Annotated in this window: 48 protein-coding genes and 1 riboswitch (1 of these 49 running past the window's edge); of the genes, 32 read left to right on the top strand and 16 right to left on the bottom strand. The window is 54.6% G+C overall.

What is annotated here, in order from left to right:
- From EGT51_RS01895 to EGT51_RS01870, 6 genes are all read left to right on the top strand, one after another.
- Positions 1-1,420, top strand: partial view of an Nramp family divalent metal transporter gene (locus EGT51_RS01895; RefSeq protein ID WP_135367117.1) — the 3' portion only. 173 nt of this gene lie to the left of the window's left edge; only the last 1,420 of its 1,593 coding nucleotides appear in the window; its start codon lies beyond the left edge, outside the window; the stop codon is at positions 1,418-1,420.
- A gap of 2 nt (positions 1,421-1,422) precedes the next feature.
- Positions 1,423-1,854 (top strand): universal stress protein, encoded by a 432-nt coding sequence (locus EGT51_RS01890; RefSeq protein ID WP_135367116.1) that lies wholly within the window; start codon positions 1,423-1,425, stop codon positions 1,852-1,854.
- 867 nt (positions 1,855-2,721) lie between these two features.
- Positions 2,722-4,311, top strand: a complete 1,590-nt coding sequence (locus EGT51_RS01885; protein ID WP_135367115.1) for an Nramp family divalent metal transporter — start codon at positions 2,722-2,724, stop codon at positions 4,309-4,311.
- Entirely contained in the window at positions 4,295-4,726 is a 432-nt protein-coding gene (locus tag EGT51_RS01880) for a universal stress protein (RefSeq protein WP_404819912.1), read from the top strand. Before EGT51_RS01885 ends, EGT51_RS01880 begins: the two co-directional genes overlap by 17 nt.
- A 351-nt stretch (positions 4,727-5,077) precedes the next feature.
- Complete coding sequence (locus tag EGT51_RS01875) at positions 5,078-5,419, top strand: hypothetical protein (protein ID WP_135367114.1); 342 nt, start codon at positions 5,078-5,080, stop codon at positions 5,417-5,419.
- Positions 5,420-5,793: 374 nt separating this feature from the next.
- A complete protein-coding gene (locus EGT51_RS01870; RefSeq protein ID WP_167850119.1) occupies positions 5,794-6,510 on the top strand; it encodes a nuclease-related domain-containing protein in 717 nt (238 codons plus the stop codon).
- 486 nt (positions 6,511-6,996) lie between these two features.
- Here EGT51_RS01870 and EGT51_RS01865 read toward each other — a convergent pair whose 3' ends face one another.
- Together EGT51_RS01865 and EGT51_RS01860 are read right to left on the bottom strand one after the other, a co-directional pair.
- On the bottom strand, positions 6,997-7,983 hold the full coding sequence (locus tag EGT51_RS01865) for a GMP reductase (protein WP_135367112.1): 987 nt from the start codon (positions 7,981-7,983) through the stop codon (positions 6,997-6,999).
- Positions 7,984-8,008: 25 nt separating this feature from the next.
- Complete coding sequence (locus EGT51_RS01860; protein WP_135367111.1) at positions 8,009-9,295, bottom strand: adenylosuccinate synthase; 1,287 nt, start codon at positions 9,293-9,295, stop codon at positions 8,009-8,011.
- 273 nt (positions 9,296-9,568) lie between these two features.
- On the opposite strand from EGT51_RS01860, the gene purB reads away from it, so the two are divergent.
- The 3 genes from purB to EGT51_RS01845 are packed head-to-tail and all read left to right on the top strand — an operon-like array spanning position 9,569 to position 11,340.
- The gene (gene purB / locus EGT51_RS01855; RefSeq protein WP_135367110.1) at positions 9,569-10,864 is read left to right on the top strand and encodes an adenylosuccinate lyase; all 1,296 of its coding nucleotides are present in this window, start codon (positions 9,569-9,571) and stop codon (positions 10,862-10,864) included.
- A gap of 27 nt (positions 10,865-10,891) precedes the next feature.
- Positions 10,892-11,113, top strand: coding sequence for a hypothetical protein (locus tag EGT51_RS01850; protein WP_135367109.1), 222 nt, complete (start codon positions 10,892-10,894; stop codon positions 11,111-11,113).
- A 29-nt stretch (positions 11,114-11,142) separates the two neighbouring features.
- Complete coding sequence (locus EGT51_RS01845) at positions 11,143-11,340, top strand: hypothetical protein (RefSeq protein WP_135367108.1); 198 nt, start codon at positions 11,143-11,145, stop codon at positions 11,338-11,340.
- A 360-nt stretch (positions 11,341-11,700) separates the two neighbouring features.
- Here the strand turns inward: EGT51_RS01845 and EGT51_RS01840 are convergent, their stop codons facing one another.
- Complete coding sequence (locus tag EGT51_RS01840; RefSeq protein WP_135367107.1) at positions 11,701-12,639, bottom strand: alpha/beta hydrolase; 939 nt, start codon at positions 12,637-12,639, stop codon at positions 11,701-11,703.
- Between the two features lie 66 nt (positions 12,640-12,705).
- Positions 12,706-13,500, bottom strand: coding sequence for a tyrosine-protein phosphatase (locus tag EGT51_RS01835; RefSeq protein WP_135367106.1), 795 nt, complete (start codon positions 13,498-13,500; stop codon positions 12,706-12,708).
- A gap of 168 nt (positions 13,501-13,668) precedes the next feature.
- On the opposite strand from EGT51_RS01835, the gene EGT51_RS01830 reads away from it, so the two are divergent.
- Both EGT51_RS01830 and EGT51_RS01825 read left to right on the top strand, forming a co-directional pair.
- On the top strand, positions 13,669-14,559 hold the full coding sequence (locus EGT51_RS01830; protein WP_135367105.1) for an alpha/beta hydrolase: 891 nt from the start codon (positions 13,669-13,671) through the stop codon (positions 14,557-14,559).
- A gap of 706 nt (positions 14,560-15,265) precedes the next feature.
- On the top strand, positions 15,266-17,110 hold the full coding sequence (locus EGT51_RS01825; protein WP_135367104.1) for a S53 family peptidase: 1,845 nt from the start codon (positions 15,266-15,268) through the stop codon (positions 17,108-17,110).
- A gap of 101 nt (positions 17,111-17,211) precedes the next feature.
- Here the strand turns inward: EGT51_RS01825 and EGT51_RS01820 are convergent, their stop codons facing one another.
- The 3 genes from EGT51_RS01820 to EGT51_RS01810 all read right to left on the bottom strand — a co-directional run bounded on the left by EGT51_RS01820 (position 17,212) and on the right by EGT51_RS01810 (position 20,907).
- The gene (locus EGT51_RS01820; RefSeq protein ID WP_135367103.1) at positions 17,212-19,068 is read right to left on the bottom strand and encodes a DUF5776 domain-containing protein; all 1,857 of its coding nucleotides are present in this window, start codon (positions 19,066-19,068) and stop codon (positions 17,212-17,214) included.
- Positions 19,069-19,443: 375 nt separating this feature from the next.
- A complete protein-coding gene (locus EGT51_RS01815) occupies positions 19,444-20,100 on the bottom strand; it encodes a YczE/YyaS/YitT family protein (RefSeq protein WP_135367102.1) in 657 nt (218 codons plus the stop codon).
- Between the two features lie 81 nt (positions 20,101-20,181).
- Entirely contained in the window at positions 20,182-20,907 is a 726-nt protein-coding gene (locus EGT51_RS01810; RefSeq protein ID WP_135367101.1) for a gamma-glutamyl-gamma-aminobutyrate hydrolase family protein, read from the bottom strand.
- Positions 20,908-21,063: 156 nt separating this feature from the next.
- Between EGT51_RS01810 and EGT51_RS01805 the strand changes: the two genes are divergently transcribed.
- The 3 genes from EGT51_RS01805 (at position 21,064) to glpK (ending at position 23,951) form a co-directional block, all read left to right on the top strand.
- The gene (locus EGT51_RS01805; RefSeq protein WP_135367100.1) at positions 21,064-21,324 is read left to right on the top strand and encodes a hypothetical protein; all 261 of its coding nucleotides are present in this window, start codon (positions 21,064-21,066) and stop codon (positions 21,322-21,324) included.
- Between the two features lie 222 nt (positions 21,325-21,546).
- Positions 21,547-22,194, top strand: a complete 648-nt coding sequence (locus EGT51_RS01800) for an endonuclease III domain-containing protein (protein WP_135367099.1) — start codon at positions 21,547-21,549, stop codon at positions 22,192-22,194.
- Positions 22,195-22,433: 239 nt separating this feature from the next.
- Positions 22,434-23,951: a glycerol kinase GlpK gene (gene glpK, locus EGT51_RS01795; protein WP_135367098.1), complete on the top strand. Its 1,518-nt coding sequence runs from the start codon at positions 22,434-22,436 to the stop codon at positions 23,949-23,951.
- A gap of 696 nt (positions 23,952-24,647) precedes the next feature.
- On the opposite strand, the gene EGT51_RS01790 is transcribed toward glpK, so the two are convergent.
- Both EGT51_RS01790 and EGT51_RS01785 read right to left on the bottom strand, forming a co-directional pair.
- Positions 24,648-24,923 carry a helix-turn-helix domain-containing protein gene (locus EGT51_RS01790; protein WP_167850118.1) on the bottom strand — a complete coding sequence of 92 codons (276 nt, stop codon included), beginning with the start codon at positions 24,921-24,923 and terminating at the stop codon, positions 24,648-24,650.
- Positions 24,924-25,250: 327 nt separating this feature from the next.
- On the bottom strand, positions 25,251-26,108 hold the full coding sequence (locus tag EGT51_RS01785) for a DUF368 domain-containing protein (protein ID WP_135367096.1): 858 nt from the start codon (positions 26,106-26,108) through the stop codon (positions 25,251-25,253).
- Positions 26,109-26,301: 193 nt separating this feature from the next.
- Here EGT51_RS01785 and EGT51_RS01780 point away from each other — a divergent pair, with 193 nt between their 5' ends.
- Positions 26,302-27,045, top strand: coding sequence for an SDR family oxidoreductase (locus EGT51_RS01780; protein ID WP_135367095.1), 744 nt, complete (start codon positions 26,302-26,304; stop codon positions 27,043-27,045).
- Positions 27,046-27,182: 137 nt separating this feature from the next.
- Here EGT51_RS01780 and EGT51_RS01775 read toward each other — a convergent pair whose 3' ends face one another.
- Together EGT51_RS01775 and rlmD are read right to left on the bottom strand one after the other, a co-directional pair.
- On the bottom strand, positions 27,183-27,626 hold the full coding sequence (locus tag EGT51_RS01775; protein ID WP_135367094.1) for a hypothetical protein: 444 nt from the start codon (positions 27,624-27,626) through the stop codon (positions 27,183-27,185).
- 82 nt (positions 27,627-27,708) lie between these two features.
- Complete coding sequence (rlmD, locus tag EGT51_RS01770) at positions 27,709-29,244, bottom strand: 23S rRNA (uracil(1939)-C(5))-methyltransferase RlmD (protein ID WP_135367093.1); 1,536 nt, start codon at positions 29,242-29,244, stop codon at positions 27,709-27,711.
- Between the two features lie 547 nt (positions 29,245-29,791).
- Here rlmD and EGT51_RS01765 point away from each other — a divergent pair.
- The 9 genes from EGT51_RS01765 to EGT51_RS01725 all read left to right on the top strand — a co-directional run bounded on the left by EGT51_RS01765 (position 29,792) and on the right by EGT51_RS01725 (position 38,893).
- Entirely contained in the window at positions 29,792-30,442 is a 651-nt protein-coding gene (locus EGT51_RS01765) for an ABC transporter ATP-binding protein (RefSeq protein WP_135367092.1), read from the top strand.
- The gene (locus EGT51_RS01760; RefSeq protein WP_135367091.1) at positions 30,439-31,197 is read left to right on the top strand and encodes an ABC transporter permease; all 759 of its coding nucleotides are present in this window, start codon (positions 30,439-30,441) and stop codon (positions 31,195-31,197) included. Before EGT51_RS01765 ends, EGT51_RS01760 begins: the two co-directional genes overlap by 4 nt.
- A gap of 712 nt (positions 31,198-31,909) precedes the next feature.
- Positions 31,910-32,746: an oxidoreductase gene (locus EGT51_RS01755; protein ID WP_135367090.1), complete on the top strand. Its 837-nt coding sequence runs from the start codon at positions 31,910-31,912 to the stop codon at positions 32,744-32,746.
- Positions 32,747-32,792: 46 nt separating this feature from the next.
- Positions 32,793-32,896, top strand: a riboswitch (TPP riboswitch).
- A gap of 184 nt (positions 32,897-33,080) precedes the next feature.
- Positions 33,081-33,869, top strand: a complete 789-nt coding sequence (gene thiM / locus EGT51_RS01750) for a hydroxyethylthiazole kinase (RefSeq protein ID WP_135367089.1) — start codon at positions 33,081-33,083, stop codon at positions 33,867-33,869.
- Positions 33,870-34,782: 913 nt separating this feature from the next.
- A complete protein-coding gene (gene thiD, locus EGT51_RS01745; RefSeq protein ID WP_135367088.1) occupies positions 34,783-35,598 on the top strand; it encodes a bifunctional hydroxymethylpyrimidine kinase/phosphomethylpyrimidine kinase in 816 nt (271 codons plus the stop codon).
- Positions 35,598-36,251 (top strand): thiamine phosphate synthase, encoded by a 654-nt coding sequence (gene thiE, locus EGT51_RS01740; RefSeq protein ID WP_135367087.1) that lies wholly within the window; start codon positions 35,598-35,600, stop codon positions 36,249-36,251. Before thiD ends, thiE begins: the two co-directional genes overlap by 1 nt.
- Before the next feature lie 636 nt (positions 36,252-36,887).
- Entirely contained in the window at positions 36,888-38,186 is a 1,299-nt protein-coding gene (locus EGT51_RS01735) for a Y-family DNA polymerase (RefSeq protein ID WP_135367086.1), read from the top strand.
- Positions 38,179-38,487, top strand: a complete 309-nt coding sequence (locus EGT51_RS01730; protein WP_135367085.1) for a hypothetical protein — start codon at positions 38,179-38,181, stop codon at positions 38,485-38,487. The genes EGT51_RS01735 and EGT51_RS01730 overlap by 8 nt, the downstream gene beginning before the upstream one ends.
- Positions 38,488-38,500: 13 nt before the next feature.
- Positions 38,501-38,893, top strand: a complete 393-nt coding sequence (locus EGT51_RS01725; RefSeq protein WP_135367084.1) for a hypothetical protein — start codon at positions 38,501-38,503, stop codon at positions 38,891-38,893.
- A gap of 857 nt (positions 38,894-39,750) precedes the next feature.
- Here the strand turns inward: EGT51_RS01725 and EGT51_RS01720 are convergent.
- Positions 39,751-40,857 carry a hypothetical protein gene (locus EGT51_RS01720; protein WP_135367083.1) on the bottom strand — a complete coding sequence of 369 codons (1,107 nt, stop codon included), beginning with the start codon at positions 40,855-40,857 and terminating at the stop codon, positions 39,751-39,753.
- A gap of 424 nt (positions 40,858-41,281) precedes the next feature.
- Here EGT51_RS01720 and EGT51_RS01715 point away from each other — a divergent pair, with 424 nt between their 5' ends.
- The 5 genes from EGT51_RS01715 (at position 41,282) to EGT51_RS01695 (ending at position 48,733) form a co-directional block, all read left to right on the top strand.
- The gene (locus EGT51_RS01715) at positions 41,282-41,845 is read left to right on the top strand and encodes a sigma-70 family RNA polymerase sigma factor (RefSeq protein ID WP_135367082.1); all 564 of its coding nucleotides are present in this window, start codon (positions 41,282-41,284) and stop codon (positions 41,843-41,845) included.
- Positions 41,846-41,947: 102 nt separating this feature from the next.
- Entirely contained in the window at positions 41,948-42,145 is a 198-nt protein-coding gene (locus EGT51_RS01710) for a hypothetical protein (RefSeq protein ID WP_135367081.1), read from the top strand.
- 36 nt (positions 42,146-42,181) lie between these two features.
- A complete protein-coding gene (locus tag EGT51_RS01705) occupies positions 42,182-42,415 on the top strand; it encodes a DUF2922 domain-containing protein (protein ID WP_135367080.1) in 234 nt (77 codons plus the stop codon).
- Between the two features lie 643 nt (positions 42,416-43,058).
- Positions 43,059-45,632: a MucBP domain-containing protein gene (locus tag EGT51_RS01700; RefSeq protein ID WP_167850117.1), complete on the top strand. Its 2,574-nt coding sequence runs from the start codon at positions 43,059-43,061 to the stop codon at positions 45,630-45,632.
- 254 nt (positions 45,633-45,886) lie between these two features.
- Positions 45,887-48,733 (top strand): MucBP domain-containing protein, encoded by a 2,847-nt coding sequence (locus EGT51_RS01695; RefSeq protein WP_167850116.1) that lies wholly within the window; start codon positions 45,887-45,889, stop codon positions 48,731-48,733.
- A 150-nt stretch (positions 48,734-48,883) separates the two neighbouring features.
- On the opposite strand, the gene EGT51_RS01690 is transcribed toward EGT51_RS01695, so the two are convergent.
- Positions 48,884-49,618 carry a hypothetical protein gene (locus EGT51_RS01690; protein WP_135367077.1) on the bottom strand — a complete coding sequence of 245 codons (735 nt, stop codon included), beginning with the start codon at positions 49,616-49,618 and terminating at the stop codon, positions 48,884-48,886.
- 380 nt (positions 49,619-49,998) lie between these two features.
- Complete coding sequence (locus tag EGT51_RS01685) at positions 49,999-50,907, bottom strand: LysR family transcriptional regulator (RefSeq protein ID WP_135367076.1); 909 nt, start codon at positions 50,905-50,907, stop codon at positions 49,999-50,001.
- 455 nt (positions 50,908-51,362) lie between these two features.
- Here EGT51_RS01685 and EGT51_RS01680 point away from each other — a divergent pair, with 455 nt between their 5' ends.
- On the top strand, positions 51,363-52,577 hold the full coding sequence (locus EGT51_RS01680) for an aminotransferase-like domain-containing protein (RefSeq protein WP_135367075.1): 1,215 nt from the start codon (positions 51,363-51,365) through the stop codon (positions 52,575-52,577).
- Between the two features lie 52 nt (positions 52,578-52,629).
- Here the strand turns inward: EGT51_RS01680 and EGT51_RS01675 are convergent, their stop codons facing one another.
- A complete protein-coding gene (locus tag EGT51_RS01675) occupies positions 52,630-53,478 on the bottom strand; it encodes a DUF5776 domain-containing protein (protein WP_135367074.1) in 849 nt (282 codons plus the stop codon).
- Positions 53,479-54,244: 766 nt separating this feature from the next.
- Positions 54,245-54,535 (bottom strand): type II toxin-antitoxin system RelB/DinJ family antitoxin, encoded by a 291-nt coding sequence (locus EGT51_RS01670; protein ID WP_135367073.1) that lies wholly within the window; start codon positions 54,533-54,535, stop codon positions 54,245-54,247.
- A gap of 304 nt (positions 54,536-54,839) precedes the next feature.
- On the opposite strand from EGT51_RS01670, the gene EGT51_RS01665 reads away from it, so the two are divergent.
- Both EGT51_RS01665 and EGT51_RS01660 read left to right on the top strand, forming a co-directional pair.
- Positions 54,840-55,532 carry a hypothetical protein gene (locus EGT51_RS01665; protein WP_135367072.1) on the top strand — a complete coding sequence of 231 codons (693 nt, stop codon included), beginning with the start codon at positions 54,840-54,842 and terminating at the stop codon, positions 55,530-55,532.
- Between the two features lie 545 nt (positions 55,533-56,077).
- Positions 56,078-57,577 carry a hypothetical protein gene (locus EGT51_RS01660; RefSeq protein WP_135367071.1) on the top strand — a complete coding sequence of 500 codons (1,500 nt, stop codon included), beginning with the start codon at positions 56,078-56,080 and terminating at the stop codon, positions 57,575-57,577.
- The last annotated feature ends 94 nt before the right edge of the window (positions 57,578-57,671 follow it).

The following is a 57,671-nucleotide window of genomic DNA, read 5'->3' as shown; positions in this document are numbered from 1 at the left end:
GTCAACGTCCATCACGGGTGGGCAAAATTTCCAATACTTATTGATGTCGATTATCTTGATTTCAAGTTTGATTGCGATGTTACTGCAATACATGGCAGCTAAACTTGGTATCGTGAGCCAAATGGACTTAGCCCAGGCGATTCGGGCCCGGACCAGTAAGTCACTAGGCATCGTGTTGTGGATCTTAACGGAATTTGCCATTATGGCGACGGATATTGCGGAAGTTATCGGGGCAGCGATTGCCTTGTATTTGCTCTTCCACATTCCGTTGGTGATTGCCGTCTTCATTACGGTTTTAGATGTTCTGCTCTTATTATTATTGACTAAGATTGGATTCCGTAAGATTGAAGCCATTGTGGTTTGCTTGATTTTAGTGATCTTGGCAGTCTTTGCCTACGAAGTTGCCTTATCTAACCCAGACTGGGGCGGCGTCTTCGGTGGCTTGATTCCAAGCGCCAAGACGATTGCCTCCACGCCTAAGATTGGTGGCCAAACGCCAATCAGTGGGGCCTTGGGGATTATCGGGGCCACGGTCATGCCCCACAACTTGTACCTGCATTCAGCGATTTCGCAAACGCGGGAAATTGACCACAACGATGAAGATGATGTGGCACGCACGGTGAAGTTCACCAGCTGGGACTCCAACATTCAATTAACGTTGGCCTTCTTCGTGAACGCCTTACTGTTGATCATGGGGGTTGCCGTCTTCAAGAGTGGGTCCGTTAAAGACCCTTCATTCTTCGGTTTGTTCCAAGCCTTGTCAGATACCAGCACCATGAGTAACGGTGTGTTGGCTGGCGTGGCCCGGACCGGAGTACTGTCCACGCTGTTTGCGGTAGCCTTGTTAGCTTCAGGCCAAAACTCCACGATTACTGGGACTTTGACTGGGCAAGTCATCATGGAAGGCTTCGTGCACATGCGGATGCCGCTGTGGTTACGGCGGTTAGTCACCCGGCTGATCTCTGTGATTCCCGTGCTGATCTGTGTCATGTTGACCAGTGGTAAGAGTGCCATTGACGAACACGAAGCGTTGAATGATTTGATGAACAACTCGCAGGTCTTCTTGGCCTTTGCCTTACCGTTCTCCATGTTACCGTTGTTGATGATGACGGATAGTAAGGTAGAAATGGGCAAGCGGTTCAAGAACTCCATGTGGGTCAAGATTTTAGGTTGGGTCTCTGTCTTAGTCTTGACCTACCTGAACCTGATCAACATGCCGGCTTCCATTCAAGGCTTCTACGGGGATAGCATTACCGCCAGCCAAACGGCGATGGCCAATGGCATTGCCTACGTCTTAGATGCTGCCATCTTGATCTTATTAGCTTGGACGATTATTGAGCTCCACAAGGGAAGCAAGCGGTTGGAAGCACAACTGGCAGCGGACCATGCGGATAGCGCGATCGAAGACGAGGAGGCCTAGTCATGGCAACGACATTTAAACGAATTCTAGTAGGGGTCGATGACTCGGCCGACGCACTGTTGGCATTTGACTATGCCATTCACCAAGCCAAGCGCGACCAGGCGGAACTGATCATCGTGTCCGTCTTGGAACATGACGACATGAACGTGTATCAAGCTTTGGACAGCGACTACGTCCACGGGGAGCGCGACGAGTTGCGTGACCACGTGAAGAGCTACCAAAAGCAAGCCCAAGACGCCGGTGTGACCGACGTTAAACTGGTGATTGCGGAAGGTGAACCAGGGGAAACCATCGTGCGCGATGTGATTCCGCACGTGCAACCGGACCTGTTAGTCATCGGGTCGATTGCCAAAAAAGGCGTTAGCCGATACTTCGGGAGCCAAGCAGCCTACATGGCCAAATACGCCCCCATCTCGGTAATGGTCGTCCGGTAGGTTAGATTGTTAGGGGAAACTCGGTGCCGGTATTCTGACCGCTAAACTAGTGAAACCAGGGCCTGCGTCGGCCAGGGTTCCACCTGCTCTGGGGAACACCTCCAGCCAAAGTACGGGCTTCCGGTTCGCTTTGAAGCCTGGCACAACCCGCCAGTCTCCCAAGTCGCCCCACGCTGTAGGCCGAGAAACAACCTCGGCCAACACCGTCGACACAGCTGGCTCCACCCTGGCCGCCTCCGGCAAGTCGGTACTTATCAAGTAATATTGCTTAGCCACCGGTTGACAATTGCGTGCTACCGAGGGCTAAGCAATATTATTGCCGACCAGTTCCGTAGCCGAGAGTTCGCCAAATATGGGTTCAGCCGCTGAACAGAGTGTGACGACAGGCGGTTAACTGGCGAGCATTAACGGTGCTAGGCGGATAATCCCGGTCTTGGATTATTTGCCTAGCAGTGTTAAGCGGAACCAGTTGCCTGTTGGCGCACGTTTCGGCTATGTGGCGGATATAGACGTGTTCTTCGGCTCAAAGCGAGGCGTCGAGACCGTTCTTTGGCTCGACCCGTCCGCCCCAGCGTTCCAACCCATATTTGGCGAACGGTAGGCGGACAGTTTCTACCATGAAGCGGTCAACAACGAAGCTTATCGCCATGAGACACGTGATAAGATGCCACGGGGAATGCAGTTAGATAGTAAAGTGAGATATGTGAAGTCGCTGGGCCGTGAAACTGCGGTCTGGCGGCTTTTTGCGTGGCTGGATTTTTTTGAGATCAGCCGTGTTGAACTTTTTGAGCCCTTTAGCGACAATGGCCGTGGTGATTGCCTTACACTGATGCTGGTCGGAGAATGCGACCAGAGGAGGGCGAGTCTATGGCTGACGAAAAGAAGCACAAGTTGATCGAATATGCGAATGGCCGGTCGCTAGAAGAAATCAATGGGTCAGTGAAGGTACCGAAAGATATTGGTTTTTGGAAAACGTTGTTTGCGTATTCGGGGCCTGGTGCGTTAGTCGCAGTGGGGTACATGGATCCCGGGAACTGGTCGACGTCGATTACCGGGGGGCAAAACTTCCAGTACCTCTTGATGTCTGTTATCTTGATGTCAAGTTTGATTGCGATGCTGTTGCAGTACATGGCAGCTAAACTTGGCATCGTGAGTCAGATGGATTTGGCCCAAGCGATTCGGGCCCGAACCAGTAAATCGTTGGGCGTGGTTTTGTGGCTCTTGACGGAACTGGCCATCATGGCCACGGATATTGCGGAAGTCATTGGGGCGGCGATTGCGTTATACCTGCTGTTCCGCATTCCGTTGGTCATCGCCGTCTTTATCACGGTCTTTGATGTCTTGTTACTGTTGTTACTGACGAAGGTCGGCTTCCGGAAGATCGAAGCCATCGTGGTCTGCTTGATCATGGTGATCCTGTTCGTCTTCGTTTACCAAGTCGCCTTGTCCGAACCCGATTGGGGCGGCGTGTTCAAGGGCCTGATCCCAACCGGCGAGACTTTCTCGACCAGTCACGCGGTTGCCGGCATGACGCCATTGAACGGGGCCTTAGGCATCATCGGGGCCACGGTCATGCCGCACAATTTGTACCTGCACTCGGCGATTTCGCAAACGCGGGCCGTCGACCACAACGATGAAGAAGACGTGGCGCGGACGGTGAAGTTTGCCGGCCTGGATTCCAACATCCAACTGACCTTTGCCTTCTTCGTCAACGCCTTGCTGTTGATCATGGGGGTTGCGGTGTTCAAGACCGGTGCGGTCAAGGACCCATCGTTCTTCGGGCTGTTCCACGCGCTGTCAGATACCAGCACCATGAGTAACGGTGTACTGGCGGGCGTGGCGCGGACCGGGGTCTTGTCCACGCTGTTTGCGGTGGCCTTACTGGCTTCCGGGCAAAATTCCACGATCACCGGGACGCTGACCGGGCAAGTCATCATGGAAGGCTTCGTGCACATGCGGATGCCACTGTGGTTACGGCGGTTGGTTACCCGGCTGATCTCCGTGATTCCCGTGCTGATCTGTGTCATGTTGACGCGGGGCAAGAGTGCCATTGCGGAACACGAAGCGTTGAATGATTTGATGAACAACTCGCAAGTCTTCTTGGCGTTCGCCCTGCCATTTTCCATGTTGCCGTTGTTGATGATGACGGATAGCAAGCTGGAAATGGGCGCGCGGTTCAAGAACTCTTGGTGGGTCAAGATTCTCGGCTGGTTCTCCGTCATTGCGTTGACGGCGCTGAACCTGGAAGGCATGCCGGGTCAAGTCCAAGCCTTCTTCGGCGATAACGTTACTGGGGACAAATTGGCATTGGCTAACGGCATTGCGTACGGCTTGATTATCATCGTGTTGGCCCTCTTAGCTTGGACGGTCATCGAGTTACACCATGGCAACCAACGGCTAGCGAAGGAACTGGCCACCAAGTCTGAGGAGGCGACGTCCGATGAAAATGATCGCTAAAAAGATCCTCGTCGGGGTCGACGATTCGCCGGATGCCCTGTTGGCCTTTAAGTACGCGATTCATCAAGCTAAACGGGACCAGGCCACGTTGGTCATCGTTTCAATTCTGGAAAGCCAGAACATGAACGTGTATCAAGTGCTGGACACGGATTTCGTGCACGGCGAATACGCCGCCTTGAAGGAACACCTGCGCGATTACCAAAAGCAAGCGCAAGACGCGGGCGTGTCGGACGTGCAGGTCATGGTCAGCGAGGGCGAACCCGGTGAGACCATGGTCAAGGACGTGATTCCCCGGGTTAAACCGGATCTGTTGATCATCGGGTCAATCGCCAAGCAAGGCGTCAGCCGCCATTTCGGCAGCCAGGCCGCCTACATGGCGAAGTACGCGCCGATTTCGGTGCTGGTGGTGCGGTAAGTGACGGTAGTGTGTTAATGAGTCAACAAGTGAGAGTGAGACGAAAGGTGATTAGCCGGCGAGCATTAAGGCTGCTACCCGAATAATCCGGGTCTTGGCTTGTTTGGTTAGCAGTTTTAAGCGGAACCGGCTGCCTTTGGGCGCACGTTTCAGCGATGTAAAGGTAATGAAAACGGGCCTGGGATTTTTTCCGGGCCCGTTTTATTTGGCCAATCGTTGAGTCAGTAAGGCAGGGTAACTATCGAAACTAGTGCTTAGCGTTGCAAGCCCCAAGCCGTCTCGCCATAATGAAAGCGAGGAATCGTGAGCGGGTGGCCGCTCAATTTGCGAGTAAGGTTAGGGGGCGTCGTGATGAGCGATGACAAAGGATGTATTTACACCGTGGTCTTGCATGCCGAAGCGGGGCGGTATTGCGTGACCATTCCAGAAATCGGTCTCACTTGGGGAACGACAGCGGAAGCGGCCTTGGCAATGGCGGCTAAATTGATAGACACGCAATACCGGGTGAGCGCGAACGTCCCCGAGCCGCGGTCGTTTGCGGAAGTGACCGCACCCGCGGGTGATACCAAGATCAGCCTGCAGGTTGGCGGACCGGTGGAACAACGACCAACGTCGAAGAAGCGGTCGCCGTGGTGGAGACGATTAAGCAGACTGGGGAAACGGCGGTTGGCCATTTCGTCAAAGGACGAATGACTTTCACGTCGATGCCTGAGGACCGCTAATTAATTGGAGACGAAAAATCACGAGAGTGGGACAAAAGGCGATTAGCCGGCGAGCATTAAGGCTGATAACCGAATAATCCCGGGCTTGGATTGTTTGGTTATCAGGTTTAAGCGGAACCGGCTGCCTTTTGGCGCACGTTTCAGCTACGTAAAGGTAAATCGAAAGGAGCCTGGGAGGTGCCCCAGGCTCTTTACTTAACTGAAACGTGTGCCCAAAGGGAGTCTCGATTCCGCTCACGGCTGCGGGTCTATATAACTGGTGAGGTGAGCGGCAAGTCATTATCAAAATCTGCTAGTTTCAGGCAGCGTTTCATCATATACTAGAAGATACGGAGGATGATACCCATGTCGGTTAATTACACCAATCGTGGCGAGTACCGCACTTATAAATTATTAAAAGAATTAAGCAATAAATATCCAGAAGATAAATTTCATATATTTGCCAATTTATATCTAGATTCAGATGACAGTCGGTTTCCCAACCGGCAAGTCGATCACCTGGTGATTTGTCGTAAGGGCATCTTCATGATTGAGACCAAATATTGGACGGGGACGGTCTACCATGATGTGCGGCTACGGGATCTGCTAAAAATGGTTGGTGGCAACGAAGCGGGTAAGACCCTGTTATCGCGGCTGTTACCGCAAGAGGTCATGAACCAAGGCAACCAGAGTTTTACGATGTGCATTAAGAGTCCAGAAAATGTTCAGGTATATACCGGGGATGAAAATCCGATTCGGCAGGTGGAACTGTCCGGGTTGAGCCTGAACAGTTTGATTCAAGATAAGTTAAACGAGTTAGGGATCAAGCCCTACATTCACGAATTTGTCTTTTATAACTATGTCAGTCGGGCGGCAGACGACCAGGTCGTGGACCCCAACGGCGTGTTGAATCGTCCCTACAGCAATAATTACGACGACTGGGGCGAGGGCTTCACCAAGCCACAACACTTCCGGGAGTTCTACGACGCCGTCCACGAGCGACTGCCCCGGCAGTTGGAACTCAGAGACGACCAGGTCGATGCGATTGCCCGGCTGATCCACCGGACGATTTTGTTTGATTAGCGGGTTACCCAAAATTGGTGAAACCAGATGCCTGCGTCAGCCAGGGTTCCGCCTGCTCTGGGGAACACCTCCAGCCTGAGAAGCGGTCTTCCGGTTCGCTTGAAAGCCTGACAAAACCGGCCAGTCTCTCAAGTCGTCCCGCGCTGTAGGCTGAGACAAAACCTCAGCCAACACCGCCGACACAGCTGGCTCCACCCTGGCTGCCTCCGGCAAGTTGATGCCTATCAGCAACACTGTGTTAATGATAGACTAGTCGTCAATGAGGTTACCATCTAGGGTTAAGATGAGTGTTACTGGCAAGCACTATCTTGGCGAACGGTAGGCGACCAGTTTGTATTACGTGACTGTAAACGACTATTTTGACGCCAGGAGTTTCATGCTAACAGTAGTTCCAGTTGATTTTCACTTTTAACCTTTAGTTTTAGACACAAAACAGGCTTCAACTCACGTAAAAATGAGTTGAAGCCTGTTTATTTTAAGTTGTCGTTAGTAATTGTCACCATTCATGATGGAACTCTTCACAATCACGTAGTCCACGGTCCGAATGTCCAGCAGATTCCGGCCACCGGCGTAGGAGATTGAGGATTGCAAGTCTTCTTGCATGGCGTTTAACGTGTTGGCGATGTCGCCGCGGTAAGGGACCAGCATTTGCTTGCCCTCAACGTTACGGTAGGCGCCCTTTTGCTTCTCGGAGGCAGAACCCCAGTATTGCTTGAAGGTCCGCCCGTCGATGGTCAATTTGTTACCAGGAGATTGTTCGTGGCCCGCTAACATGGAGCCAATCATGACCATGCTGGCGCCGAAGCGAACGGACTTGGCGATGTCACCGTTGTAGCGAATCCCACCGTCCGCGATGATCGGCTTGCGAGCGGCCTTGGCGCAGAGACGTACGGCGGCCAGTTGCCAACCCCCGGTCCCAAAACCGGTCTTGAGCTTGGTGATGCAGGCCTTACCCGGGCCAATGCCGACCTTGGTGGCGTCCGCACCGGCGTTTTCCAGTTCCCGCACGGCTTCAGGCGTACCGACGTTACCGGCGATTACAAAGCTGTCTGGTAACTTGGTCTTGATCTGCTTGATCATCTGAATGACCGCGTCGCTGTGGCCGTGGGCGATGTCGATGGTAATGTATTCCGGCACCAATTTTGCGGCAGCCAGTTCGTCGATGAAGGCGTGTTCGTCCGGTTTGACACCCACACTAATGGAAGCAAACAGCGATTTTTCGTGCATGCGTTCGATGAAACCGCGCCGTTCTTCCGGATGGAAGCGGTGCATGACGTAGAAATAGTCGTTTTGCGCTAACCAGACGGCGAGCGGTTCGTTGATGACCGTTTCCATGTTAGCAGGCACGACCGGAATTTTAAAGCGGTGGGGGCCAAATGCGATGCTGGTATCGGCCTCACTGCGGCTGTCGATGATACATTTATTGGGAACGAGTTGAATATCTTCGTAATCAAATACTTCTGCGGGATGCATGAGCAGTCACTCCTTGTTCGTGGGGTTAGGCGTTCCAGACGTCACGTAAGATGTTCGTCTGTTCGCGGTCTGGGCCGACGGACAACGTGGCAATATCCACACCGACCAGTTCGGCTAAGCGTTTAACGTAATTTTGGGCGTTGACAGGCAGTTCAGCGACCGAGTGGCAACCGGTGATGTCTTCTGTCCAACCGGGCAGTTCATCATAGATTGGTTGGCAGGCGTCCAGGTCGACCAGGCTAGCAGGGTAATGGTAAATGGTTTCCCCGTTCAGCGCGTAGGCCTTGCAAATCTTGACGGTCTTTAAGCCGGTCAACACGTCCAAGCAGTTCAGCGATAAGCTGGTCAAACCGGAAACGCGCTTGGCGTGGCGTAACACGACGCTGTCGAACCAACCGATCCGCCGGGGCCGCTTGGTAACGGTGCCGTATTCGTGGCCCGTTTCGCGAATCGTGTCGCCAATTTCATCGAAGAGTTCCGTTGGGAAGGGACCATCACCCACACGAGAGGTGTAGGCCTTGCAGACCCCAACCACGTGGTCAATCTTAGTGGGACCTACCCCAGCACCGATGGTCACGCCACCAGCCACGGGGTTCGAGGAGGTGACAAACGGATAAGTGCCGTGGTCAATATCCAACATGACGCCTTGCGCGCCTTCGAAGAGGACGTTCTTGCCGGCATCGATGGCATCGTTGATGACCACCGACGTGTCGGTCACGTGTTGCTTGATCTGTTGGCCTAGGGCATAGTATTCGTTGAAAATCGTGTCGAAGTCTAATGGTTCAACACCGTAAAGTTTGGTTAAAACATTGTTCTTTTCAATTAAGTTCTGGCGTAATTTGTCCGCAAAGATATCATGATCCAATAAATCGGCAATGCGAATCCCGATTCGTTCGGCTTTATCCATGTAAGCCGGGCCGATACCCTTGTTGGTGGTACCAATCTTGTTTTCCTTGGCCTTTTCTTGGGCTTGGTCCAACAAGATGTGGTAGGGCAGGATGACGTGTGCCCGGTCGGAAATCCGTAAATTATCCGTCGAAACGCCGTTGTCATGAAGATAAGTTAACTCTTCAATCAAAGACTTCGGGTTGACCACGACACCGTTGCCAATCACGCTCAATTTATCGGCGTAGAAGATCCCCGAAGGAATCAGGCGCAACTTGAACGTTTGACCATTGAAGACGATGGTGTGGCCGGCATTGTCACCACCTTGGTAGCGGGCAATGACATCAGCCTTCTCACTCAGAAAATCCGTGATCTTTCCTTTACCTTCATCGCCCCATTGACTACCAACTACTACTGTTGATGACATTGCAAACACCTCATCGTTATTTTTTACCGGGCCGAACACCCAGCAAAAATTATTGTATCAAGTTCGTAATTGAATTGCAAGTGAAAAGCGAACAATTATTTAAATATCCTGTATAAAAGTTCTTTTAATTATGGGTAGAAACTAATTAATAATGGATATAACGGTGAAATGTCTGGTAAAACTAGGATGTTCTATGCTAAAATAGATAGCAGAGCAAGAAACGAATTTTAAAAATAATGTTCGGATTTTACCTATTACTGAGGAGGAAACTTGATGTTAGAACGCTACACCCGACCAGAAATGGGCCAGATTTGGTCCCTGGAAAATCAGTATCAGTCTTGGCTTGCCGTTGAAGTGGCAATTGACGAAGCCTGGGCGAAATTAGGTGAGGTCCCCGTGGCAGATGCCCAGAAAATTCGGGAAAACGCCACGTTTGACGTCGACCGCATCGCCGAGATTGAAGCCGTGACGCACCACGATATGGTGGCCTTCACCCGCAACGTCTCGGAATCTCTGGGGGCCGAACGCAAGTGGATCCACTTTGGCGTCACCAGTACCGATGTCGTGGATACGGCGCAGGGGTACCGGCTGAAGCAGGCCAACGTGGTGATTCGGCAGAGCTTGGTGGCGTTGATTGCCACGCTCAAGGACCTGGCCTTAAAGTATAAGGAAACAGTCATGATTGGCCGGACGCACGGGGTGCAAGCCGAACCGACCACCTTTGGGTTGAAATTAGCGCGCTTCTACGCCGAAATGCAACGGAACCTGGAACGCTTCGACCGGGCCGCCGCTGGGGTGGAGACCGGGAAGATCAGTGGCGCAGTTGGTACCTTTGCCAATGTGCCGCCCGAGGTAGAAGCCTTCGTCTGCGACCAATTGGGCATCAGTGCGCAACCAATCGCCAGTCAGGTGTTGCCGCGAGACCTGCACGCCGACTACATTGCGACGCTGGCCTTGATTGGCACGGGCGTGGAAAACATTGCCACGGAGATCCGGAGCCTTCAGCGCTCGGAGATTCATGAGGTCGAAGAACATTTCAATCCCGGGCAAAAGGGCTCGTCGGCGATGCCGCACAAGCGTAACCCCATCGGCTCGGAAAACGTAACTGGCCTGGCCCGCGTCTTACGGGGCACCATGGTCACGGCCTACGAAAATGTCAGCCTCTGGCACGAACGCGATATTTCCCATTCATCGGCGGAACGGATGATTTTGCCAGAAAGCACGACATTGTTGGACTACATGCTTCACCGCATTAACCGGATCCTCACCAATTTGGACGTATTCCCGGAAACCATGAAGGCCAACATGGGGCGCACTTACGGCTTGATCTACAGTCAACGACTCTTATTGAAGCTGATTGAGACCGGTTTGAGTCGTGAAGCTGCCTACGATTTGGTCCAACCACTGACGGCACAGGCTTGGGACCAACAGACCCAGTTCCGGCCATTGGTGGAAGCCAATGCGGAAATTACGGCCCGGTTAACGCCGGCGCAGATTGACGACGCGTTTGATTATCACTATCACTTACGCCGCGTGGACTTTATTTTTAAACGTCTAGGTTTGGACTAACACGCGAAAACTTGGGGGGAATGAACAATGGAAAAGGTGTATTCACCAGCTGATGCGCAGCGAAATCTCCAGCGTTTATTGCAAGAGGTCAAAGATGGTAAGGCAGTCCGCATTGAGGATCAAACCACGGATGCGATTTTGGTGAGTGAGCAACAGTGGGCAGCGGTGCAAAAACAATTGGCTGCGGCCGCCCAACACCAAACGGTCCAACAGCGCGAGGACCTGTATAAGGCTTGGCGCTGGCTGTAGAGCGTGCGGGTAAGTAAAGGGGTTCTAAAATGGCAGATTATCGTGCAACACCTGCGGACGAAACCCTGTTGAAATTGTTGCGACAGGTGAACGCGAGTCATGAGCCGATGCACATTCAAGCGAACCGGAAGACCGCTCCTCAGGCTGGAGGTGTTCCCCAGAGCAGGCGTCTGGTTTCACCAATTTCAAATGTCAAAACACCGTCGTTACGACAATTAGCGCGCTAATTTCAACTTTCAGCCCAAAACAAAAAGTTCGGCGTCACTCTCGGGGAAGAGCGATGCCGAACTTTTTTTCATGAGGAGTACATTCACATTAGGGGGTGTAAATGTATTTTAGAGGAGTGGCTAGGCTTGAGGGAACCTAACCATGGGGATGATTCTCTTAGGGGGAGAGAATCAAAAGGGATTGGAATAGAATTTAGTAGTAATCGGTATTGGCTAATTACTATGGTTATTACTATACCCGGAGTTTGTGAATAGAATCGGGGCAAAGTCATGATGACTTTTTGATTAATTGGTAAAGAAAAACTAAAATGTGAAGGAATTGCGATAACCGGCCAAATGCCGTTAAGTTAGGCTTAAGGTTCACTCGCCGTCGAAGTACGTTTGGAGAAATTCCGTCACATGTTGCTGGTAACGGGCCGGGTTGATCCAAAAACTTTCGGCGTGCGACGCATTTTTCACAATCCACAATTGCTTGGGGGCATGGGTGGCCGCGTAATTTTCGTAGGCCATCCCCACCGGCACGTACACGTCCTTTTCCCCGTGAATGAAGAGAATGGGCCGCTTGTTTTTCTGCAACTGTTCCGTGGCGGTCACGTCGCCCAGATAATAGCCCAATCGGCGCTTGGAAATGGTGCTGACCAGTGGTTCGATGGGGTACTTGGGCAGGTGGAATTGGCGCTTCAACAGGTAGGTCAGCTCGGCCTCAATGCTGGAGTAGCCACAGTCGGCGATGATGGCCTTGACCTGGTCCGGCAACGTTTCCCCGGAGAGCATTTCCATCGTTGCGCCCCCCATGCTGACGCCGAACAGAAGGATCTTGACGTCGTTGTCCGCCCGGTCGATGACCTGTTGGATCCATTGTAAGTAGTCGAGGCGATCGAGCCAACCAAAGCTGATGTACTTGCCGGCGCTTTCGCCGTGGCCCCGGTCGTCCGGAAGCAAGACATTGAAGCCGAGGCGGTGATACATTTGGGCAAAGTTGGCCATGGTCTCGCCGTTGCCCTTGTAGCCGTGTGAAATGATGACGGTCTGGCGGCTGGGCGTTTCGGCGGGGATGTATTCGGCCACCATGCGGTTTTGCGGGTCGTGTTCGTGCAGATACCATTTTTCCTTGGGAATCTGCTGGTACCAGTCCACGTAGGCGTAATAGGCATCGGCGTATTTCTGCTTGTCCGCGGAGGTCTCCGGGACGTAGTTGACGCGCTTGAAGGCGAAATTAAAAAGGTGTTCGCTGGCGGCCAGTGAGGTCAGGGCGATTCCCGCCAGTGGCAAGGCCCAGGTCAGTGTTTTTTTCTTCATTCTTATCCAGTCCTTTCCAGTTAAAAAACCAGACTACCCGTAAAGCGGTTAGCCTGGTAAGGAGTTCTAGTCCAAATAGAGTTTGCGTAAATTGGTTAAGTCGGTGTGCGACAAGTCCAAGACGTCGTGCAAGTAATCCTGCACCCCGCCGTACTGGGTGTTGATGACCTTGGTTGCGGCGGCGAGATAATCGGGATTGACGGTCGATAGCGCCCGGATGTTGGTGACAAACGCCTCCGAGTGACCGCTTTGTCGGGCCTGCTCGCTTTGCTTATCCACCAGCGGCATCACGTTGGCGTTGGTCAACAGGTAATCCTGCTGAATGGTTTGGGGGTCAACGTTTAGGGCATTCAAGGTCAAAAACGCGCCCATCCCGGTCCGGTCCTTGCCGGCGGTACAGTGGAACAGCACGGATTTTTCCGTTTGTTCGTTGGTCAACAGCGTCGCGAAGAAGTCGTGGTAGGCGGCTTGGGCGCTGGGCAACGTCACCATTTTGCGGTAAACGTCGAGCATGTGCTGGTAGCCGGCCTGATCATTGCTGTTGAAGCGTTGTTCCAATTCTTCTTGGGTGGCGGAGGCGTCAGTCTCGTCGCCTTCAGGGAAGACCGGGAGAAAATGATACTTGACCCCGGCAGGAACCTTGTCGGGCGCTTGCTGGCGTTCGGCATTGGAACGGAAGTCAACGTCTGCCACGACCCCGTAGTCTTGCAGTAACGTCTGGTCATCCGGGGTAAGCCGTGCCAACCCGTCCGTCCGCAGTAACTTGTGCCACTTGACGGTGTGTCCGTCAACGGTTGAATAGCCACCTAGTTCCCGGAAATTCCAGCCGCCAGTCACGTTTAGTTTTCGGTTATTTGTCATTGGCTTTTTGCCACCCTTTCATCGCAATCGTTACGTCTTCTATTCTAACGGTTTTGGGGAAAATTACCTAGTAATTCACTCTAAGGGAGGCGTTTTTTCCCGAAACGCTGTATACTGGCAATATAAGTCGAGAGAATTTGATGAAGGCAAAAAGATAGGGTGATAGTCGTGAGTTTGCGTGGGAAATGGTTACTCTTCAAGACCCAGCATAGTCAGCTCAAACAGCAGATTCAACAAGCATTTTTACAGCCCAGTCGGCAAAACCGGGCCGTGGTGCCCGAGAAGTTTCCGGCTACCATCGTGACGAAGGAACGGCAAGTCTTTGGTGGGCGTATTTTAACGGCGGCTTCGGGCGCACCGTTGCGGCAACACGTATTGTTGTTTCACGGTGGGGCCTACACGATGCAGGGCATCGACAGCCACCGGGAATTGATGGAAACGCTGATCCAGCAGGCCAATCTGCGGGTCTCGTACGTCGATTATCCGCTGGTGCCGGAAGCCACGGTCGATGAAACCGTGATTTTCGCCATGAACGCCTATGATTACTTGCTGGCGCAGTATCCGGATGACCAGTTCTTCTTGATGGGCGATTCCGCGGGCGGCGGGCTGGCGTTAACGCTGCTGCAACAGCTGAAGATCCACCAAAAGCCATTGCCGGCGGGGTCCGTGTTGATCTCACCGTGGGCGGACCTGAGCATGATGAATCCCGATTTAAAGGCCGCCGCAAAAAATGACCCGTATTTGACGCTGGCGACCTTAAAGAAGATCGGTTTCGATTATGCCGGCGACCATCCGGTGACCGATCCGCTGGTCAGCCCCATTTACGGCGATTTTGACGACCTGGGGCCAATCCTGTTGTATTATGGCACCAACGAACTACTGGCAGCCGATGACCAACGGCTGGTCCAAAAGCTAGCAGAAGCCAGCGGCACCCCGTACAAGGCCCGCGAGGTCAAGTCGATGCTGCATGATTACATCTTATGGGGCAAGCTCCCCGAGACCAAACGGACGTTGAAGGAAATTAAGCAGTTTATCTTGACCCAAAATATCGAATCGTAAGTGATTGTGGGAGATGAGGCAGTGTGGCCTGGTCTCCTTTTTGGTTTGCCTTGGGGTGGACGGGAGCAGTCTGAGGTCTTATCCAATCGGATGAACGGACTATGATAATTGACGAGTGGTTTGAGCGATGGTCGTTGACAATCACTACCGTAGCCGATAGTTCGCCAAATATGAGTTCAGCTGTGGGAGTTTACTTAGCGGCGGGGGCCTTGCCGCTTAGAAAACTGACAAATCGGAGACGTGGGCTGTCGGCTTCGATTTGAGGGCCAAGACCGTCCTTTGGCTTGGCCCGGCGCCCTCAGCGTTCCAACTCATATTTGGCGAACGGCAAGGCGACCGGTGCGGACTAGTTTGGCGCCTTTGAGACGTGGGTTTCGGCTCAAAGCGAGGTGCCGAGACCGCTTCTCAGGCTCGGCCCGTCCGCCCACAGCGAACCAGCTCATCTTTCGCGCAACGGCAGGCGGCCAGTCAAACACCAACGTAGACTGTGTTTAGCCACATCGCCGAAATTGCCCGACCGTTTACCCTAAGAACTACCATAACTACGGTCCGGTCCAACCATCCGTAACGGCAACCGCGTGATTGGCCACCCCTCCGTTAGCGGGCGCTTGATTCGGCCATTTAGTTATGTTGCTTAACGGAAGAATTGGGGCCACCGTTTGCCGAGACGACAGCGTATAATAATGCTAAATGGAGGGGATGTCCTATGAAGATTCGTTTTCTCGTGGCCGGCCTGATTGTGGGGCTGGGGGGCTTTGGTGGTCTGCAAGCCACCGCGGCCACTACCAGCACGGTCGCCACGCCGTATCGTGAAGGCCAACTGGCCGGATTAACCAATGTCAAACAAGTCTCATCTAGCAAGACGGTGACTTTAGATTTGGTCTTGAACACCCGGAATTCAGCGAAATTGACCCAGACCGCCTACGCCGTCAACACGGCGGGCAATCGGCAGTTCAAGTCCTACCTAACACCCAAACAGTTCCGCCAGAAGTTCGGTCAGTCCACGACCACAACCAAGCGGTTAGCCAAATATTTTAAAGCACATAAGTTTAAAGTAACGACCTTTAATGATGGCCTAATCATGCAGATCAAGGGGAGTGCCAGTGCGGTCGACAAGACCTTTGCCACCAAATTAAAGACGGCGCGCTACCACGGCACCAAGATTCAGTATTCCAAGAAGACGCCGAAGCTGCCGAAGAACGTGGCCAAGCCCATCAAGGCCGTGGTCGGGATCACGAACTTAGTCAAGCTGTCCAGTCTCGCGGACACGGCCAGCACCACGACGGACGGTCCCACCAGCAGTGGTGCACCGCAAAACTTCTTGAAGCAATATAACGCCACCGGCCTGACCAGTGGCAATAACGGTAGCGGGCAAACCATTGGCATCATCAGCTTTAGCAAGGTCAACAAGTCAGACATCACCCATTTCTGGTCCGCTGAAGGCGTGCCCGCTTCGGCCAATCGCATCAGTGTCAAGTCAACGGGTGGCATGAATATTTGGGGCAATGTCGATCCCGGCAATGCCGAAACGTCGCTGGACGTGGAACAGGCTGGGGCCTTAGCGCCCAAGGCCAAGATTCGCGTTTACACGGCTTCGTTGAGCGATGTTGGTTGGCTCAATGCCTTTGCGACCGCGTTTGGTGAAAATAAAGCCAGCACGTTGTCGTTGAGCTGGGGCTTGTCGGAAGGCGTGCTGCAAAGCCTCAATCAATATCACGTCTTGACCCCGCTATACGGCAGCATCATGAACACGTTGCTGGCACAAGGAGCCGTGCAAGGTGTCTCCACGTTTGCGGCCAGTGGTGACACCGGTGCTTACGGCGAAGAATTGGCTAAAAATGGGGATGTCGATGAGGGCATCTACGCCAATTTCCCCGCCAACAACCCGTGGGTCACGGCGACCGGGGGGACCACGTTGCCGGTTGAAGGTACGTTGGCCGATGGCGCCGAGGTCAAGATTACCAAGGAACGGACCTGGGGTGGCGACGCCTTATTTGACGCCTACGCCCAAGACCGGGCCTTCTTCCAAAAGAATTCTGATCTGATGAGCATGCTGCAGAGTGGTAGTGGCGGCGGAATTTCCACGCTGTATGCGACGCCACAATACCAAAAGGGCGTTTCCGGGGTGAACACCTACAACGCACGGCAGTATCTGAATAGCGACGGCCTGCCCCAGCTGAATGCCAGCCTGATCACGGGCAAGGCCAGTGGGCGGAATTATCCGGATGTCGTGGCCGATGCCGACCCGTTGACCGGTTATGACGACTACAACAGTAGCGACGGCTGGAGCACGGTCGGTGGGACCAGCGTGGTTGCGCCACAGTTTGCCGCCATGGCCGCCGTCATCAACAGTGACCGCAGCAAGCGCATGGGGCTGTGGAACCCGCAACTGTACGCGTTAGCCCAGACCAGTCAATCGCCGTTTACCAAATTGGATTCTGACACGAACAACGGCAATCTCTACTACGTTGGCCAACCCGGCAAGACTTACAATCAAGCCGCCGGACTGGGGACCGTGGACTTTGACCAGTTGGCCAAGGTCTTTAAGTAAAGACGTTATCGGCTGTGTATTGACTCCGAACGTCACCTAAAAAAGCAGTAGCCCGACTTCTCAGTCAGTGCTACTGCTTTTGTTGTGGTTAAAAATCGGTGTTACTTAACCACGCGCACCAAGTGCTTATTAGCGGTGATGTAGCCGCCCGCCACGTGGTACCGGAGGGTGTCGCGCTTATTGAAGTTGTTAGCGTTTGAGTAGGCCCAGCCGGTGACCTTGAGCGTCGTGTGCTTGGCGATGTGGCGATTCTTTCGGGTCAGGTTCGCCGTGGTGTAACGGTTGATGGCATGCTTGGTTTTGATTTGCTTCGGCATTTGGACCTTGCCGGCTTGGACCAGTTGCTTGTTGGCCGTGACGTAGCGGCCGTTAGTCAAGACGAAACGGGTCGTCAGGTTGTGGCGCACGATGCGCTTGACCTTCAGAACCTGGCCTTGCCGGTAGTGCGCCCGTTTCTGGGTGAGATTTTGTTTGGCATAGCCATTGACTCCGGCCGGATTGATGACCGTGATCTTGGCGTGCTTCTTGGCGTAGTAAACCGGTGCGGTGTAGGCCCGTTTGGTCGTGACGTAGCCGGTCTTGCCAGCCGTCTTACTGTGGTGGTTGACGTCCTTGACGTGGTAGCGCTTGACGCCGTTCTTGGACTTGGCGTAGCCGGTGACCACAAACATGGGCCGGTTCGTCCGCGACTTCTTGGCGTACCAGCGTTTTACCTGTTTCTTACTAAAGGTAGCCGTGCGGTAGAGACCGATTTTCTTGGTGGCGTAGATCACGGTTCCCTTAGGTGCAACCGGGTCGACGGTGGCGGCAGCGCTCCCAGTTTGTAGGGCCGGCTTGGCGTAAACGTAGGTCACCGTCTGGGCGTCACTGGTAAAGGTCCCCGTGGCGTTGGCGGGCGTTTTCGTCAGCGTGTAGTTGGGGATGTCCAGAGCGTCACTGTGGTAGCTCGCGCCCAGTTCGCCGGTCAACAGTTGGTCCGGTGCCAGCGTTTTTCCTTGTTCATCGACGTAGCGGACCGTTACCGGTTGTGCTTTTGCAGGCGTCGGAGTGGGGGTCGGCGTTGGCGTGACCTCGGCTGGTAGGCCGGTGCTGATGAAGGTGAATTCAGAGAGAACAATACCTTTCAGCTTGTAGGAACCGTCGGGAAGCTTCGTGGTAAAATCAATCAGCGGCGTTAACATCAACTTCTTTTGTTCATTGACACTTTCAGCTAGATTAATCTTGAGAAATTCCTCCGGTGATAGATCGGCTAATGCGGAAAAATTCGTGGTTAAGTTCTTATACGCGGGATCGAAGACACTTGTGATCAATTTTTGGAAAAACTCATCCGAGAAGTCTGTTGGATCGTAGAGCGTAATGACAGCATCAGGGGCATTCAGTTGCTTGAGATCGGGGATGACCGTATTTTGATAGTATTGTGACATAGCTGCTTGATCCATGATCCCTGCGCTGTGGGCCACAGACATCATAGCTTCCCAAAGAGTCATGTAGATTGATATTACCATGTTATTGGCGGAAGAATCCGCAGTGGTATCAGATGATTCAATGCCGGCTTCATCAAGCATGTTGGCAATATAGGATTTTTGTAAATTAAAATTGGGCAAATTTTCAGCCATTAGCAGCATTTGCTGGCGAATCGAATCCATGGTATCGGCATCGTTTTCGGGATGACTAGCTTGCAATTTTTGCATGTAGTCATCGTCTTTGAGTTGGTCAACCGTTAAACTCTCCGGCCAGCCCGTTAGCGTTGACAAGCGTTTGATGCCGCTAGTCGTACTGAAGTAAGCGTACGGTGTTTCGACCGCACTGATTTTGATAGCGCTTTCACCCTTGGCCTGTTTCGTCGTCGTGACAGTATCTGTCGTTGTATCTGCTTGTGCCAGTGCTGGCGCTGCGAGGCCGGTCAATAAAATTACCGTTAATCCGGCCGTCATCAGTTTGCTAATTACCCTAGTCATTTAGCACACCCCTTTTACTTTTAGTCCTCTAATTAGCTGTAGTATAGCATAATTATTGTTGTAAAAGCTACCCTAAATGGTATGATAACGGGATTTATCAATTTTCATTAATAGAGTGATAATTGAAAAAATGCCGTTTACACAGATTTTAAAAAGTGACCCCATGACAAGACGGTTTCAACCAGAAATGGTTACGCCAGAAAGTTTATTGAGCCAAAAAACTGGCGCTAAGCCGGTCTGACAAGGGTTGTCACCGACGGTAGTTGTCGGCGATTTCGTTCAGGGGGCGTTGGATGACGCCAGATTTAGACACAAAAACAGCGACTAGCTCCTGAAAACATGGAGCCACTCGCTGTGGTAATTGCTCATTAAATTTTAAACGTCGACGTGGTGTTTTAACCGCGGAAAGACGTGATAGTCGGCCCAGCCCATGACGATGCCCTGGGTGACCAAGGCCCAAATCGTCCCAAAACCAATGGCGTGCAGCTCACCGGTGAAGAGATAAGACAGGATGATGATCAACAGCGGCGGCGCGTAACTGGCCCACTGGGCGATGATGGCGGAGCCGCGGAGGTATTTGAACCGCAGGATGTACGCCAGGTCATCGTTGGGGTGCATGATGATGTTGCACCGGTTGTAAATGGACACGGCAAAGGCAACGCCGAACAAGCCAATGATATCGACGATGACGCGGCCGGTTAGGGACAGTTGTCCCACCCCTAGCCAGTTCCAGAAATAGCCGATCCATTCGACCAGGTAACTGAAGGGGATGATGTACAGCAGGTTGGAGACGAACCGGCGCCGGTCGAATTGCCCCAGTAACAGTTGGTTCAACAGCGTAATGACGATGCCGTAGATAAACAGCGTCGTTCCTAGGGGTACGTGAATCCAGTTGGCCAGGTTCACGGACGACCCGGTCCACACGGCACTCCCCAGGTTGGTGGAGATGGTTAAGGCGTTGGCCGCCGAGTTCAGGACGATGGAGAAGCCTAAAAAACGCATCCGTTGCCCAAAGTCCTTCATTTTCGCCACGACCACACACCTCCTAGTTTTCTGTCACAAACTCTAGTGTAATGGAAGTGCCGGCCAATGAAAAGGCCCTTTACCAACTTTTTACATGCGGTTCGCCGCACGGTCGACGAAATTTTGGAAAATCTGGCGCGATTCGGCGTGGTGCTTGTACATGTTTTCCGGATGCCACTGGACACCCAGAATCTGATCATCGGCCTTGGATTCGAGCGCTTCAATGACCTGGTCGTCGGCACTGGCGGTCACCCGCAGACTGGGGGCGACGTCTTTGATGGCCTGGTGGTGGCGCGAATTGACGTAGGGGCGCTTGCCGGTCAGGGTGGCCAGCGTGCTGTCGGGCACGACCGTAACGTGGTGGCTAGGCTGATTGCCCATAGCGGCCTGGCTGTGTTTGAGCTGGGCCAGCGGATCTTCGCTCAGGTCTTGGTACAGCGTGCCGCCCAAGCCCACGTTAATCAGCTGCAGGCCGCGGCAAATGCCCAAGATGGCCTTGTTGGCGGCGACGGCCTGTTTTAACAGTTCGATTTCAAATAAATCCCGCTTGCGGTAGGTCTTGCCGAGTCGCATGTGGGGTTCCTCGCCAAAGAAGGTCGGATCCACGTCGGCCCCGCCGAGAAAGGCGACCCCATCGAATAGGGGTAGGTAGTCGGCCACGTCTTCCGGGTCGATGCTGGGTAAAATAATGGGTAGGCCGCCGGTTTTGACAATGGCTTCGACGGCCGGTCGCGGGGCAAAAGCCGCGTTTCTTTCGTTGATGATATTAGTGGCCTCGTCGAGTGTATCGGCGGGCAAAGCAATGCGAGGACGCATGGCGTCGCTTCCTTTCCCAAGTGTTTGTTGACCAGTATACCCATTTTAAAGGAAATTTGTCACCAGAACTGACGGAACTTGTAACGAAATAGTTAACAAATTTTCTAAATAACTTTACAATGAGGAAGTAGACTAAATTTAAGCGAGGTAAACATGATGACAGAACGGCAGTTGATTCAAGAAATTTTGAATTCCGAAGCGATTGAGTATCGTTTTGAAAACGTCGATGAGGATTCAAAGGAATACACGCTTTTATTGAAACGGCAAGACAAAGACGTGCGCGCCGTCGAGACAATCAACGATGAAATCAAGAAGTACTTCCAAAGCGCGAACTTCGATTACAAAGAGGAGCTGCACCCAGAAGGCACGGATGAAGATATCCGCTTGGTCATCAAGCGCAACAATGGTGCTAAATAAAGAGAAGCGTTAAGGGCTAGTCACGTATCGCGCGCGGCTAGCTTTTTTGACGGGTGGATAGGGGGAGTGCCTGCAGCTGACAGGGGCTCTGCCTGTTCTGGGGAACGCCTCCAGCCTGAGGGGCGGTCTGCCGGCTCGCTTCCAAGCCTCGCGCGAACGGCCAGGCGGCCAGCACGGACCGTGTCGCCCTAAACAATTTAACCATAAACAAGGAGGACACGCATGACGATTGAAGAACTGTACCACCGCATGGCCGCAGAAATGGGGCCGCAACCTTGGCTGAAACCGGGGACACCGTGGGCGGAGACACCCGTGGAGATCATGCTGGGCGCCATCTTGGTCCAAAACACCAACTGGCGCAACGTGGAGCCTTCACTGATCAATTTGAAACGCGTCACGGGCTTTGACCCGGTCAAATTGCGGGCACTGACGCCGACAACCATCACGCCACTGATTCGCTCCAGCGGTTTTTACAATCGCAAGGGTCCCGCCATTTTGGCGCTGGCCACCTGGTTGGGGCAGGCCAATGATGATTTGGCCGCGCTCAAGCAACGTTCCGGCAGTAGTCTGCGCGCGGATCTCATGGCCATTACCGGTATCGGCAACGAAACGGCCGACTACATCTTGATGTACACGCTGGACCACGGCACCTTCATGGTCGATACCTACGCGCGCCGCCTGTTTGCCTGGCTCGGTGCGACCATGCCCAAGACATACCCGGCTTTTCAAAAACAAGTCCTGCGCCAGTTTCCATTGGGCCTAGCCGATTGCCAAGAGTTCCACGCGCTGATCGACGAATTCGGCAAGCAAGTCAAAGACGACGCCGACTTTGCGCAGTCATTTTTGGCGGGGCAACGGTTGGTGGTGTAAAGCTGCCTGCTTCGATTTGATAGCCAAGACCGGCCCTCAGCGTGTCGACTCATAGTTGGCGAACGGCAAGGCGGCCAGTTTCATCAATTTCAAAAACGAGCGGCTGATTTCTTAAGAAAGTTTCAAACGCACCCGGCGCCGGGACAAACTCTGGCATTTTTCACAAGGGTCGTGCTATGATTAATGCAATTGAGTTGGAACCGCTTACTGTAACGCTAATTTTGGAGGGAGTTTTACATATGGCATTGAAGAAGCCGGAAAACTATCTGTTAGCCATTGACCAAGGGACCAGTAGCACGCGGGCACTGATCTTTGATCACACGGGGCGTAAGGTCATTGAGGGGTACAAGGAAGTGCCACAGTACTATCCGCATCCCGGTTGGGTCGAATCCGACGCCAACGAGATCTGGAACAGCGTGCTGTCGGTGATTGCTAGCGCCCTGATCGACGCGTCGATTCACCCGGAAAACATTCAGGCCATCGGTATCAGTAGCCAACGGGAAACCACCATCGTGTGGGACAAGGTCACCGGCGAACCCATTTACCATGCCATTGGTTGGCAAAGTCAACAGACGGCCAGCCTCGCCAAGGAATTGGTCGCGGCCGGTCGGGCGGAAACGATTAAGGAAAAGACTGGACTGGTGGTCGACGCTTACTTCAGTGCCACCAAGGTACGCTGGATCTTAGACCACGTGCCCGGTGCCCAGGAACGCGCCGAAAAGGGCGAGCTGTTATTTGGGACGGTCGACAGTTGGCTGGCGTGGAAATTGTCGGGCGGCAACATTCATGTGACCGACTACAGTAACGCCAGCCGGACCATGTTATTTAATATCCACACGCTCCAGTGGGATACGGACATTTTAAAATGGCTCAACATCCCGGCCGCCATGTTGCCAGAGGTCAAATCGAGTTCTGAGGTCTACGGCGTGACGCAGAATTTCCAATTCTATGGCGTCGAAGTGCCAATTGCGGGCATCGTCGGGGACCAATCCGCCGCACTGCTAGGGCAGTTGGCGTTGGAACCCGGGACCGTCAAGAACACGTACGGTGACGGGGCCTTCGTCATGATGAATACCGGCCACGAGCCGCAATTGTCCAAACACAACCTGTTGACGACGATTGCCTATCAGCTGGACGGTCAGGTGACCTATGCGCTTGAAGGGTCCATCCTGGTGGCTGGTACCGCGCTGGCGTGGCTGCACGAGAGCATGAAGATCATCAGCAGTGTGCCGGAGTCGCGGCAGGCGGCCATGGCCTCGACCGATGAGGATGAAGTCTACGTGGTACCCGCCTTCAACGGCTTGGGTGCGCCGTACTGGGATCCCGACGCCAAGGGGGCCGTCTTTGGCCTGACGCGGGGAACTGACCGCAACGACTTCGTGAAGGCGACGTTACAGTCGATTGCCTACCAAACGCGCGACGTCTTGCGGACCATGAAGCAAGACACCGGCATCGACATCCCTGAATTAATGGCCGATGGCGGGGCGTCGCGGAACCGCTATTTGATGCAGTTCCAAGCGGACATCCTCAATATTCCCGTGCAACGGGCGGCCGATGAGGAAACTACCGCCATGGGGGCCGCCATCGCGGCGGGTCTGGCCGTAGGCTTCTGGCAAAGCCTGGACGAGATCAAGGAAATCCGCAATGCCGGCCGCGTCTTCACGCCGGACATGGCCGAAGACCGCCGTAACCACCTGTACGCCGGTTGGCAACAGGCCGTTGCCGCCACGCGGGCGTTTAAACCGAATCAAGACTAATTAAATGAGACGTAAAGAAGTCCCAGCCACCGGTAATTGATGGTTGGGACTTTTGTGTGGTTAAGTGCTGAAGATTGAAAGACGAAAATCAACTGAAACTATTGTTGTCATGCGACTTATGACATTAGGATTAGTTGCTGACCGCGTCATAACGGGAACTGGCCGCCTTACCGTTCGCCAAATATGGGTTGGAACGCTGGGGCGGACGGGTCAAGCCAAAGGACGGTCTCGACGCCTCGCTTTGAGCCGAAGTTCACGTCTCAAAGACGCCAGTTCCCTAAGCGGCAAGAACCACGCCGCTAAGGGAACTCCCACGGCTGAACCCATATTTGGCGAACTCTCGGCTAAGGTAGTACTTGCCAGCAACGATCGTCTTAACCCCAGATAGTAGCTACAGTGACAACTAGTCTTTAATTAACAAGTGTTACTGACAGCCGTCAACTTTGCCGGAGGCAGCCAGGGTGGAGCCAGCTGTGTCGGCTGAGGTTTTGTCTCAGCCTACAGCGCGGGACGACTTGAGAGACTGGCGAGTTTTGCCAGGCTTTCAAGCGAACCGGAAGACCGCTCCTCAGGCTGGAGGTGTTCCCCAGAGCAGGTGGAACCCTGGCTGACGCAGGCGCCTGGTTTCACCAATTTTAGATGTCAGAACACCGTCATTATGGCAATCAGCACGTTAATTTCACTTTCAACATTCAGTTAAGTGAATTTGATAGAAAGTTGTTTGTGCGTGGCGGTAGCAATCTGCTTTAACAGACTGAGGGAAACGTCAATGTCGCCGGCTTCCAAACGGGTCAGCGTGGGTAGTGACAGGCCGATTTGGCGGGCGAATGCTGCCCGGGTCAGGTTTTGTTCGGTACGTAGCTGTAAGACGGCAACGGCAGTTTCCAAATTCAGACTAGTTTGCACCGCGGCTGCGGCAAATTCCGGGCTGGCAGCACTCTGCTGGCGGATGAAGTCATCGATACGACTCATGGTGGTGGGCTTCCTTTCGATTGGCGTGGGTGGCGGTTGCTGAGATTTAGCGTACCCAATCGCAACGAGGAAAGCAAGCATCAGCCGTTATAAATAAATTGATGAAAACCAGCTGGTGTGAGCAATGGCCATCAATCCAGCAAAACGGACCTGGGACAAAACCTCCCAGGCCCGTTCGCGTCACCTTGACATAGCTAAAACGTGCGCCAAACGGCAGCCGGTTCCGCTTAAAACTGCTAACCAAACAATCCCAAACCGGGATTATTCGGTTAGCAGCCTTAATGCTCGCCGGCTAATCGCCGTTTGGCCCACTCTCTTGAAACGTGTCTATTTATATTTTTCTTCCAACCGGCTCATCCAAAACCCCAAGGCAGCGCCGGCCACCAGTGCCAATGCGCTCCAGACCAGCGTCACCCAGGTGGCCCCGGCGTACGAGATGCTTTCGGCGGCGTGGCTGTTGGGCACCAGGATCAAGATGGTGCTGGCGGTCACGATTCCTAAAATGAAGTGGTACACCCGCGAGTGGAAACGGTGGATGAGGTAGTCCATCCCCTTGGAAAAGAGCGCCATGGCCAACACGCCACCGATGGCGATGGGTAAGTAGACGCCCAGCAGATCGAAATTTTTAAAACCGGTCAGCATGGGCGTGAACAGGCCTAAAATCAACAAGAGATTCGACGGACTCAGGCCCGGCACCAATACGCCCAGGGCAATCAGGGCCCCGGCGACCACGAAGCCACCAAAGTTTGCCGGCAACGTGCCGAACAGGTCGCTCATGAAGTACAGCAGGCCGCCGCTGATCAGCAGGGTGCCCCAGAACCACAGGTGGTCGATGGCGTCACGCGGACTTTGGGCGATGGCCGTTTGGTTCAATGACGGCAACGTGCCCACGATGGCACCGGCAAAGCCCCACAGTACAATGACTTGCCAGCGGTCCAGCAGGTATTCCAGCGGCGCGGACAACAGGGCGATCCCCACGATGCCACCCAGGCCGACCGGCACAAAGTACCAGAAGTCCCGTTTGAAATTTTGGCGAAAATGGGCCATGAAACCTAATAAGCGTTCGTAAATGCCTAAGATGGCGGCGAGAACCCCGCCGGAAACACCGGGTAAAATAAAGCCCAGGGCAATGATGACGCCTTTGAAGAAGCGTTTCACCGGGCTGTCAGGACGCGTCGTTTGCATAGATTTCTCCTTCGTCGTGCGGTTAGCGTTTTCCCTAAGATACCAGAATTAGGGGGGACGGGCAATCCGGTCGGGAAAAAGTACAGGATTATTTAAGAATTAATTTTAAAAAGAGGGGTCACGGTCCTTGACTTAGAGTCGCTCGAACCGCTTATACTGGCAACATTCATTTAAGAATAGGAGCGATTTTATTATGACTGTAAAAAATAAAGTAGTTGTGATCACGGGCGCCTCTTCGGGTATCGGTGCCGCGACCGCCAAGCTGTTGGCCAGCAATGGTGCCAAGGTCGTCTTGGGAGCCCGGCGTGCGGATCGGCTAGAAGCATTGGTCACTGATATCACCAACGCTGGCGGCCAGGCCGCTTACCAGGTGACGGACGTGCGGGATGCTGCCGAGGTCCAAGGCTTAGTTGATTTGGCAAAGGCTAAATTTGGCGGCATCGACGTCATCTTCAACAACGCCGGCATCATGCCGACCTCGCCCATCAGTGCGCTGCACACGCAGGAATGGAACGATATGATCGACATCAACCTGCGTGGTGTACTGAATGGGGTGGCGGCTGTCATGCCTGATTTCACGACCCAAAAGCACGGTCAAATCATCACGACGTCTTCCGTTGCCGGCATCAAGAGCTTCCCCGGTGCCGGGGTGTATGGCGCCACCAAGTTTGCCGTTCGGAACCTGATGGAAGTCATCCGGACGGAAAGCGCCCAGGAAGGGACCAACATCCGCACGGCCACGCTGTATCCAGCGGCCATCAATACGGAATTGTTGCACACCATCACCGATGAAGCCGCCAAGCAAGGCATGGACCAGTTGTACGATGCGGTCGGCATCACGCCAGACGCCATCGCCCGAGTCGTCAACTTCGCCATTGACCAACCGGCTGAAGTCAACGTTAATGAATTCACGATTTACCCTACGAAACAAGCCTAGTCTAACTGGCTTGACTAAAAGACCGCAACCACGGCCGACTGCCACTGGTTGCGGTTTTTGGCTTGGGAAAAGAGGCAACAATAAATAAAAGGGCAACTAAAAAGCCGACCAGCAACAACTGCCAGTCGACTCATGACTTATTCTTTTGGTTGTGACCAATAGTGGGCGCGCGCTAACAGGTCGCGGGACCGCTCATCGGCGGGGATGAACCCCTTATTGAACAGGTGTTTGAAGTACATCAGGTTGTACAGCGACCCCCACAGTAGGCCTTGAAGCAGTGGCCAAACGGAAATCGTGAATTGGGCGGTTTGGGCAGCGGGGACCGTCATCATCAGTAACATGGATGCGCCTAGGTCGACCCCTAAGATACACAGTAAGTTATACCAGTCGGCACGGAAGATGGCTGGAAATGGGGGGAAGAAGAACATGGTCCATGAGAACCCCACCTTAGCGATCCGCATGTTTCCCGTCTCGGGGTTCACGACGGTCGCGTAATTAGGCGGTAACGGCAGTCCTTGAGGGCCGTTACCATTTTGATTATTTTGATCATCGTCGTTGAAGCCCTTAAAAGGATCTTGCATGTCATTTGCCAACTTTCTAAAAAATTCGTTCGTCAATCGTTATCTAAAAGTCTAACACGAAAAGCAGTTGCTGCCTATTAATCTATTGACGGCGGCTTAGTTTAACCACTGCTTCACAGCGGGCGGTCTGCGGCATCATGTCCACGGACTGGATGTAATCGACCTGATAATCGTGGGTCAACTCGACTAAGTCCTTGGCCAGCGTCGAGGGGTTGCAGGAAATGTAGACGAACTTTTCGGGGCGGACGGCCAGGATGGTTTCAATCAAGGTCGCGTCCAAACCGGTGCGTGGTGGGTCGACCACGATGGCGTCCGGCCGGAATCCGGCCATGATCCATTTCGGCAACAGGTCTTCGGCGGTACCCACTTCGTAATGGGCGTTGGTGATGCCGTTGGCGGCCGCGTTGGCGTTGGCATCGGCGACGGCTTCGGGGATGACGTCCATCCCGCGAACTTCTTCGGCCACGTCGGCCAGCGACAGGCCGATCGTGCCGATCCCGGCATAGGCGTCGACCACCGTTTCGCCCGGTTGTAGGTCCAAGGCCTTCTTGGCTTCGGCGTACAACACGGTCATTTGTGCGGGGTTCAGTTGTAAGAAGGCCCGCGCGGAGAGCTTGAAGGCCAGGCCGTCGAGCTTTTCCGTGATGGCTTCGGCGCCGGCCAAATGGATCGTCTCGTCGCCCCAGACCAGTGAGGTTTCACCGGGGTTGATATTTTGCATGACGGAGGTCACCTGGGGCAGTTCGCTAGCGATGCGTTCGAGCAGTTCGCGTTTGTGCGGCAGCTTCTGGGAATTGGTGATGAAGACCAACTGCACGTCGTCGGTATTGGCGGCCGCGCGCACGACCAGCGTTTTGACGATGCCGGACTTGGCTTCTTCGTCGTAGATGGGCATGTCCAAATCCTGAAGCATGGCCACCACGGCGCGCATGACCGTCATGGTAACGGGCATTTGCACGGAACAGGTGGCCAGGTCGACTAAATCATGGCTGCGTTCAGCGTACAGGCCGGCTTCGACTTGGCCAGCGGCGTTGCGGCGAACCTGAAATTGGGCCTTGTTGCGGTAACCATAGGGATTGTCCATCCCCAGCGTCGGCCGCAAGTCGTAGTGGCGGAAGCCTTGGGGTTGGTAGCGCTCCAGCGATTGGGCCACAATGTCGCGTTTGAATTTTAATTGTTCGGGGTAGTCTAAATGTTCCAGCTCGAATCCGCCGACGGCATCGGCGTAGCTGTCTCGCGGTTCGACGCGGTGGGGGCTGGCCTTGCGGATGCGGTGGACCTTGGCCCGTAGGTAACGGGTGGCCACGCTAGTCACTTCGACGACGGCCTCTTCACCGGTCAAGGCACCGGGCACAAAGACGGCCATGCGCTTGTAATAGCCGATGCCTTCGCCGTTGATGCCCATGCGCTTGATGGTCAATGGGAAACGTTGGCCGACTTCCACGGTCACGCTCGGAGCTTCGCGTTCCTGCCGGCGGCGGTCATTGTAGCCGCGGCTGGTCGGGTGATTGCCGTGAGTATTGCGGTGGCGGTCCCGGTAGCTGTGCCGGTCGTTACGGTCATTGTGGGCGTAGCGGTCGCGGCCGCCACGGTGATTCTGTGAGTCAAAATTTGCCATGTTTTCTCCTGTGATACGGGTCCCGGTCGCTACCAGACACCCGCGTCGTTCTTTAGAAATTCAGTCATTAAGCCCGTTAAGACTTACGGTCTAGAACATTATACCAAACTTTCGCGGTCGCCGGGGCCAGAGACCCTGACCAACCAAAATTAGAAGCCGTTTTCGTAGGCGATTGGCCGGGGTTTCGGTACAATGGAAGCAGATGTTTTTGGTGGTGGGTTGGCTGGCGTCAAGAATAGTTGTTTACAGCCTCACAATGTAAACCAGCCGCCTACCGTTCGCCAAATATGGGTTGGAACGCTGGGGCGGACGGGTCGAGCCAAAGGACGGTCTCGACACCTCGCTTTGAGCCGAAGAGCACGTCTATATCCGCCACATAGCCGAAACGTGCGCCAACAGGCAACTGGTTCCGCTTAACACTGCTAGGCAAATAATCCAGGACCGGGATTATTTGCCTAGCACCGTTAATGCTCGCCAGTTAACCGCCTGTCGTCACACTCTTTTTCAACGCCAACCACCAAAACTAATTTCAGAAAGGAGCGACAGCATGAGTTTGATTGCACTCGAGCACGTGGGCTACCAGGTCGATGACACGGCGATTCTCACCGACATCAACCTGACGATTGACAAGGAGGAATGGGTGACACTGACCGGGCCATCCGGCGGGGGCAAATCCACGCTGGTCCGCATCATCGCCTCGCTGCTCAGTAAGACCAGCGGGACCCTGACCTTTGCCGGGCAACCCATTGAAAGCTATGATCCGGTGGCTTACCGGCGGCGGGTGTCGTACAGTTTCCAACAGCCGACGCTCTTCGGTGAGACCGTCCGGGACAATTTACAATTTCCTTACCAGATTCGCCAGCGGCCGTTTGACCAGGACCGCGCCGTGGAAGGCCTCGAAGTTGTCGGGCTGGCGGCCAGTGATTTGGACAAGGCGGTGACGGACCTGTCCGGGGGTCAACGCCAGCGCGTGGCCTTACTGCGCAATGTGATGATCTACCCGGAAGTCTTGATCTTAGACGAGGTCACGGCCGGACTGGATGCTGAAAACAAGGCGTTCGTTTGGTCGCTCATCCAGCGTTTCAACCAGCAGGACCACCTGACCATCATCGCCATCACCCATGACCAAGCGGAAATCGACGCGGCTAGCCGGTTGGTCACCATCAAAGACGGCCGCATCGTGGGAGGTGCCAAATGAATTTAGCTGTGAATAATCAATCCTTGTTGTTGGCCCTCGGCCTGGTCGTGATTGCGTTAGCGATTGGCTGGAAGGAAAAATTGGGCATCGACCGCGACATGATCATCGGCGTCATCCGCGCCGTCGTTCAGCTGTTTGTGGTCGGGTATCTGTTGAAATACGTCTTTCGCGTCGACCACATTTGGCTGACGACCATTTTGATTTTAATCATTATTTTTAACGCTGGCTACAACGCCAAGCAGCGGAGTAACGGCATTCCGCGGGCTTTGCCAATTTCCATTGGCGCCATTCTCATCAGTACCGGCGTCACGCTGGGCGTCTTGATGTTGGCTGGCGCGATTAAATTCATCCCGTCGCAAATGATTCCGATTTCCGGGATGATTGCTTCCAATTCAATGGTCGCCATCGGCCTGTGTTACCGCAACCTCAATGCTCAGTTCAAACAGGAGCGCCAAGCCGTGCTGGAAAAATTGGCGTTGGGGGCGGACTTGAAGGATGCGTCTAAGGAAATCGTGCGCGACAGCATCAAGACGGGCATGCAGCCGACGATTGACTCGGCCAAGACCGTGGGCATCGTGAGTTTGCCGGGGATGATGTCCGGGCTGATCTTCGCTGGCGTCGACCCGGTGCGGGCCATTAAGTACCAAATCATGGTCACGTTCATGTTGATGTCGGCGACCAGCATTGGCTCGGTGCTGGCCTGTTACTGGGCCTACCGCGGCTTCTACAACGACCGCAAACAGCTGCTGATTTAGCTTTGATTCCGCCTGGTCAACCAGACGCGGCCATCCCATGACGTCAAAAGTAGTCGTTTACAGCCTCACAAGGCGAACTGGCCGCCTACCGTTCGCCAAATATGGGTTGGAACGCTGGGGCGGACGGGCCGAGCCAAAGGACGGTCTCGGCGCCTCGCTTTGAGCCGAAGCCCACGTCTCAAAGACGCCAGTTGCCTAAGCGGCATAAACCGTACCGCTAAGGCAACTCCCACGGCTGAACCCATATTTGGCGAACTCTCGGCTACTGTGGTGCATGCCAGTAACAGTTGCCTTCCCCCGGTAGTAGCTACATTAACGACTAGTCTTTCACTAACACAGTGTTGCTGATAGTCGTCAACCTTGCCGGAGGCAGCCAGGGTGGAGCCGGCTGTGTCGGCGGTGTTGGCTGAGGTTTTGTCTCAGCCTACAGCGCGGGGCGACTTTGGAGACTGGCGGGTTTTGCCAGGCTTCAAAGCGAACCGGAAGCCCGCTTCTCAGGCTGGAGGTGTCCCCCATAGCAGGCGGAACCCTGGCTGACGCAGGCGTCTGGTTTCACTAGATTTAGTTTCCAGAACACCATCATTACGACAATCGGCGCGTTAATTTTAGCCTCAACCTTTGCCAGATTAATTGCAATCGCTTACACCTATTCGCTATGCTAGGGGTAGCGGATTTCAAAATTAGATAGGAAAACCCAATTGGAGGGATAAGTATGACACACAGAAAAGTAGCTTTGGTCACCGGGGCCTCGTCCGGGATTGGCAACGCGATTGCCCGCAGCCTGCACCGTAACGGCGTCACCGTTTATGCCGGTGCGCGGCGGGTCAGTCGGATGAATGATTTGGACGACCTAGGTATCACGACGCTGGCGCTGGACGTGACGGACCCCATCAGCGTGGAAAAGGTGGTGGACCGCATCGTCAGTGAGACCGGCCGCGTGGACATTTTGGTCAACAATGCCGGCTACGGCCTGCTGGGGGCCTTGGAAGAGGTGCCGATGGATCAGGCCCGCGACCAATTCGACGTGAACTTGTTCGGGGCGGCGCGGTTGATCCAATCTGTCCTGCCGATGATGCGCCAACAACACAGCGGTCGCATCATCAACATCACCTCCGTGGACGGCAAGATTGCCCAACCCATGGCCAGCTGGTACGTGGCGTCCAAATTTGCGCTTGAAGGCCTGTCGGATACCTTGCGCTTAGAACTGGAACCGTTGGGGATTCAAACGATCGTCGTTGAACCGGGGTCCATTCAATCCGAGTGGGCCGACATCGCCGCCGACCATTTGAAAGCCACCTCGGCGCAGGGTCCTTACCGGCCAACGGCGAACCGGGCTGCGGCCGTCTTGACGGTGGCCAAACAGTTTGCCAGTCAGCCGCGCGTGATTGCTCGCTTGGTCGACCGCGCTGCCTTGTCGCGCCGGCCCAAGACCCGCTATCATGCGGGGGCCGGTAGTCAGGTGCTGGTAGCGCGCCGGTTCATGTCCGACAAGATGATCGACCACATGTGGCACGTCGTTGGTGAGGCAGCTCAACGTTTTACCCATTAATATGAGAAGCGTTGCGTCGACGGCTAAACCTGCTATACTTAACTTAAACCAACACTAGGGGTGTCCACACTGGGCTGAGATACGGGCGACCGTGATCCCTTGGAACCTGTCAAGTTCAGACTTGCGAAGGGAACGTGTCGTGGCACCCACAACGGGCCACCGGTTCACTGAACGTGAGGCGGGGCCCGCTTTTTGTTTGGTGAAAAATTAAAGCGCTCACATAGTGGTTCGTTAGGTGGCCGTTAAATGCATGGCGTACCCCGCAAGTTTGTGTCACCGGCCGGGTATGCTAGAAGTGGCCGTTTACGGGACCAATTCAAGGGAGGAATTACCAATGAAAGTGGCTTTGCTAGATGAATTACGGGCACAAAACCCGATTGTCTTTAACGTGTCGAATTTCGTGACCGTCCAAGACGTGGCTAACGGCATCAACGCGATCGGCGCGTCGCCCATCATGTCCGAAGAGGTGGCCGAGGCGGACGAAATGGTTGGCCTGGCCGGGGCGGTGTGCCTGAATCTGGGGGCCGTCACCGCCACGCAGGTCACCCAGATCCGCGCCGTGGGGCAGTCCGCCAACCGGCAACACCGGCCGCTGGTGATCGACCCAGTGGCGGTCGGCGCCGTAAAATACCGGATGCAAATGGCGACCGGCCTGTTAAACGATTTCCATCCCGACGTGATTCGGGGCAATGCCGGTGAAATTGCGGCACTGGCGGGAGTCGACTGGCAGGCCAAGGGCATTGACGCCGGCGAAGGCACCGGTGACCGGACGGCGATTGCCAAGGCCTGCGCGCAGAAATTAAAGTGCGTGGTCATCCTCTCTGGGCCCACGGACGTCATCACGGATGGTGAGCGGGCGGTCAAGGTCTTGAACGGGACGAAATTGTTCCAGATCCACGTTGGCTCGGGCGACATGCTTTCCAGCATCGTGGCGGCCTTCTGCGCGGTCACGGACGACTACTTTGAAGCGGCCCAAACGGCCTGCCTGGTCTTTGCGGCCATCGGCCAACTGGTCGCGGAAGCCACGCCTAATCTGGGAGCGGGGACCTTTATCATGAAGCTCCTCGACAAGCTCCAAACCGCCACCGTCGCGGAAATCGAAGGCATTGCGGCTTTCGAATAATAAATGTTTCGGGGCTGGTCGCCTTATCCAGAAAATGGCGGAAACCAGTGCCTGCGCCTGCCGGAGTTCCGCTTGCTATGGGGAACGGCTCCAACTGCGCATCAACGTCTAATTTTTCGGGGCTGGCCGCCTACCGCGGCACGAAATCTAGGTTGGAACGCTGGGGGAGGACGCACCGAGCCAAAATGCGGTCTCGGTGCTTGCTTTGAGCCAGAAATTCGCTGTCTCAAAGTCACCAATTTGCCAGCAAAGCCCACTGGCAAATTCCCCGGCTGAACCTAGATTTCGCGCCACTCACGGCTACGGTAGTGGTGATTCGCAGCGGCGGGCTGTGGGGGTGCAGTCACGCACATGGTACGGGTTGCCCAGCACAACAGAATTGGAAATTAACCAGCCTTAGCCGAAGGTGAACAGCTAACCACCAATTAGTCGCAAAAAGGTGAAATTGAAACTCACGCGTTGAATCCCGGGGTAACCGTATTCGGTTCGCTGATAATGGAACTAAAGCCTGTAGCAGACAGAGGTCCCGGTGAGTGAATGATTATCCGTAGCGCGTTAGAACTAGTTTAGCCACTACCTGGGGCTAAGCCGACTGTTACTGGCATGCACTTCTGTAGCCGAGAGTTCGCCAAATATGGGTTCAGCCGTGGGAGTTCCCTTAGCGGCGCGATTTATGCCGCTTAGGGAACTGGCGTCTTTGAGACGTGGGCTTCGGCTCAAAGCGAGGCGCCGAGACCGTCCTTTGGCTCGGCCCGTCCGCCCCAGCGTTCCAACCCATATTTGGCGAACGGTAGGCGGCCAGTTTTTGCAATGAAGCTGTGAGCGACTAATCTTAACGCTAAGAGTCGCATGGTGACAAAGATTTTAGGTTAATCATCATAAAAAGAAGTAGAACCAGAAGGGATGAGTAACAATGGCAAATGAATTTCCACAAACCTTAACGATTGCTGGAACCGACAGCGGGGGTGGGGCCGGCGTGATGGCCGACCTGAAGACGATGCAGGAGCGCAACGTCTTCGCCACCGCCGTCATCGTCGCGGTGACCGCGCAAAATACACTGGGTGTGCAGGACTTTATGGCCTTGCCGCAAAAATTAATTGACGAACAATTCGCCTCACTAGCGGCAGACCTGAAGATTCGGGCCTGCAAGACGGGGATGTTGGCCGATGCGGCTCACGTGCATGGCGTCGTGGAAAATTTGAAAAAATACCAGTTCGGTCCATTGACGGTCGATCCGGTCATGATTGCCAAGGGCGGGGCGGCGTTGTTGGCCGACGATGCCGTGGCCACGGTGCGTGAGGAACTGGTGCCGCTGGCGGATGTGTTGACGCCTAACTTGCCGGAAGCCGAACGTTTGACCGGGCAAAAGATTACGACGGCGGCCGATATGGAACGGGCCGCCGTGGCACTCCAAGACCTGGGGGCCAAGAACATCATCATCAAGGGCGGCCACGAAGCCACGCCGGATAAGGCCAGTGACTTCGTGTTACTAGATGACGGGCGGTCATTTTGGCTGACGGCACCGCGCTACGATACCGTGCGAACTCACGGCACGGGCGACACGCTGTCGTCTTGCATCACTGCTGAACTGGCGAAGGGCAAGGATTTCGAATCGGCCATTCGCCTGGGCAAGGACTACGTGACGGCAGCTATCGCCAATCCCATCGCGGTCGGCCACGGTCACGGACCATTGAACCATTGGGCTTACAATCAAGGAGGCGCTGAATAATGTCAGTGACGTTTGAACCAGGCCTGTTACGGGCCTACTTTGTGGCGGGGAGCCAAGACGTTCCCGGTCAAGATTTGCGTAAGGTGTTGGCGACCATGCTGGATGCCGGCATCACGGCGTTTCAGTTCAGAGACAAGGGTGCCAGTACGTTAAATGAGGAGCAGCGGTTGGCGTTGGGCAGCGATTTGCGGGTGCAGTGTCACGAGGCCAACGTCCCGTTTATCGTGGATGATGATGTGAATCTGGCCATTTTGCTAAATGCGGACGGCATCCACGTGGGCCAAAGCGACCAGAAGATTCAGCAGGTCATCGAAAAGATCGATGATCGACGGATGTTCGTGGGCTTGTCGTGTAACACAGCGGCTCAGGTGGCGGCGGCCAATCAGATTGACGGTATCGACTACATCGGTAGCGGTCCCATCTACCCGACTGTTTCCAAGGATGACGCCGATCCGGCCATGGGTGTCGACGGCCTGGCCGCGCTGGTCAAGCAGGCCAACGTGCCCATCGTGGCGATTGGCGGCGTGACGGTCGACTCTCTGCCAGCCATTGCGGCGACGGGAGCCGCGGGGGTCGCAGTCATCACCCTGTTGACGCGCAGTGATGACCCCTTGGCCGACACGCAGGCCATGCGGCGCGCTTTTCAAAAGTAATGGTCGTGGTAGTTTAGCAGACCGTTCCCATAAACCTGTGACTTTAGTCAAGGGGGGGCGATGAATACCGGCCGCTCCTGAATAGCGCCTATCACAAAAGACCTAGCTCCGAGAATCATTCGGAACTGGGTCTTTTTTAAAATACACACGGGTTGAAAAGATTCGATTGGTAAGCGCATACATTTGGACACACCCAAAAAGCTGTAACAGCCTGGTTTTGCCCAGTAAAACCAAAAACAGGTCCGATTTCACCGTGTTTAAGTGCGGCAAATCGAAACCTGCTTAAAAGTTGAGGAAGCTAGTTGACTAGGGCTAACTTCACAAGTACATTCTAACACGACTACCAAATAAAAGCCACTAAAATAAGGTAATCCCACAATCTGTTAGTTAATTTAATGGCATAACCGGACTGTTAAATTGGTGGTTTAGTTAGTTTAAAGGGTGGCGGGTTGGTGGACAAAATCGGTCTATGTTCACGGCCGCTAATCAGGGGATAAGCAAGTGAATTTTTCCTGAATGATTCTGGAAAACGAGGCCAGTGGGTTGCCCAAAAAGTTAGCGATTAATTTCGCTGTTCCCCTTGCAAATTAGAACAAGTGTTCGTATAATGAGAACAACGAAGGGAGGAAACGTGCCATGGACTACAGCCACGAACCACACGGGATGTTCTTTATGATCGACAACAAGTCGTTTTATGCCAGCGTCGAGAGTGTGGAGCGGGGGTTGAACCCGCTGAAATCCGTGATCGTCGTGATGTCGGAAGCAGACAATACCGGTTCGGGACTGGTCTTGGCCGCGTCGCCGATGGCCAAAAAGCTCTTTGGCATCAGCAATGTCTCCCGGCAATACGAGGTGCCCCGTGACCCGCGCATTTTGGTGGTGCCACCGCGGATGAACCTTTACATTCAAAAAAATCTGGCCATCAATAAGATTTTTCGCGAGTACGTGGCCGATGCCGATTTATTTCCGTATTCCATCGATGAATCCATCTTGGACATGACCAAGTCGTGGCGGTTGTTTGGCCGCACGCCAGAGGAGGTCGCCCGCAAGATTCAGTTGCGGATTCGTCATGAGCTGGGGCTGTACACGACGGTCGGCATTGGGGAGAACCCCGTTCAAGCCAAGCTAGCCTTGGATCTGCAGGCCAAACACGACCGCGAGTTGATCGGCCGCCTGACCTACGAGACGGTTCCGCAATACATCTGGCCCATCACGCAGCTGACCAAGGTGTGGAGCATCGGTCACCGCACCGCCGCGCACCTGCAGCGGCTGGGGATCCACAGCATGGGTGAGCTGGCCCACGTGAACCCGTATGAGTTGCAGCAAACGATGGGGCTGATGGGCGTGCAACTCTTTGCGCTGGCCTGGGGCATCGACCGCAGCCATTTCACCCAGGTGCGCCCGCCCAAAGAGAAGAGCTGGAGTAATTCGCAGGTCTTGCCGCGCGATTACCGCGTGCAAAGTGAAATCGAGCTGGTCTTGCGTGAAATTGGCCTGCAGACCACGGCCCGCATGCGCCACCACCAGCAACAGACCAGTTGTATCAGCCTGTACGTCGGCTTTGCTTGGGATGGCCAAGCCGACGATGGCCGCAGTGGCTTACACCACAGCCGGCGCATCGACCCGACCGACAACGCCCAAACGATTATCCGGGAATTGGTGACGTTGTTTCGGGAAATTTGGGACGGCCAGCCGGTCCGCAACCTGGGGGTCGGCCTGTCACGCCTGAGTCCTAGCGGTCGGTTACAACTGGACTTGTTTCAAGACCCCCAACGCCAAATCAAGGACGATAAGTTTGACCGGGTCATCGACGAACTGCGGGACCGCTTCGGCAAGACCGCCGTCATTCCAGCCAGCAGCCTCTTGAAGGGCGGCACCATGTTGCGCCGGGCCGCGTTGGTCGGGGGCCACAATGGGGGGAATAGCTTTGATTGATGAGACCAAGGAAGCTGAGTTGATTTTACGTCGCTTGCAGCCCCTGTTTACGGCCCAGTGGCACTGTCAATACCGCCTGGATGTGGTCAATAATCAGTACGGCCACGTCTTCAATTTCTTCTTGGACATTCAACGAAAAAATCATCGCGAACGGTCGATCCCGTTGCATTCGCTGCGTACCACCGACCTGGCCGTCTTGGAGCGGGTCCTCAACCAGGTCCGACAGGGCACGGCGCTTACGCTGCATTTCGTCGACTTCGGTCGCGTGCGCTGGCCACTGAGTCAGCGCTGGATTCGTTAGGAAGTGACGCGTCATGATTTTGCACCAAACTGACAACGACGACCTCGCCCAGAACTTCTTTCACCGCGATTATCACGACCGCGGCATGTTGAAGTGGGGTGGGTTCTACTTGTCTGATCACACCAGCGCCTTGGCCAAAATGCATGCGGCCGAGCAGGTGGAACAGCCTTTGCCTGAACAAACTGCGGCGGTCGTCAGTGAGCGCCTCGCCGCAGCCTGGCGCAGTCAACAGCCGGTCCACCTGCAGTTAAACGTGGTGGATGACAATCAGACCATTCAGCTTTTGGATGGGGTGATTGCCGGGGTATTTGACGATCAAATCATTTGCCAGCTGCCTACCGGTAAATGCCAATCGGTAGCGCTAGCCGCAATTCGATGCGTTGTTTCACCGAAAAACGTGCACTGACCACAGAGAGGGTCGGTGCACGTTTTTGGTTTAGCAAAGGGACCATCGATGCCGACCGCGACATCAGTGTTCCCTTTGTTGGAGATTGAGTTATGGTGTGTTTCACAGATGGGTTGAAGCCCACCTCGGTGCCAGTATAACATTGCGGCGACCGTTTGTTTACTCGTTCGGTACCGATTGTGAAATTAACTGCTTTGTTAAGAGTGTGACGACAGGCGGTTAGCAGCTGAAGGTTGAACCTAAAATTAACGCGCTGATTGCAGTAACGAAGGTGTTCCGACATCTGAAATTGGTGAAACCAGGCGCCTGCATCAGCCAGGGTTCCGCCTGCTCTGGGGAACACCTCCAGCCTGAGAAGCGGTCTTCCGGTTCGCTTGAAAGCCTGGCAAAGCCGGCCAGTCTCTCAAGTCGTCCCGCGCTGTAGGCTGAGAAAAAACCTCAGCCAACACCGCCGACACAGCCAGTGTCAGCAGCATGGTCCCCGGCGGCTACCTTGAAGCCTTTCTCCATGTGGATTGCGAGTCGCTGTCGTGCCAACTGTCATGGACAACCACTACCAAAGCCGAGAGTTCGCTAGAGATGAGTTCAGCTGTGGGAGTTCCCTTAGTGCCACGGGCCCCGGCGCTTAGGGAACTGGCAACTTGGAGACGCGGGCCATCGGCTCCAAGTTGAGGTCCGAGACCGCTCTGTGGCTCGGGCCGACGCCCTCAGCGTTCCAACTCATCTCTAGCGAACGGTAAGGCGGCCAGCAAACACTGTGTTGCAGGTTTTCACCAGGTAACCAACATAAAACGAAAGAACCCAAAAAAGGTAGCCACCGTGGACCACTCGCGGCGACTACCCAATTTGATTATAAGCTAAAATTTATTAGTTGTGGTCTTCATCAACTCGGCACCCTTGTTGGTCATCAGGTAACCCGCACCGTTCTTGGTGAACTGGATACCTTCAAACTCACGCTTGCCGTTCAAGTTGGTGGCTTCGACCTGCTTAGCCTTCAAATGACCCAGCTTGGAAACGGGCACGGATGAAATGCTGCTGTCGGAGACGAAGTACAACCGGTTACGTTTAACGTTGTACGCGATGGACTGTGGCTTGGTACCTGGACGGTAACGCAGACCTTGCATAACCAAGTGGAACTTCACAGACTTCTTGTTGATCTTACCCTTGTAGATCTTGACCGCGCCCTTAGGTGCCCAGCCGCCGTTGGAGTAAGTGAAGAAGTAGGCATTGCCCTTCTTGTCAAATGTCAGGTTGGACCCCATGGTGACGGTGTTCTTCAACATGAACTTGATCTTCTTGGTTGGCTTCAACGTCTTGGTTGAGACCTGTTGGACGTTGGAGTGAATCTTAACGGGTGCGCCGATGAACCAGAGTTGGCCGTTCTTAGGGTTCATGGCCAGTGATTGACCGTGACCGGTGTTAAATTTCGGACCAATCTTGATGTACTTCATGATGGCCTTGTCGGTGCTGGTCATTTGGTTGACGGAGTGGTCGTAAGTGGCGCGACGCAGGGCGTCCATGTGAGATGTGCTGATGCCAAATTTACTCCGAAGTGCGCCCAGGTTGTAGCGGACGATCCAGCCTTCCGTGCTTTGCGAACTGGTGGTGATCAGTTCGTACAAGGTCTTGCCATCCTTGGTCAGCACTTCACTTTGGGGATTGCCCCAGTCAGCGGAGCGATTGTACGTCACTGGCAGGAAAACGTTGGATTTGAACGTGACCTTCTTGCCCTTAGTGCTGGAAATGCTGGTAGGACTGGTTTGGAAGATGTTCGAGTAACTCTGCTGGAAGGTGTAGCGCTTGACGAACATATTCTTGTTTTTCACGGTTTTATACTTGTTGACATTGTAGTTGGCCAATGCGTTACCGTGTTGTGTATAGGTCTTGGCGTGGGCCAGTGTCGTTGTCCCGCCAAAGAGCAGGGCAGCCGTGGCTGCGGCCGTTAACAAAACTGCTTTTCTCATGACTCAAAGTCCCCTCAAATAAGTATTGTTGTAACTGGTTACATAATCATTTATACCACAAATTTTAACGCTCTGAACATAAACAGGCAAAATTTTTTCGCAGTTAAGCGGATTAATCGGGGCGAAAAAATCAGACTGGGGGCGAAAAATTGGGGTTGGCGCGGCTCCTAGCAATCGGCAAATTTTTTTAAAATAAATTTCCCGGCCAAAATAAAAATACCCCACAAAATCACAAATTCGTTATTTTGACGAAAGCCAGTTCTACCGCGGCTGAGTAAAGTTGCGGCCCACAAGTACCAGAAAATAGGGGCAAAATACCGGGGTTTTGGCGAAATATTCGACAGTGGCGCGGGCCGGCCACGTCCGGTAATGTAGGGGCTAATCCATGGCCATGGATCATCAGAATTGAGAGGATGATTCATTTATGAAACCCACACCGCACGCTGCCGCTTATAAATTTCTATATACCGGCGACCACGAGATGATTTTGTACGCCACGCTCAAGCGCCTGCACATTCGCCCGGCGCACCCCGATTACGAGGACTATCTACAAGAGGCGCGGCTGTTGTTCCCGGAGGTCTACGTCGATTTTCCTGACAATCCGGAGGCCAAGCCGCACCAATTTTTAGCCTACGCCCAGCGCAAGATCTACTGGGCTTTGCTGGACCGGTTGCGCCGGGACCGCAAGCAAAATGACCGCCAGGAGGCCGGCGACCAGACGGAATTACTGGAGACCGTCGCCAGTGACGCGGACATTTTAGACGCCATCGGCCAACAGGATTTTCGCCGCTACCTGTTACGGGTCATCGGCGCGTCCGGCAGTACCGGGGAGTGGCGCTTTCTAGTGGGCACGCTGGTCGATCAACTGACGGCCGACGAAATCGCCGCCAGACACGGCGTCAGCCACAATACGGTGTACAAATGGCGGCGCACGCTCATCCGCCGTTTGGTCAATCATTTGACGCCGCCCGAAAATTTTTTAAATTAATTTGCCCTCAGGGGGTTACAAATTCCGTTTGGATTTCGTTAGTAAGAGTATAAGGGTTGGCCAACCACTTATAAAAATTCGCAACATGAGAGGAGCACCACCATGCAAACCAACTGGAAGAAGACCACCATCACTTTTATCTTAGGCAACGATGTCGACCACCCCGTTAAGATCGTTTTGCAAAACGCGGTTGCCGCACCGGAAGCCAAACAGATCGAAGCCTTTGGCGGCTACCTCGCTGGCTTGACCGGCTTGCCATTTCACGCCGCAACCGTGGCCACGCAAACGGCCGTTGCCTAACGTCACTCACTCAGCCAACCGAAAGGAAGTTATTAAATGAAAGCATTAGAATTGAGTTTTAAGGGTTCCGACCTGCGGATCAAGCACCTGCGTTTGAAGTACGTCAACACGGAACTGACCACCCCGGAAGTGGAAAGCCTGATGAAGCAGATTGCCGCAGCTAAGCTCTTTAACAAGGATGGCGTGGACCTGTACGCTACGCCCGTACGCGCCGACATCATCGAAACGACCAAGACGACCTTGATGGGCGACCCAGCACCAATCGCCTAACACAACCGAATTCAACTGAACTGTCAACCTGAAGGTGGCCGGCTTCCCCGCGAGGAGGCCGGCCATTTTTGGCTACATAATTGGTAAATGTGACGAGTGTCTGCGGCTGACAGGCGTTCTGCCTGCTATGGGGAACGGCTCCAGCCCAAGGGCGGGCTTCCACCTCGCTTGAAAGCCTTGCCTAAATCGCAAGTCTCTCAAGTCGTCCCACCCAGTAACCTGGCCCAATACGCCAGCTAACTGGGTCGACACAGCTGGCGCCGCGCCTGTCCTCCTTCGGCGGGGAGTGTGTGCGTATCATGTGCCAACATTTAGGGTGAGGAGGTGACGTATAGGCGTAGTGATCAATTTTCCAATGGGGTACCTGCTTGCCGCCAAAAGATTCGTGGTCGTCCGTCCCGTCTGCCGCAGGGGCGTCCCGTCTTCGGATGATGACCTTGCACGATTGAAAACGTTATACACGGATAAATGAAACTTACGTGAAACTCACGCCTCAAAAAGATTGATTCAATTTCTTAACCGTTTTCCCCGTAGCTCAGCCGAGCCGCTATACTGAATCTCGTTAGTAACGGTGGGCGATGTCGCAGACACGCCACCGTTACTGAGGACTATTCAGATAAGCGCCATTGGGAGGAAGATGATTGTGAGAAAAGAAATGACGACTAAAACCCATTATAAAATGTATAAAAGTGGCAAGCGCTGGGTATTCGCTGGGTTGATCAGCGGTGCCTTATTCCTGTCGGCGGGGGTGACGGCCCAGGCCGATGAGCAACCTGGTGCGGCGACGGCAGCTACCGTGACGGCGGTGGCGTCTAGTGAGAGCGCACCGAGCGCCGCGACCGCAGCGACTGACACTCCGGCCGTAACCGATGAAGCGCCCGCAGCGTCAACCGCCGTGGAACCTGCCGGCACGACCAAACCCGCGGGAACGGTTGACGACGTGGCCCCGTCACCGGTAACGCCAGATGAAACGACGACCACGACTGCGGTGCCGGCAGTCCCGGCCACGCCAGCGGTCACCGTGACGGCGGATAGCGTTGCGGATACTGTGACCACGCCAGCCCCCGCCGCTGACTCGGCCGCAACGACCACTTCTACGACCGCTGACGCCGTGGGCACGACCAAGCCGACTGGGGAAGCTGACCCGGTCATCGCACCAACCGACCCGGCGACATCCACTACTGATGAACCGCTGGGCACGACCAAGCCCGCGGCGACCGTTGATCCCGTGACGCCGGGTACCGATGACGGACAGGCTATCGACGCCGTCTCAACGGTAACGACCAGCGCCACGCCAACGGTACCCGTCGACCCGGTCGTGGAGACAGCAGTGGTGCCGACCGTCGCCCAACCAGCGCTGGAGACGGCCGCTACGACTCGACCCGCCCTGGACGTGACCCCGGTCGCCACCGCGGACTCGGTGAGTGTTTCGACCATACGCCCCGACCCAACGCATTTACCAGACGTCCTGACAACTGGATGGATCCAGCCGGCCGTCGCGTTGGTGCAGGCCGAACTGACGAAGCCCGCGACTGTGGCCACGGTGGCCCACACCAAGGAGACGCCGGCCATCGACCTGTGGATGCCCAACAAACGGCTACAACAGATGGTCTTGTTGGCGCTACAGAAGTTGCATGCCAGCGACAAGACCTGGAGCACGGTCGATGACATTACCCAAGAGGACCTGGCGCGGCTGAAGAAATTGGTTGCCGTGGGCCACAACGGCATGGGCACCTACATTGACGGCCACACGGCATTTTCACTGGTGGGCCTGGAGCACGCGGTCAATTTGGAAACGTTGATGTTGACCAACACGTTGAACGTGGCGCCGGGGGCCTTCTTCGGCGATATTGAAGACGTGACGCCGTTGGCCAATTTACAACAGCTAACCGTCTTGGACCTGCAACACAACCGGATCAAGGACGTGACGCCGCTGGCCAATTTGAAACACCTCAAGCAGTTGGCGTTGGCCTACAATGCCATCCAAGACTTTTCGCCGCTGAAAGACACCGTGCCGCGGGAACCCGGCAGCTTTACCGATACCGGTCAGTTCATCTTCCTCGACCCGGTATTGATCAATGAGGCGGATCGCACCGGCCACCTCCAAGCGGCTTGTACCACGATCGATGGCGAAGTGGTCCAATTGACCGCCACCGCCGCCGTTGCCCAGCCACTCTTCCATGTGAACGAGCAATCCACGTACCACGTGTACTTCACGGGCGGCAATCCGCAGCCGGACGGTCAGGGGGGCGTGAACTACACCTATATTCAGGACCAAAAGCCGGGGGCCACGTCCTGGCCGGGCGATGACAGCATCCACGTCGACCCGTTGACGGACTACTATTACCTGACTGGCGTTTACAAGCCCTTTGGGTCAATCGACTTTGCGGTGATTCAACCCTACGCGATTGCTCACAACGCGGCCAACGTGACGGTACATCACGTGGACGAAACGGGGGAAGAAATTGCGCCGGCAGAAACCCTGAAGCCAGGGCTGGTCGGTGAAACGTATACGACAACGCCGGTAACGGTGCCGCACTACGTCTTACAAACGACGCCGGCCAACGCCACGGGCGTGTACGGGGAGACCGCCATCGACGTGACCTACATTTACGCGGAAGAGGAGGCCGATACGGAAGAGGGCGGCAACACGACGCCGCCAGGAACGGATGGTGGTGGCAACACAACGACGCCGGGCCAACCAGGCCAACCAGCACCAGCGCCGGCACCGGGCGGCGAGACACCTGGTGGCGACCATGATCAACAACCGGGTAACCCAGGCGACGGTCAAAGTGACGGCAACCAGGGCGGTAGTCAAGGCAACCAGCCGGGCACCCCGGGCAATCAGGGCACCGGTGATCAGGTCACGGGGGCCCAACCCGGAGCGACCACGCCGGGCACTGCGCCACAACCTGGCACCACTGGAACTGCGGTCACGGATGATGCCGCCGGGGACACGGCCTTACCGGGGCTGACCACGCCAAGTACGCCGGACAATCAGGCCCCGGGTCACGCGGGTCAAGTCACCGCACTGGCCCACAGCCACGCGCGGCCAACGACGCCGACTGGCACCTCCTTGGCGGCTGCATCAACGTCACCGACAGCGACGACCTTGCCGCAGACTAGTGACCACGCAACGTCCGCCATCTGGGGCGTGGCCCTATTAACGGGGATGTTAGGCTGGTTAGGCGTTAAACTGAAACGTCAGCGTCACTAAGCACGAGGCCCCACAGCCACACCGTTTCGGCGGGGTGGCCTACATAGAAAATGCGTGATGGAAAACGTTATCTTGGCATAAGTGAAACTAACGTGAAACTCACGCCTCAAAAAGATTGATTCAATTTCTTAACCATTCCCCACAGCGTTAATCTGACCAGTTATACTGAATCTCGTTAGCGTTGGTGGGGCGTGAAGAGACCGCCTGACCAACATAGAAACACCAAGCTTAACGCAACTGGGAGGAAGATGATTGTGAGAAAATCAATGGAAACCAAAACACACTATAAGATGTATAAAAGTGGCAAGAGTTGGGTATTCGCCGGCCTAGTCTGCGGCGCCCTGTTACTGTCGGCGGGCGTGACCGCGCAGGCCGATGAACAGGCCGCTGCGACCACGGCTTCGACCGTGACGGCGGTGGCCTCGAGTGAAAGCACGCCGACCGTCGCCGCGACGACCGAACCAGACGCGGCGGCGACTAGTGCCGCACCGGCCAGCACCGCGGCTACGGCCGACACCACACCGGCCGCGACCGCGGATACAACCGCAACCACCGCGACCCCCGCGCCAGCGACCAGCCCGGAGCCAATCGGTACGACCAAACCCGCGGGAACGGTCGATGACGTCACCACGCCCGATAACGTCGCGGCATTACCAGTGGTCCCCGCGACCCCAACCACACCAGCGGTAACCGTGACGCCGACTAGTGCCGCGGACCCAGTGACGGCCGCGCCGACGACTGAAGACCCAGCCACGCCAACGACCGACAACGCCGTGGGCACCACCAAGCCCGCAGGCACCGTCGACTCGGTCACGGCATCCACCGCGGCCACTGACACCGAACCGGTGGGGACGACCAAACCCGCGGCCACCGTTGATCCCGTGACGCCGACTACGGATACCTCGGCGGCCACAACCACCACGCCAACGACTGACGACCTCGTGGGCACCACGAAACCGGTGGGCCTACCTGATTTGGTGCTGACGGATGCGCCAACGCTGACTAAGCCGGTGACGGGGTTGAGCACGGCGGTGACGACCGCGACCCTGGCGGCGACTAGCCTGGCTGCGGTGCCACTGGTCCAAACGGAAGTGGCCAAACCCGCGACCACGCACCTATCGCGGTACCCCGACCTGATGTTGATCGACCTGTGGATGCCTAACCGTCAGCTCCAGCTCGCCGTTTTCCGGGCGTTGAAGCAGCTGCCGAACCCGGGGAAGACCTGGAAGCACCTGTCGGACATTGACCAAGAGGACATGTTGTTACTGAAGAAATTGGTGGTGAACGGCCAAAATGGCGTCGACACCCACATCGACGGCCACACGCCATTTTCACTGTTGGGGCTGGAATTTGCCACGAACCTGGAAGAACTGGTCATGACGGTGGACCGCACGCAAAATCCTGGGTGGACACACGGCGACATCGTGGACGTGACGCCGCTGATGATGTTGACGCAGTTGAAAAAATTAGACCTGCGCAACAACCGCATCAACAACGTGTGGCCGCTGAGCACGCTGGTCAATTTGACCTCGCTCAAGCTCGCTAACAACGCCATCAACGATTTTCGGCCGTTGAACAAGATCCCGGGCATCGCGCACTCGGTCAAGAAACACCCCGGCCAGCTGATCTTCATGCCGCACTTGACGGTCGAGCCTAGCAATACCGAGCCGGAAATGCACATCACCTGTTACGACTTCGACGGCAGTCTGCTTCAGCTGTTCCATCTCGGGGAATACCAAGAACTCCTGTCATCGTGGGACGGCCAGGAAACGTATCACGTGTACCATGCGGCGGATACGTCGGTCGATGCGTCGACCATGGGCTTCCCCACGGGGTCGGGCGGGCTCTTGTATTTCCAATTACCAACACAAAAACCGGGCAACACGACCTGGGAAAATCCCAACGAGCCCAACAAACACGTGGAACCGCTGGCCAATTACTACTACATGATTGGTCAAGGCGTCCTGGGCGGCGTCACCTGTTTCACGGTCATCCGGCCGTATGACGTGCAGGCCGCGCCGGAAACGGTGGGGACGGTCACGGTCCATCACGTCGACCAGGAAGGCGAAACGATTGCGCCGGACCAGGTTCTGCCGACCGGTAATCTGGGGGACAAATACACCACGGCACCGGTCACGGTCAACGGCTACGTTTTACAAAGCCGACCGACCAACGCCACCGGGGTCTGGGGCACCGACGACATTAGCGTGACCTACGTCTATGCCTTGGAAGAGTCTGACGCGGAGATTCCGGAAGAGCCTGGAATCCCGGAAGAACCAGAGGAACCCGGCATGCCAGAGAAGCCAGAAGTGCCTGGTGAACCGGACAAACCGGAAGTTCCAAGTGAACCAAGCGACCCAGAAAAGCCGGTCGACCCAGATGCACCGGAAACGCCAGGTGGCGGGGATGCCGACCCGGGTGCGCCAGGAGATGGTGATGACAGTGCCGCTCCCGAAGAACCCGGGAAGCCAGGTGAGCCGGGGAAACCTGGGGATGGCGGCACGACCCCAGCGCCGACTCCAACGCCAACCCCAACCCCACAGCCGGGCAATCCCGATGGTGGCAATGGGGGGGCGGGCACGACGCCAGGCGGCGGTGGCGATACGTCAACCACCCCAGCGCCGAACCCGCAACCTGGAACGCCGGGTGGCGATGGGGCCACCACGACGCCGACCCCACCAAGTACGCCCGGGGGCAGTGGTGACCAGGGCGTGGGACAACCCGCACCAACTCCCGCACCGGTAGCGCCGACGCCCAGTCAACCGACTGCCCCAACGGCACCCGTGACAACGGGCGACGCGGGTGATCAGCCGGCGACGCCACAACCAACGCCAACGACCACGGGGACCAGTGCGCCAGCGACCCCAACGTCACTGGGCAGTGGCGTCAGTCACCCCGCGACGCCAGCCACCAGCCCGGCCCAGCCAATGGTTGATTTGACCGCGCCACTCAGCGGACCGGTGACGGACCAACCCGCCCCAACGGCCGCGACGACCTTGCCGCAAACGGACGACCAACCGACGTCTGCGGTCTGGGGCGTGGCATTGTTGACGGGGATGCTGGGGTGGCTTGGCTTGAAGCTGAAGCGCAAGCACCGCTAAGGACTAGTTGATGGTCAGTCTTTGATCGACCGCAGCCACACTGTTTTGGCGGTGTGGCTTACATAGAATTAAAAAATACCACCAACGTTCCGCCAATCCTGGCAGTAACGTTGATGGTATTTGTGTGAATCGGTAATCCTTTTAGCGAGATTAGTCTAACGTCTCAACGGCATCGGCCAGAGTATCTGCGAGGTTACTGCTTGCTTCGCGGATGTCCCAATCGTCATTGGGGTCGTCGCTTGCCGCAATCGTTTCAGCGAGTTGGTCGCTCATGGCGGCTAACTTAGCGTTGGTCACAGAGCTGAACCGACCTTTGAAGCTAGCTGTGGCCTGAAGGATAGCCTGTCCGTCTTTGGTGGTGTAACCGGTGATTTCTTGAATAGCAGACGGTAGGCCACTGGAAGAATAAGCATTGCTAGTCGTAATATCCTTAAACGCCTCTAAAGCGTACGATTGGTCGTCAGAAGACATCGACCGCACCGCCGCTAAGACGTGCTTGATGTCTGACTTCCGCCGGGCCAAGGCCTTGGTGTTGACCTTCTTCAGGTTGCCTTTCCAGATCCAGCCCTTCACGTTGCCGCGCTTGTTCTTGACGTAGTAGTAAGTGGCCGTCTTGCCGTTACGCTTCTTGAGCTTCGCGGACTTGGTGGCGTAGAAGGTAGTCTTCAGGTACTTGAAGGCTTTGTGGGCTTTCTTGGTCAGCTTCTTGTTGGCGTAAATGTAGCCACCCTTGGCGTGGTAAGCCGTCTTCTTCAGCTTCTTGGTGCTGAGGACCTTGGCTGCCTTGGTCTTAGCCAGTGCGGGTAAGGTCGTGGTCGGCAAAGATGAGACGCCCAGGCTGAGGGCAACGAGACTCACGGCGGTGGTTTTGATTAATTTGTTCATGGTTTCTCCCTTCATTTATGTAGACGTAAAATTACTTTTTAATTATATCATTATAAAGCGGGGAGGGGACGACTTTTTTGCGGGATATCTGTTAAATTAATGGCAGAGAGTGGTGGGTCGGGATGGCGATGGTTGATGGGCAGTCGGCCGGACGCAAAGCCCAATCGAGAAAGCCACCAGCAACCGCGTGTCAGCTAAACGGGTGGTTGCTGGTGACTTTAATGTTAGTCAAGATATTATGCTAATTCTTCGTAAATAGCTGATTGACGGTTCGCATGTCGGTGGTGCCAGTAGCAAGGCGACTGGTTGCAGGTAACCACCACCGGAGCGGACGGTAAGGCGGCCAGTATGAACAACGTAAGGCGGCCAGCCCAACCTAGCTACCCCACATGCGGATGTTCCAGCACCTTATCCGGATAGGCCTGGGCCACGTAGGCCGTGATGGCGTCGATCATCTTCGCCGTCGATGGCGCCTTGGCCTGCTCGGAGTTGACGACCAGACAAATCGTCCGGTAGAAGCGCGTGTCGAACGGGTAGACGTTGACGTTACCACTGACGCGTTCCAGGGCCAGTTCGGGCAAAATGCCCATGCCCATGCCGGCCTCGACCATGGCCAAGATGGACTGGTCGTCGATGGAAAAGCGCAGGGCGTTGGGCCGAATCTGGTAGTGGTCGAGGGCAGCCTTGGTGTCCTTGTCGTAGTCGCCGCGTTGGAGGATGAAATTTTGATCGACCAAGTCGGCGGCCGTGACTGTAGTCCGGTTGGCGGGGATGAAATCGGCTGGCGTGATGCAGTAGATCTCGTCTTTGACCAGCGGCAGGACCGTGAGCTTTTCGGCCACCGGCAATGCGGATAGTCCCAGGTCGAGTCGGCCCGTTTTGACCGCCGCGGCGATGTCACTGAAGCCAGCCTGTTCCAGGTTGATGGCGATCTGCGGATAGTCTTGCTTGAACTGGCGGATGATGGGTGGCAGCCAGGTGATGCAGACCGAGGAGAAGGCGCCCAGCCGCACGGATCCGGCGTTGAGGCCGTTAATGTTGGCGGCGGCCTGTTGGAGCCGGTCCTCGGCGTTGATGACGCCCTGAATCAGCGGGAGGACATTTTCCCCGTCCGGTGTCAGTTCCACGCCGGTCCGGTTGCGGATGAACAGTGGAAAGCCCAGTTCCTTTTCCAGTTGGTTGACGGAGTGGCTGATGGCTGAGGGTGTGACGTTCAGCGTTTGGGCCGCTCGGTAAAAGGTTTGTTCTTGCACGATAGCTTGAAAGACGCGGTAAGCAAAAGGTAACATCGACGACACCCCCGAATTTAGTCAGATGAATGAGATTCAAGTAAATTGAAAATAGGTGAACACGCTTGTTCATTACCCGTATTTTAGCATAAGCGCGGGGCCAGGGGAACGGTCGACTGGTGGTTGGGGCGGTGAATTATCGGTGGGGCCGCTGCGGAAAAGGGGGCACGCCGGTGAGTCAAAATGCTGCGGGTCACGTGTCATCGCCCGCGCTAGTATGTATCCGCAGCGTGCGCAAAATTACCGTGAGGAGCGCAATGCCCGGCCCATTGATAACGCCCCCACCACCCTTGGTAAAGATGAATAACATTCACGTAATTTCCAGATAGTTGACCCAGCTTTTCGCGCACCGATATTCTATCATGAACGCAAGGTTAGCGGCAGGGGTTGGCCCCGCCCACCAAGAATTTCGAGAAAGTTGCGGCAGCCGTGGCTGTCAGAAAGGTGTGATGACCATGTTGAAAGATTTGTTGGCGACCCGGGCGAACCCGGATGTGCCGTCTGCGTTGAGTGGCTTGTTTACCCAGGATGCGGATCCCAGCGCGATTTCCTTTGCGGCGGGGAGCCCGAACGAAAGTCTGTTTCCGGTGGCGGCGGTCCAGCGGGCCTTCAATACGGCGATTGCCAAGCAGGGCGCGCACCTGTTTCAGTACCAAAATCCCCAGGGCAACCCGGCGTTGCGGGCGAAGTTAGCGGCGCGGATCGGCAAATGGGGCCAGGTGACGACCACCGCCGAGCACGTGGTCTTAACGGTCGGCGGGCAACAGGCCATTGAGTTGGTCGCCAAGGCCCTGTTGAATCCGGGCGACGAGGTGGCCGTGGAGGTGCCGACCTACGTGGGCGCGCTGGCGGCCTTAGACCTCTATCAGCCGACGTATTACGGGGTGGGCCTCCAATCGGATGGCATCGACTTAGATGTGCTGGAAACGACCTTAAAACGCCATCCTGGCATCAAGCTGTTGTACACGGTGCCCGACTTCCACAACCCGACTGGCATCACCATGAGCGTGGCCAAGCGCGAACAGCTAGTCGCTTTGGCCAACCGCTATGATTTCATCATCCTAGAGGACTCGCCATACCGGGACCTGGGCTACGAGCAAACGCCGCTGCCGGCCATCAAGAGCTTTGACACCGAGGGCCGCGTGGTCTTCGTCTCCAGTTTGTCAAAAATCCTGATGCCCGCCTTACGGACCGGCTGGTTGGTGGCCGACGACACGCTGCTGGCCGCCATCATGAAGGTGCGGCTGGCCAGCGACCTGGAGGCGACCGGCGTGACCCACGCGGCCATCGACGCCTACCTGACGACGAACGACCTGGACGCCCACGTCGACGTGCTCAAGGACCACTACCGCGTCCAGTGCGCGGCGATGGTGGCGGCGTTGGGCAAATACTTCCCGGATGAGGCGACGTTTACCACGCCCGCGGGCGGCTTCTTCGATTGGGTCACCTTGCCTAAAGACATTGACACCGGTGCCTTACTGCGCGAGCAGATCTCACCGACGGCCCACGTTAGTTACGTGCCCGGCACCAACTTCTACCCGAACCGCGACGTCCACAATAGCCTGCGCCTGTGCTTCAGCGGCTTGACACCCACGGTCATCGACGCCGGCATCCACCGGCTAGGCGACCAGGTCAAGGCCGCCGTGCATGAAGCGAAGCCCGTCGTGTAAAAATAAGGAGCACCACGGCAGTGATTGTCGGGGTGCTCCATACATAAGCAGATTATTTCTTAATGACAAGTGTCTTATTACCGGTGATGTAGTGGCCGTTGGCTAAGACCAGTCGGGTGGTCAGGTGGTGTCTTTCGATGCCCTTAATCTTAAGGACGCTGCCGCGGCGGTAGTGCTGGGTGGCCCGGCCAGACAGATCGACGTGGCGGTAGGCGTTGATGCCCCGCGGACTGATTACGCGCACGGTCGTCGGCTGTTTCTGGTAGTAGGTCGGCGTCACGTAGGTATCCTTGGCGGTGATGTAGCCGCGTTGGCCGTCAGTCTTGGCGGTGTGGTTAACGTCACGCACCTGGTAGCGCAACAGGCCGTTCTTAGAATGGGCGTAGCCGGTCACGACAAATTGCGGCCGCTGCGTCCGGGCTTGCTTGGCGTACCAGTGCAGGCGGTTGGCCTTGGTAAAGGTAGCGTGGCGGTAAAGCCCAATCTTCTTGGTGGCCGTGACGGCTTCCCCTTTGACTGCGACCGGAGTGCCGGTGGCGGGTTCGGTGCCGGATTCGGAAGTGGACTCACTGTTGGTGGATTCGGCTGGTGTCGTGGAAGACGTGTCAGGGATCGTAGCCGGTTGGTCTGGCTTAGCTGGCGTCTTAACGTAGTGGTAGGTGAAGTTATAATTGTAGGCTTCTGGCTGATCATCTTCAACGCGTACAGGAACTTTATGATCGTTAGGATCTTCGGTCACCGTTTTGGCCGTGTAGCCGGGAATGTCACGACTGGCTTTGGCTAGGGTGGTGGTAGTCAGACCGTTGAATATCTGAGGAAGCATACCGTTGTATTGGCTATAGTTATTACTTTGGTTTGGACTTGGATTTTCATATTTCTCGAGATAGACCCTTAAGGTCATTGCCGGTTCCCCTGATATGGGTTGGTGGCTATCTTGGTCTTCAAAGTTAATTGTGATGGTAACTGGAACAGATTCCACTGTTGTGGGAAAGTGTGCTAGCGAAGGGGCATATTGGTTAAAGGTTACTACAGATGTGTCGTCAGTGTACCCCCAGCCAGTAGTGGGCTCCCCAACCGAAAAGTTGCTGTCTTCTTTATACTTGAATTCGTAGTTCAGTCTATATGTATCGGCTTTGTTTAAGTCAAAGTAAAAATTCTGGATTTGCAGAGTAGTAATTGATGTATAAGGGTGTTTTTGCGGTTTTTGTATGATAACGTCCGGGTGTGAACCAAGAAGAATGGGAAAGGGGTTGTTATCTGAATCGTAAAAATAGTTACTCTTAGTGTCATTATTGGAGGATCTGGGAAAGAGGGAGTGTCCAGATATATCTCCATCACGGACCTCTTGTAAGTGAACAACGGATGATTGCGAGTTTACGTCATCCGCCCGGGCAACGCCTAAATCTCCCAAACCCAAAACAAAGAATCCCGTCAAAAACAGCAGTACAAACTTGAACTTAAAATCCTTCACAATGAAACGCCTCCTCAATTAGGGCCAATTTATCTCTACAACGATATTATACGTTGTTTACGCCTAATTGAGAATGGAAATGGTTAACTTAATTAATTTCTCGCTAGTCGACTGACCAGCTGAACTAGCATAACAGGCAAAAAAAGCGCTCAGCAATCACACACTGAACGCCAGCTACCTAACTAAGCAATATGGGTTAGCGCTTACCATCCAATTCCCACCACAGACTATCCAGATCCGCATACGTCTTCAGCTGCTCTGACTGAACAATTTGTCGGGCGCCTTCAGGAGTATACGAATCGGCGGTGCTGGTGTTGGGCCGAAACGGCAAGCCCTGGTCAACGACGCTTTGTTTCAAGAAGAGGGTGATGGCGGTGGTTAAATCTAGCCCCAGCCGCTGAAAGACTTGTTGCGCGGCCGCCTGTAAGTCGGCGTCGACGGTGATTTGCAGGTACTCAGAATCCTGGTGCTCAGATGAAGTGGTCATGGTTGGGTCCTCCTTGTGTCGCTAGTGTACCACGGTCGCCACCCTACCTGGGAAAATTTAGCCGCAGACTCTCTGGAACTGTGACGGATTCAGCCGCCACATTTAGCAGTGGCATAACGATACCCGACTACCGTCACCCCAACATCAATCCATCCACCAGCAACACAATCCACCCACTAATAAGGAAAGAATCCACCACAAAAAGTCCCGTCACCCAACCAACCGCCGCTCCCCAGTACCCCTAAGCCGCCACACACCGCCCAACGTGCTAGAGTAGTCCCAGTACCAGAAAGAAGGCAGCCACATGGCCCAAAACTTTGAAATCAGTCCGGATCCCTACGCATTCGGTATCTGGAACTACCGGGAATTGCCCTTGATCTACAGCCGGTATCAGCAGTACTGTTGCCTGACCTACCCGCGCGACTGCCAGGCCTTCACCGCGTATGCCACCTACTTTACGCGGATGCACTACGCCAGCGAGGCGGTGCCTGTCCTCGACGATGACCGCCGCCGTGACTGGCCGCCCAGCGCAGCCAACAGCCTCTTCAGTGAATGGAATCTTCCGTACCTGCAGCAGACGGGGAAGGTGACCAGCAAAACGGAACCGCAGATCCTTCAGTACCGCGTCTGGCACCTGACCATTTGGGACTACTGGTTGACCCTGCAGCCGGAAAATGACACCTGGGAAGACGCCGAGAACACGGACTTCATGGTGGGGGATGCCGACGCCTTGCCCTTGCCGGAGGTGGCCAATCGCATGTCGGCATACCTAGCGTGGCTGAAGCACCAAGACCAGCCGTTCCCCAACTACGACAACTTCCTGTACTGGTACTGCCAGTCCAGCGTCTTTATGATGTTGACGGGGTGGCAATACCAGTTGCGGGATCACACGCCGGCGACCTTCGCCAAGTTCCTGTCCCGGCAACAGGCGACCTTCCTCGACCACGTCCGCACCTACCTCAGCGTCGTGAACACCGATGTGAAGATCTGGAAATGAGCGCACACAAAAAGGCCGACGAATAAAATTTCGCCGGCCTTTACCTTAAAGAAGTTAGTCGTTTCCGTTCTCCGCGGAAGCGATCACTTTAAGGTAACAATTTCCTGTTGCCAAAAAGCATCACCCCCTTTCATTTGATGCCTCGAGTATGAACCCCCGGCCACGAGAATGCAAGGATTGTGTCTTGACCCAACGAACCGGCCATTGATGAAGCCCCCAACCTTAATCGCGCATTAATCTTTACCACTTCTAAACAGTTTAAATCGACCTTAAGTCAGCCATAACCTTGTGGTTGAGCTGTTCACAGTAAATTTGTTCATGTGACAAAAACATTACAGAAGGCCGTTTATTGTTTCAATCCAACGACAAAAAGGGCATAATCCTTGTTTCTCCGCAACTAACGGGCTATACTAATAGTCGTAGTTAGGGGATAGCTAAACGAGTTAGTGAACTTAAGAAATAAAATTCTTAACAAAAGCGCTAACTTCGGTTATACTATTCTTGCTTGATAAATTACATATTTTATGTTTGGAGGAAGAAATACTATGCAATCAAGTTTAAAGAAATCTCTTTACTTGGGTCTCGCTGCATTGAGTTTTGTCTCAGTTGCTGCCGTTTCAACTAACGCATCAGCTAAGTCATATGCCAAGGCTGGCGCTTACACCAAGTTAACCGCTGCTGCTACCGACCGTAACGTCGAGGCAACTGGTACTAACGCTTTATACACTAAGCCAGGTACTGTTAAGGGTGCTAAGATCGTCGCTTCTAAGAAGGTTATGGGCGAATTAGCAACTTCCAAGAAGTCAGCTAACTACTTCCGTGCTTACGGCCAAAAGGTTACTAACCGTGGTTCTGTTTACTACCGTGTTGTAACGATGGACGGCAAGTACCGTGGTTACGTTTACGGTGGTAAGACTGAAGGCACTTTCGCTGCTGGCGTTAAGAAGGCTGACACTACTACTAAGGCTACTATGCCTGCACAAACTACTGTTTACTTTGCTAACCCTGGTAAGACCAACGTTACTTGGACTGCACCTAAGTACACTCAATACAAGGCATCCAAGAATGTTGTTAACACTACGCCATTTGCTGGCGACAAGTTAACCATCACTGACGCAGCTACTAAGACGCGTGAAGGTTCTCTTTACTACTATGTAAAGGATGAAACTCACCCATCTGTTAGTGGTTGGATCTACAGCAAGGCTGTTACTACTGATGCTAACGTTGCCTACAACCAAGCAACTGATGTAAAGGTTAACTTTGTTGCATCTGATGGCACCGTTGTTACTTCTGGTGTTTTGAAGGACCTTTTGAGTGATGTTGTTTCAGATGGTACTATTACTAGTGGTGCAGCTGCTAATGCTGCGGGTACCGCTGTTGGTAAGGATGCTAATGCTAAAGCTAACGCTGTTACAAATGGTAACACTTGGCTTGAAAATCAATTAAAGGGTACTGGTTACTCTTACATTGATTCTAACGCTAACACTGCCGCATTATTAGCTGCTAAGACTGGTGATACTGTTACTATTTCTGTTAAGAAGGGTGACACTGTTGCTACCAACATTACTGCTTACAAGAACACTTCAGCTACATCTGTTGATAAGTTAGTTGCTAAGACTGCTACGAACACCGCTGCTACTTCAACTGACGATCAAAGTTTGATTGTTCAATTCCCAGCGTTCACAACTTCCTTCAATGGCGTTGACGGTGCTGCATACACTTCATCCGATGTTCAAACTAACCTTACTGCAAACAAGGCTATGACTTTGTACTCAGTAACTTATGCACATGACAAAAATGGAAAGGCTGTTCCTAAGGATTCCACGAACGCTGTTGGTAAAGATGGCAACCCTGTTTCTGATTCTAATCCTGCTGCATACTTCTACACTGTATACACGTTCTCAAATGCTAAGTCTGGTAACTACAGTGCTACCACTCCTGCATCTGCATACTACAACTTCAGTGAAAAGAGTGGTGAAGCTCCAGTAATCAACGCTGGTAGCGGCAGCACTAACAGTAACTGGGATGCATCTGCTTCTAACTAATTAACTTTTAATTCTTAGAAGTAAAAGTTTTAGGCTCTTTGTCAACCGGTGTTGATGGGGAGAATTTGAGAGGTTCAATTCACTTACGAATTGG

The sequence above is a fragment of the Levilactobacillus suantsaiihabitans genome (genome assembly GCF_004745505.1).
GTDB classification, from domain to species: Bacteria; Bacillota; Bacilli; order Lactobacillales; family Lactobacillaceae; genus Levilactobacillus; species Levilactobacillus suantsaiihabitans.
Note: the sequence above shows the minus strand (reverse complement) of the source record. Positions and strands in the feature narration are given on the sequence as shown.

Bases quoted from the DNA above. Each gene is read 5' to 3' on its own strand.
- EGT51_RS01790 (WP_167850118.1), bottom strand. From the start codon at position 24,923: ATGAGTCGTATCGATGACTTCATCCGCCAGCAGAGTGCTGCCAGCCCG.
- EGT51_RS01870 (WP_167850119.1), top strand. From the start codon at position 5,794: ATGTCGGTTAATTACACCAATCGTGGCGAGTACCGCACTTATAAATTA.
- EGT51_RS01890 (WP_135367116.1), top strand. From the start codon at position 1,423: ATGGCAACGACATTTAAACGAATTCTAGTAGGGGTCGATGACTCGGCC.
- EGT51_RS01865 (WP_135367112.1), bottom strand. From the start codon at position 7,983: ATGCATCCCGCAGAAGTATTTGATTACGAAGATATTCAACTCGTTCCC.
- EGT51_RS01785 (WP_135367096.1), bottom strand. From the start codon at position 26,108: ATGCAAACGACGCGTCCTGACAGCCCGGTGAAACGCTTCTTCAAAGGC.
- EGT51_RS01875 (WP_135367114.1), top strand. From the start codon at position 5,078: ATGAGCGATGACAAAGGATGTATTTACACCGTGGTCTTGCATGCCGAA.
- EGT51_RS01760 (WP_135367091.1), top strand. From the start codon at position 30,439: ATGAATTTAGCTGTGAATAATCAATCCTTGTTGTTGGCCCTCGGCCTG.
- EGT51_RS01810 (WP_135367101.1), bottom strand. From the start codon at position 20,907: ATGCGTCCTCGCATTGCTTTGCCCGCCGATACACTCGACGAGGCCACT.
- EGT51_RS01720 (WP_135367083.1), bottom strand. From the start codon at position 40,857: ATGAGAAAAGCAGTTTTGTTAACGGCCGCAGCCACGGCTGCCCTGCTC.
- EGT51_RS01725 (WP_135367084.1), top strand. From the start codon at position 38,501: ATGATTTTGCACCAAACTGACAACGACGACCTCGCCCAGAACTTCTTT.
- EGT51_RS01690 (WP_135367077.1), bottom strand. From the start codon at position 49,618: ATGAACAAATTAATCAAAACCACCGCCGTGAGTCTCGTTGCCCTCAGC.
- EGT51_RS01825 (WP_135367104.1), top strand. From the start codon at position 15,266: ATGAAGATTCGTTTTCTCGTGGCCGGCCTGATTGTGGGGCTGGGGGGC.
- EGT51_RS01670 (WP_135367073.1), bottom strand. From the start codon at position 54,535: ATGACCACTTCATCTGAGCACCAGGATTCTGAGTACCTGCAAATCACC.
- thiE (WP_135367087.1), top strand. From the start codon at position 35,598: ATGTCAGTGACGTTTGAACCAGGCCTGTTACGGGCCTACTTTGTGGCG.
- EGT51_RS01755 (WP_135367090.1), top strand. From the start codon at position 31,910: ATGACACACAGAAAAGTAGCTTTGGTCACCGGGGCCTCGTCCGGGATT.
- EGT51_RS01775 (WP_135367094.1), bottom strand. From the start codon at position 27,626: ATGCAAGATCCTTTTAAGGGCTTCAACGACGATGATCAAAATAATCAA.
- EGT51_RS01885 (WP_135367115.1), top strand. From the start codon at position 2,722: ATGGCTGACGAAAAGAAGCACAAGTTGATCGAATATGCGAATGGCCGG.
- EGT51_RS01710 (WP_135367081.1), top strand. From the start codon at position 41,948: ATGCAAACCAACTGGAAGAAGACCACCATCACTTTTATCTTAGGCAAC.
- EGT51_RS01800 (WP_135367099.1), top strand. From the start codon at position 21,547: ATGACGATTGAAGAACTGTACCACCGCATGGCCGCAGAAATGGGGCCG.
- EGT51_RS01765 (WP_135367092.1), top strand. From the start codon at position 29,792: ATGAGTTTGATTGCACTCGAGCACGTGGGCTACCAGGTCGATGACACG.
- EGT51_RS01665 (WP_135367072.1), top strand. From the start codon at position 54,840: ATGGCCCAAAACTTTGAAATCAGTCCGGATCCCTACGCATTCGGTATC.
- thiD (WP_135367088.1), top strand. From the start codon at position 34,783: ATGGCAAATGAATTTCCACAAACCTTAACGATTGCTGGAACCGACAGC.
- rlmD (WP_135367093.1), bottom strand. From the start codon at position 29,244: ATGGCAAATTTTGACTCACAGAATCACCGTGGCGGCCGCGACCGCTAC.
- EGT51_RS01675 (WP_135367074.1), bottom strand. From the start codon at position 53,478: ATGACCTTAAGGGTCTATCTCGAGAAATATGAAAATCCAAGTCCAAAC.
- EGT51_RS01780 (WP_135367095.1), top strand. From the start codon at position 26,302: ATGACTGTAAAAAATAAAGTAGTTGTGATCACGGGCGCCTCTTCGGGT.
- thiM (WP_135367089.1), top strand. From the start codon at position 33,081: ATGAAAGTGGCTTTGCTAGATGAATTACGGGCACAAAACCCGATTGTC.
- EGT51_RS01715 (WP_135367082.1), top strand. From the start codon at position 41,282: ATGAAACCCACACCGCACGCTGCCGCTTATAAATTTCTATATACCGGC.
- EGT51_RS01685 (WP_135367076.1), bottom strand. From the start codon at position 50,907: ATGTTACCTTTTGCTTACCGCGTCTTTCAAGCTATCGTGCAAGAACAA.
- EGT51_RS01835 (WP_135367106.1), bottom strand. From the start codon at position 13,500: ATGACAAATAACCGAAAACTAAACGTGACTGGCGGCTGGAATTTCCGG.
- EGT51_RS01735 (WP_135367086.1), top strand. From the start codon at position 36,888: ATGGACTACAGCCACGAACCACACGGGATGTTCTTTATGATCGACAAC.
- purB (WP_135367110.1), top strand. From the start codon at position 9,569: ATGTTAGAACGCTACACCCGACCAGAAATGGGCCAGATTTGGTCCCTG.
- EGT51_RS01820 (WP_135367103.1), bottom strand. From the start codon at position 19,068: ATGACTAGGGTAATTAGCAAACTGATGACGGCCGGATTAACGGTAATT.
- glpK (WP_135367098.1), top strand. From the start codon at position 22,434: ATGGCATTGAAGAAGCCGGAAAACTATCTGTTAGCCATTGACCAAGGG.
- EGT51_RS01705 (WP_135367080.1), top strand. From the start codon at position 42,182: ATGAAAGCATTAGAATTGAGTTTTAAGGGTTCCGACCTGCGGATCAAG.
- EGT51_RS01845 (WP_135367108.1), top strand. From the start codon at position 11,143: ATGGCAGATTATCGTGCAACACCTGCGGACGAAACCCTGTTGAAATTG.
- EGT51_RS01680 (WP_135367075.1), top strand. From the start codon at position 51,363: ATGTTGAAAGATTTGTTGGCGACCCGGGCGAACCCGGATGTGCCGTCT.
- EGT51_RS01660 (WP_135367071.1), top strand. From the start codon at position 56,078: ATGCAATCAAGTTTAAAGAAATCTCTTTACTTGGGTCTCGCTGCATTG.
- EGT51_RS01880 (WP_404819912.1), top strand. From the start codon at position 4,295: ATGAAAATGATCGCTAAAAAGATCCTCGTCGGGGTCGACGATTCGCCG.
- EGT51_RS01805 (WP_135367100.1), top strand. From the start codon at position 21,064: ATGACAGAACGGCAGTTGATTCAAGAAATTTTGAATTCCGAAGCGATT.
- EGT51_RS01860 (WP_135367111.1), bottom strand. From the start codon at position 9,295: ATGTCATCAACAGTAGTAGTTGGTAGTCAATGGGGCGATGAAGGTAAA.
- EGT51_RS01840 (WP_135367107.1), bottom strand. From the start codon at position 12,639: ATGAAGAAAAAAACACTGACCTGGGCCTTGCCACTGGCGGGAATCGCC.
- EGT51_RS01850 (WP_135367109.1), top strand. From the start codon at position 10,892: ATGGAAAAGGTGTATTCACCAGCTGATGCGCAGCGAAATCTCCAGCGT.